This window comes from uncultured Gemella sp., from assembly GCF_963525875.1.
In the GTDB taxonomy this organism is placed as follows: Bacteria; Bacillota; Bacilli; order Staphylococcales; family Gemellaceae; genus Gemella.
Genome location: NZ_CAURMG010000003.1, coordinates 1 through 57671 on the forward strand (window position 1 = coordinate 1; position 57671 = coordinate 57671).

At 30.3% G+C, this 57671-nt stretch carries 59 protein-coding genes, 2 tRNA genes and 1 riboswitch (1 of these 62 running past the window's edge); of the genes, 42 read left to right on the forward strand and 19 right to left on the reverse strand.

What is annotated here, in order from left to right; translation table 11 throughout:
* Nucleotides 1-122: 122 nt before the first annotated feature.
* Both RWQ73_RS00795 and RWQ73_RS00800 read right to left on the reverse strand, forming a co-directional pair.
* Entirely contained in the window at nt 123-671 is a 549-nt protein-coding gene (locus tag RWQ73_RS00795; RefSeq protein ID WP_314406236.1) for a VTT domain-containing protein, read from the reverse strand.
* A 144-nt stretch (nt 672-815) separates the two neighbouring features.
* A complete protein-coding gene (locus RWQ73_RS00800; protein WP_314406237.1) occupies nt 816-1664 on the reverse strand; it encodes a VOC family protein in 849 nt (282 codons plus the stop codon).
* Between the two features lie 431 nt (nt 1665-2095).
* Between RWQ73_RS00800 and ychF the strand changes: the two genes are divergently transcribed.
* Both ychF and RWQ73_RS00810 read left to right on the forward strand, forming a co-directional pair.
* Nucleotides 2096-3196, forward strand: a complete 1101-nt coding sequence (gene ychF, locus RWQ73_RS00805; protein WP_314396056.1) for a redox-regulated ATPase YchF — start codon at nt 2096-2098, stop codon at nt 3194-3196.
* Nucleotides 3197-3300: 104 nt separating this feature from the next.
* On the forward strand, nt 3301-4596 hold the full coding sequence (locus RWQ73_RS00810) for a DUF6792 domain-containing protein (protein WP_314406238.1): 1296 nt from the start codon (nt 3301-3303) through the stop codon (nt 4594-4596).
* A gap of 125 nt (nt 4597-4721) precedes the next feature.
* Here the strand turns inward: RWQ73_RS00810 and RWQ73_RS00815 are convergent, their stop codons facing one another.
* A complete protein-coding gene (locus tag RWQ73_RS00815; protein ID WP_314406239.1) occupies nt 4722-7058 on the reverse strand; it encodes a transglycosylase domain-containing protein in 2337 nt (778 codons plus the stop codon).
* 337 nt (nt 7059-7395) lie between these two features.
* On the opposite strand from RWQ73_RS00815, the gene tyrS reads away from it, so the two are divergent.
* From tyrS to RWQ73_RS00890, 15 genes are all read left to right on the forward strand, one after another.
* Nucleotides 7396-8649: a tyrosine--tRNA ligase gene (gene tyrS, locus RWQ73_RS00820; protein ID WP_314406241.1), complete on the forward strand. Its 1254-nt coding sequence runs from the start codon at nt 7396-7398 to the stop codon at nt 8647-8649.
* 36 nt (nt 8650-8685) lie between these two features.
* A complete protein-coding gene (gene rpiA / locus RWQ73_RS00825; protein ID WP_314406242.1) occupies nt 8686-9360 on the forward strand; it encodes a ribose-5-phosphate isomerase RpiA in 675 nt (224 codons plus the stop codon).
* Nucleotides 9361-9401: 41 nt separating this feature from the next.
* A complete protein-coding gene (locus RWQ73_RS00830) occupies nt 9402-9719 on the forward strand; it encodes a metal-sulfur cluster assembly factor (RefSeq protein ID WP_003147395.1) in 318 nt (105 codons plus the stop codon).
* Between the two features lie 198 nt (nt 9720-9917).
* Nucleotides 9918-10799, forward strand: a complete 882-nt coding sequence (locus RWQ73_RS00835; protein WP_314406243.1) for a BRO family protein — start codon at nt 9918-9920, stop codon at nt 10797-10799.
* Nucleotides 10800-11183: 384 nt separating this feature from the next.
* Nucleotides 11184-11744 (forward strand): DUF402 domain-containing protein, encoded by a 561-nt coding sequence (locus RWQ73_RS00840; RefSeq protein ID WP_314087039.1) that lies wholly within the window; start codon nt 11184-11186, stop codon nt 11742-11744.
* On the forward strand, nt 11731-12543 hold the full coding sequence (locus tag RWQ73_RS00845) for an NAD kinase (RefSeq protein ID WP_314406244.1): 813 nt from the start codon (nt 11731-11733) through the stop codon (nt 12541-12543). Before RWQ73_RS00840 ends, RWQ73_RS00845 begins: the two co-directional genes overlap by 14 nt.
* Nucleotides 12536-13405: an RluA family pseudouridine synthase gene (locus RWQ73_RS00850; protein WP_314406245.1), complete on the forward strand. Its 870-nt coding sequence runs from the start codon at nt 12536-12538 to the stop codon at nt 13403-13405. Before RWQ73_RS00845 ends, RWQ73_RS00850 begins: the two co-directional genes overlap by 8 nt.
* 265 nt (nt 13406-13670) lie before the next feature.
* Nucleotides 13671-14030, forward strand: a complete 360-nt coding sequence (locus RWQ73_RS00855; RefSeq protein ID WP_314406246.1) for an SIALI-17 repeat-containing surface protein — start codon at nt 13671-13673, stop codon at nt 14028-14030.
* 259 nt (nt 14031-14289) lie between these two features.
* Nucleotides 14290-15198, forward strand: coding sequence for a cysteine synthase A (cysK, locus tag RWQ73_RS00860; RefSeq protein ID WP_314406247.1), 909 nt, complete (start codon nt 14290-14292; stop codon nt 15196-15198).
* Entirely contained in the window at nt 15198-15728 is a 531-nt protein-coding gene (gene cysE, locus RWQ73_RS00865) for a serine O-acetyltransferase (RefSeq protein ID WP_314406248.1), read from the forward strand. Before cysK ends, cysE begins: the two co-directional genes overlap by 1 nt.
* 192 nt (nt 15729-15920) lie before the next feature.
* Nucleotides 15921-16628 (forward strand): HAD family hydrolase, encoded by a 708-nt coding sequence (locus RWQ73_RS00870; protein WP_314406250.1) that lies wholly within the window; start codon nt 15921-15923, stop codon nt 16626-16628.
* Between the two features lie 221 nt (nt 16629-16849).
* The gene (locus RWQ73_RS00875; protein ID WP_314406252.1) at nt 16850-17581 is read left to right on the forward strand and encodes a rhodanese-like domain-containing protein; all 732 of its coding nucleotides are present in this window, start codon (nt 16850-16852) and stop codon (nt 17579-17581) included.
* Nucleotides 17582-17730: 149 nt separating this feature from the next.
* On the forward strand, nt 17731-18591 hold the full coding sequence (locus tag RWQ73_RS00880) for a rhodanese-like domain-containing protein (RefSeq protein WP_314406253.1): 861 nt from the start codon (nt 17731-17733) through the stop codon (nt 18589-18591).
* Between the two features lie 127 nt (nt 18592-18718).
* Nucleotides 18719-20209: a TIGR04282 family arsenosugar biosynthesis glycosyltransferase gene (locus tag RWQ73_RS00885; RefSeq protein WP_314406254.1), complete on the forward strand. Its 1491-nt coding sequence runs from the start codon at nt 18719-18721 to the stop codon at nt 20207-20209.
* A gap of 10 nt (nt 20210-20219) precedes the next feature.
* Nucleotides 20220-20798 carry a TVP38/TMEM64 family protein gene (locus RWQ73_RS00890; protein ID WP_314406255.1) on the forward strand — a complete coding sequence of 193 codons (579 nt, stop codon included), beginning with the start codon at nt 20220-20222 and terminating at the stop codon, nt 20796-20798.
* Nucleotides 20799-20843: 45 nt separating this feature from the next.
* Here RWQ73_RS00890 and RWQ73_RS00895 read toward each other — a convergent pair whose 3' ends face one another.
* Nucleotides 20844-21527 (reverse strand): LiaF transmembrane domain-containing protein, encoded by a 684-nt coding sequence (locus tag RWQ73_RS00895; RefSeq protein ID WP_314406256.1) that lies wholly within the window; start codon nt 21525-21527, stop codon nt 20844-20846.
* 6 nt (nt 21528-21533) lie between these two features.
* On the reverse strand, nt 21534-21986 hold the full coding sequence (locus tag RWQ73_RS00900) for a LytTR family DNA-binding domain-containing protein (RefSeq protein ID WP_314406257.1): 453 nt from the start codon (nt 21984-21986) through the stop codon (nt 21534-21536).
* Between the two features lie 196 nt (nt 21987-22182).
* Here RWQ73_RS00900 and RWQ73_RS00905 point away from each other — a divergent pair.
* Nucleotides 22183-22279, forward strand: a tRNA-Sec gene (locus RWQ73_RS00905).
* Nucleotides 22280-22339: 60 nt separating this feature from the next.
* On the opposite strand, the gene RWQ73_RS00910 is transcribed toward RWQ73_RS00905, so the two are convergent.
* From RWQ73_RS00910 to tehB (RWQ73_RS00925), 4 genes are all read right to left on the reverse strand, one after another.
* On the reverse strand, nt 22340-22996 hold the full coding sequence (locus RWQ73_RS00910) for an energy-coupling factor transporter transmembrane component T (protein ID WP_314406258.1): 657 nt from the start codon (nt 22994-22996) through the stop codon (nt 22340-22342).
* The gene (locus RWQ73_RS00915; RefSeq protein WP_314406260.1) at nt 22977-24347 is read right to left on the reverse strand and encodes an ABC transporter ATP-binding protein; all 1371 of its coding nucleotides are present in this window, start codon (nt 24345-24347) and stop codon (nt 22977-22979) included. The genes RWQ73_RS00910 and RWQ73_RS00915 overlap by 20 nt, the downstream gene beginning before the upstream one ends.
* The gene (locus tag RWQ73_RS00920; protein WP_314406261.1) at nt 24347-24904 is read right to left on the reverse strand and encodes an ECF transporter S component; all 558 of its coding nucleotides are present in this window, start codon (nt 24902-24904) and stop codon (nt 24347-24349) included. The genes RWQ73_RS00915 and RWQ73_RS00920 overlap by 1 nt, the downstream gene beginning before the upstream one ends.
* A gap of 74 nt (nt 24905-24978) precedes the next feature.
* A riboswitch (TPP riboswitch) is annotated at nt 24979-25068 on the reverse strand.
* Between the two features lie 63 nt (nt 25069-25131).
* Nucleotides 25132-25995 (reverse strand): SAM-dependent methyltransferase TehB, encoded by an 864-nt coding sequence (tehB, locus tag RWQ73_RS00925; RefSeq protein WP_314406262.1) that lies wholly within the window; start codon nt 25993-25995, stop codon nt 25132-25134.
* 304 nt (nt 25996-26299) lie between these two features.
* Here tehB (RWQ73_RS00925) and RWQ73_RS00930 point away from each other — a divergent pair, with 304 nt between their 5' ends.
* From RWQ73_RS00930 to RWQ73_RS00945, 4 genes are all read left to right on the forward strand, one after another.
* Complete coding sequence (locus tag RWQ73_RS00930; protein WP_314406263.1) at nt 26300-26761, forward strand: low molecular weight protein-tyrosine-phosphatase; 462 nt, start codon at nt 26300-26302, stop codon at nt 26759-26761.
* 86 nt (nt 26762-26847) lie between these two features.
* Complete coding sequence (locus RWQ73_RS00935; protein ID WP_314406264.1) at nt 26848-28617, forward strand: hypothetical protein; 1770 nt, start codon at nt 26848-26850, stop codon at nt 28615-28617.
* 703 nt (nt 28618-29320) lie between these two features.
* Nucleotides 29321-29542, forward strand: a complete 222-nt coding sequence (locus RWQ73_RS00940; RefSeq protein WP_314406265.1) for an alpha/beta hydrolase — start codon at nt 29321-29323, stop codon at nt 29540-29542.
* Between the two features lie 11 nt (nt 29543-29553).
* Nucleotides 29554-30057, forward strand: a complete 504-nt coding sequence (locus RWQ73_RS00945) for a GNAT family N-acetyltransferase (RefSeq protein ID WP_314406266.1) — start codon at nt 29554-29556, stop codon at nt 30055-30057.
* Between the two features lie 41 nt (nt 30058-30098).
* On the opposite strand, the gene tehB (RWQ73_RS00950) is transcribed toward RWQ73_RS00945, so the two are convergent.
* The gene (gene tehB / locus RWQ73_RS00950; protein WP_314406267.1) at nt 30099-30932 is read right to left on the reverse strand and encodes an SAM-dependent methyltransferase TehB; all 834 of its coding nucleotides are present in this window, start codon (nt 30930-30932) and stop codon (nt 30099-30101) included.
* A gap of 262 nt (nt 30933-31194) precedes the next feature.
* On the opposite strand from tehB (RWQ73_RS00950), the gene RWQ73_RS00955 reads away from it, so the two are divergent.
* The 14 genes from RWQ73_RS00955 (at nt 31195) to RWQ73_RS01020 (ending at nt 46651) form a co-directional block, all read left to right on the forward strand.
* Nucleotides 31195-31920, forward strand: a complete 726-nt coding sequence (locus RWQ73_RS00955) for a metallophosphoesterase (RefSeq protein ID WP_314406268.1) — start codon at nt 31195-31197, stop codon at nt 31918-31920.
* A 579-nt stretch (nt 31921-32499) separates the two neighbouring features.
* A complete protein-coding gene (locus tag RWQ73_RS00960; protein ID WP_314406269.1) occupies nt 32500-33831 on the forward strand; it encodes a CAP domain-containing protein in 1332 nt (443 codons plus the stop codon).
* Nucleotides 33832-34099: 268 nt separating this feature from the next.
* Nucleotides 34100-35200, forward strand: coding sequence for a hypothetical protein (locus tag RWQ73_RS00965; protein ID WP_314406270.1), 1101 nt, complete (start codon nt 34100-34102; stop codon nt 35198-35200).
* A 191-nt stretch (nt 35201-35391) separates the two neighbouring features.
* Nucleotides 35392-36366 (forward strand): selenide, water dikinase SelD, encoded by a 975-nt coding sequence (gene selD / locus RWQ73_RS00970; protein WP_399540949.1) that lies wholly within the window; start codon nt 35392-35394, stop codon nt 36364-36366.
* A 26-nt stretch (nt 36367-36392) separates the two neighbouring features.
* Nucleotides 36393-37193 (forward strand): sulfurtransferase-like selenium metabolism protein YedF, encoded by an 801-nt coding sequence (gene yedF, locus RWQ73_RS00975; RefSeq protein ID WP_314406272.1) that lies wholly within the window; start codon nt 36393-36395, stop codon nt 37191-37193.
* Between the two features lie 8 nt (nt 37194-37201).
* The gene (locus RWQ73_RS00980) at nt 37202-37477 is read left to right on the forward strand and encodes a DUF3343 domain-containing protein (RefSeq protein WP_271965580.1); all 276 of its coding nucleotides are present in this window, start codon (nt 37202-37204) and stop codon (nt 37475-37477) included.
* Between the two features lie 100 nt (nt 37478-37577).
* Entirely contained in the window at nt 37578-39461 is a 1884-nt protein-coding gene (gene selB, locus RWQ73_RS00985) for a selenocysteine-specific translation elongation factor (protein WP_314406273.1), read from the forward strand.
* A 51-nt stretch (nt 39462-39512) separates the two neighbouring features.
* A complete protein-coding gene (locus RWQ73_RS00990; RefSeq protein ID WP_314406274.1) occupies nt 39513-40664 on the forward strand; it encodes an aminotransferase class V-fold PLP-dependent enzyme in 1152 nt (383 codons plus the stop codon).
* A 10-nt stretch (nt 40665-40674) separates the two neighbouring features.
* A complete protein-coding gene (selA, locus tag RWQ73_RS00995; RefSeq protein WP_314406275.1) occupies nt 40675-42057 on the forward strand; it encodes an L-seryl-tRNA(Sec) selenium transferase in 1383 nt (460 codons plus the stop codon).
* A 55-nt stretch (nt 42058-42112) separates the two neighbouring features.
* Entirely contained in the window at nt 42113-42550 is a 438-nt protein-coding gene (locus RWQ73_RS01000; RefSeq protein WP_314406276.1) for a GNAT family N-acetyltransferase, read from the forward strand.
* Nucleotides 42551-42723: 173 nt separating this feature from the next.
* Entirely contained in the window at nt 42724-42912 is a 189-nt protein-coding gene (locus RWQ73_RS01005) for a hypothetical protein (protein WP_314406277.1), read from the forward strand.
* A gap of 78 nt (nt 42913-42990) precedes the next feature.
* Nucleotides 42991-44490, forward strand: coding sequence for a Sau3AI family type II restriction endonuclease (locus tag RWQ73_RS01010; RefSeq protein WP_314406278.1), 1500 nt, complete (start codon nt 42991-42993; stop codon nt 44488-44490).
* A gap of 1 nt (nt 44491) precedes the next feature.
* Nucleotides 44492-45739 carry a DNA (cytosine-5-)-methyltransferase gene (gene dcm / locus RWQ73_RS01015; protein WP_314406280.1) on the forward strand — a complete coding sequence of 416 codons (1248 nt, stop codon included), beginning with the start codon at nt 44492-44494 and terminating at the stop codon, nt 45737-45739.
* A 9-nt stretch (nt 45740-45748) separates the two neighbouring features.
* Nucleotides 45749-46651: a class I SAM-dependent methyltransferase gene (locus tag RWQ73_RS01020; protein ID WP_314406281.1), complete on the forward strand. Its 903-nt coding sequence runs from the start codon at nt 45749-45751 to the stop codon at nt 46649-46651.
* A 133-nt stretch (nt 46652-46784) separates the two neighbouring features.
* Here the strand turns inward: RWQ73_RS01020 and RWQ73_RS01025 are convergent, their stop codons facing one another.
* Entirely contained in the window at nt 46785-47747 is a 963-nt protein-coding gene (locus RWQ73_RS01025) for a DDE-type integrase/transposase/recombinase (protein ID WP_314406282.1), read from the reverse strand.
* A gap of 275 nt (nt 47748-48022) precedes the next feature.
* Here RWQ73_RS01025 and rpsU point away from each other — a divergent pair, with 275 nt between their 5' ends.
* Together rpsU and RWQ73_RS01035 are read left to right on the forward strand one after the other, a co-directional pair.
* Nucleotides 48023-48196, forward strand: coding sequence for a 30S ribosomal protein S21 (gene rpsU, locus RWQ73_RS01030; RefSeq protein ID WP_003147339.1), 174 nt, complete (start codon nt 48023-48025; stop codon nt 48194-48196).
* Between the two features lie 181 nt (nt 48197-48377).
* Nucleotides 48378-48536, forward strand: a complete 159-nt coding sequence (locus RWQ73_RS01035) for a cytochrome C biogenesis protein (protein ID WP_314406283.1) — start codon at nt 48378-48380, stop codon at nt 48534-48536.
* An 89-nt stretch (nt 48537-48625) separates the two neighbouring features.
* On the opposite strand, the gene fni is transcribed toward RWQ73_RS01035, so the two are convergent.
* From fni to RWQ73_RS01070, 7 genes are all read right to left on the reverse strand, one after another.
* Nucleotides 48626-49576: a type 2 isopentenyl-diphosphate Delta-isomerase gene (gene fni / locus RWQ73_RS01040; protein WP_314406284.1), complete on the reverse strand. Its 951-nt coding sequence runs from the start codon at nt 49574-49576 to the stop codon at nt 48626-48628.
* A gap of 21 nt (nt 49577-49597) precedes the next feature.
* Nucleotides 49598-50587, reverse strand: coding sequence for a phosphomevalonate kinase (locus RWQ73_RS01045; RefSeq protein ID WP_314406285.1), 990 nt, complete (start codon nt 50585-50587; stop codon nt 49598-49600).
* A complete protein-coding gene (gene mvaD, locus RWQ73_RS01050) occupies nt 50554-51465 on the reverse strand; it encodes a diphosphomevalonate decarboxylase (protein WP_314406286.1) in 912 nt (303 codons plus the stop codon). Before mvaD ends, RWQ73_RS01045 begins: the two co-directional genes overlap by 34 nt.
* Nucleotides 51447-52253, reverse strand: coding sequence for a mevalonate kinase (locus tag RWQ73_RS01055; RefSeq protein ID WP_314406288.1), 807 nt, complete (start codon nt 52251-52253; stop codon nt 51447-51449). The genes mvaD and RWQ73_RS01055 overlap by 19 nt, the downstream gene beginning before the upstream one ends.
* A 202-nt stretch (nt 52254-52455) precedes the next feature.
* Nucleotides 52456-53346, reverse strand: coding sequence for a cation diffusion facilitator family transporter (locus RWQ73_RS01060; protein WP_314406289.1), 891 nt, complete (start codon nt 53344-53346; stop codon nt 52456-52458).
* 353 nt (nt 53347-53699) lie between these two features.
* Nucleotides 53700-54149 (reverse strand): hypothetical protein, encoded by a 450-nt coding sequence (locus RWQ73_RS01065; protein WP_314406291.1) that lies wholly within the window; start codon nt 54147-54149, stop codon nt 53700-53702.
* Nucleotides 54150-54170: 21 nt separating this feature from the next.
* The gene (locus tag RWQ73_RS01070) at nt 54171-54497 is read right to left on the reverse strand and encodes a PadR family transcriptional regulator (RefSeq protein ID WP_314406292.1); all 327 of its coding nucleotides are present in this window, start codon (nt 54495-54497) and stop codon (nt 54171-54173) included.
* A gap of 316 nt (nt 54498-54813) precedes the next feature.
* Between RWQ73_RS01070 and RWQ73_RS01075 the strand changes: the two genes are divergently transcribed.
* Both RWQ73_RS01075 and RWQ73_RS01080 read left to right on the forward strand, forming a co-directional pair.
* A complete protein-coding gene (locus RWQ73_RS01075; protein WP_314406294.1) occupies nt 54814-55629 on the forward strand; it encodes a hypothetical protein in 816 nt (271 codons plus the stop codon).
* A complete protein-coding gene (locus tag RWQ73_RS01080; protein WP_314406295.1) occupies nt 55613-56023 on the forward strand; it encodes a hypothetical protein in 411 nt (136 codons plus the stop codon). Before RWQ73_RS01075 ends, RWQ73_RS01080 begins: the two co-directional genes overlap by 17 nt.
* Nucleotides 56024-56117: 94 nt before the next feature.
* Here RWQ73_RS01080 and RWQ73_RS01085 read toward each other — a convergent pair.
* Nucleotides 56118-56201: transfer RNA gene (locus RWQ73_RS01085), tRNA-Leu, on the reverse strand.
* A gap of 415 nt (nt 56202-56616) precedes the next feature.
* On the opposite strand from RWQ73_RS01085, the gene spxA reads away from it, so the two are divergent.
* Together spxA and RWQ73_RS01095 are read left to right on the forward strand one after the other, a co-directional pair.
* Nucleotides 56617-57015 (forward strand): transcriptional regulator SpxA, encoded by a 399-nt coding sequence (gene spxA, locus RWQ73_RS01090; RefSeq protein ID WP_172497960.1) that lies wholly within the window; start codon nt 56617-56619, stop codon nt 57013-57015.
* 127 nt (nt 57016-57142) lie between these two features.
* Nucleotides 57143-57671, forward strand: the 5' portion of a protein-coding gene (locus RWQ73_RS01095; RefSeq protein WP_314406296.1) for an RNA-binding protein. It continues 350 nt past the right edge of the window; 529 of the gene's 879 nt are visible here — the first part of the coding sequence; the start codon lies at nt 57143-57145; the stop codon falls past the right edge of the window.

The window sequence follows — 57671 nt, forward strand, 5'->3', positions numbered from 1 at the left end:
AGTGTGATAATAACATTATGATGCCAAGACGTGAGTTTAACAAAAAAATTAAAAAGATAGTTGAAAAAAATTCATAATATGAAAAAGCTAGTGAATCAATTTAGAGATTCACTAGTTTTTTATTATTTATTAAATCGTTTTGCTACTTTAGAACTGATAAAAAGAAAAGCTAAAACGATAATTATTCCGTATAAGAACTCCATACTTCTAATATTATTTAGAGTGGTTCCGAAGTGTAACCAGATCATTTTTCCAGGGATAAGCCCTATAATATTACCTATAAAATATTTTCTAAAAGATATTCTAGTTAATCCATATGAGTAACAAATAACGCTGTTTGGAAGAACAGGTATTAATCTATATATTATTAAAAATATCATAAGTTTATTTTCACTTATACCGAAAATTGTATCGTATTGTTTTTTAGATAGTTTCTTAGCTAAATATTTTTCGACGTAGTCACTGGCGAAATATCTTGAAATGATAAACATTACGCTAGTGTAGATTATCGAAGAAATTATCGAAAGGATAAAACCATTAGTAAAGCCAAATAAATAACCACCAATCGCAGAAAATATCCCTGGTGGGAATAAAAATATTGGTAATATAGATGCTAGTATTAAAAAGACTATAGGTGCAAAATCACCAAATTGTGCTATAAAATCCTGCATAGTTTCTCCTCCTGATAAAGTAATATTCTTATTATATCATAAAGCTAGGGAAATAAGCGACTAAAAACTAAAAGGGAGTGACTCAAAAATCATGATTTCAGAGAAATCCGTTTTTCGAGTCACTCATGTAAAGATTTTTAGATATTATACTTCTTTTATTAAATGAATTTCAATACCATTTGGATCATTTATAATAATCTTATTATCATATTCAGAGATAATTTTAGTGTTGTTATTTTTTATATTTTCTATAACTTTATTATAAGTATCTTCATCGATAAATAGAATCTCAAAATGATCCAAACCTGGAGTGCCTTTTTGTCTAAAGCTTTGATGAGGGCCTCCCCAGTGATTAACAGCTAGATGATGGTGATAATTGCCATAAGCAATCCAACTAGCACTAGCCACGGAGAATTTATCACTAAATCCTAGTACTTCTTGGTAGAAGTTAGATGAAACAGTTGAGTTTTGAACACTCAGGTGAATATGTCCAATAATAGTTCCTACTGGTAAAGAATAAGGTACTACAGTTTCAGAAATATCAAGTAGGTGCGTAGCATCGATAGGTTCTGTTACTCCTATGATTCTTCCATCTTCTTTTATATCCCAAGTACTTTCATCTTTGTCATAATATACTTCTATGCCGTTACCTTCAATATCACTTAGATAAAGAGCATTACTATAACCGTGATCAGATCCTCCATCCAATGGCATATTAGAATCTATAAAGTGGCGTAATATATTAGCTAGACTTTGTTCATCTGGAACTAGGTACGCTATGTGATAAAGTCCGTAAGAACGAACTAGAGGACCATCAACTTTTTTCAAGTGAAGAAGCGGAGTGTTATCAGAAGTACCTAAAGTAGCTTCAGTTTCGTTTTTAGAAATTATAGTCATATCCATAGCTTCTGTGTAAAATTTAAGCTGTCTTTCAAAGTTTACAACATTAAGTGTTGCAGTTCCAAGTTTAATGTTTGAGTTATATTTTTTCATAGTAAATTACCATCCTTTTAGTTTATTTTCCATGGGAGTGACTCAAAAATTGTGATTTCGGAGAAATCGATTTTGTTGAGTCACCCACGCACAGTTTATTAGATATCTAAGAAGCTTTTGTAAAGCAAATTTAGATAGCAATAACACTGTGTCTACGAATTATCATATACCTTTTTAAAAATTTAGGACTTTTGGGTCAACTCTCAAAATATATTTTACATACTAAAATATATTTTGTAAAGTACGTACTTTTATAATAGTTAGTATCCTATAGTATACTAATGAATAAAATTAGTGATTATTAGCAAAAATATTTTTAAATAGCATAATATTAAATGATAAGTTTTGTGTTTTATGTTATAATAGTTAAGTTGAGTAGGCAAGGCCTAAGTAATATAAGAAATTAATGAAGAAAAGGAGTGATTAATACTATGGCATTAACAGCCGGAATAGTAGGATTACCAAACGTAGGGAAAAGTACACTTTTTAACGCAATTACAAAAGCAGGAGCATTAGCAGCGAACTATCCTTTCGCAACAATTGATCCAAACGTAGGAATTGTAGAAGTACCAGACCACAGATTAAATAAATTAACAGAATTAGTAGAACCTAAAAAAACAGTACCAACATCATTTGAATTTACAGATATTGCTGGTATCGTAAAAGGTGCATCTAAAGGAGAAGGACTAGGAAATAAATTCTTAAGTCACATTCGTGAAGTAGATGCAATTTGTCAAGTTGTTAGGTGTTTTGAAGATGAAAACATTACCCACGTTGCTGGTGGAGTAGATCCATTATACGATATCGAAGTTATTAACTTAGAGTTAATCCTAGCAGACTTAGAAAGCGTTGAAAAACGTATCGGACGTGTTGAAAAACAAGCTAAACAAAAAGATAAAGATGCAGTTGCAGAATTTTCTGTGCTTTCTAAAGTGCGTGATATTCTTAAAGAAGAAAAACCAGCTAGACTTTTAGAATTAGATAAAGAAGAGCAAAAAATCGCAAAAGGATTACATTTATTAACAATGAAACCTATGCTTTATGTTGCTAACGTAAGTGAAGATGATTTACTAGACGTTGATTCTAACAAACACGTAGCTAGTGTACGTGAATTTGCTGCAAGTGAAGGAAGCCAAGTAATCGTAGTTTGTGCAAAAATCGAAGAAGAAATGGCTTCGTTAGAAGATGAAGAAAAAGCAATGTTCCTTGAAGAGTTAGGAATCGATGAAAGTGGATTAGATAAATTAATCAAAGCAAGTTACAGTCTATTAGGATTAGCAACATACTTCACAGCAGGTGTGCAAGAAGTACGTGCATGGACATTCAAAAAAGGTATGTTAGCTCCTGAATGTGCTGGAATTATCCACTCTGACTTCGAACGTGGATTTATCCGTGCTGAAACTGTAAGTTATGATGACTTAGTTGAATACGGAAGTATGCCAAAAGCTAAAGAAGCTGGTCGTGTTCGTCTTGAAGGTAAAGAATACGAAGTAAAAGACGGCGACATCATGTTATTTAGATTCAACGTATAATAAAAATAGAATTCTATATTTTCTCATTAATTGGGAAGATATAGAATTTTTATATTATTTATAAAATATGTTATAATTGATTTTATAAAAGGGGTGATATATTGATGTTAAGGTTTTTTCATAATCCATTACTTGTAGCAAAATTAGCAGAGTATGAGTATTTGATAAAAGGAAGCAAAAAACAGAGCACTATAGAATATAAAATAAAAAGAATTATAAAAGATGTAACTGGAAAAATATTTGAAGAGATTGAAGTTTACAATAGTGGAATATCAATTCCAAAGATTACGAAAAATGGATTTCAAGCTACAGCAATCTATATACCAGAACTTAAAGAACTTCTTGTTATTTACAGAGGTAGTGAGAGTGAAGATATTAGTGATTGGTTTTACAATTATACAGGAATAGTTTCAGGAGAAAATACTAGTCAGATAGACTCAGCATGTTTATTTAATAGATTTTTAAAAAGAAAGATTCTAGACTTTGATGTGTGCTATAAAGTTGCAGCTGGACATTCTCTTGGTGGTCATTTAGCTATCACCGTAGAGTTACTTAAGAAAATATATCAGCGAGTTTATACATTCAATACAGCATTGCCACAGTTAAAACAATTAAGAAAATATGATAAAAAATTCAACAAAAAGTTACAAGAGTATTTTTTAGAAAAAGATTTAGAGGAGACTAATAAACTCCAAGAATTTACTTCTAATTATTATGCCAAAAGTGCTCATCATATTTATAATTTTGTAAGAAAAAATGATTTTGTTCAATCATTAAATATGACAGTAGGAACATTTAATGTAGGAAAAACAATTGAGTTTCCACCAATCATAAAAAAATTTGTTAAGCCTGAAGAGTATCTAACTGAAGAAGACACATACGAATTAGATAAGATTTTTGGTGATTTTTATAATAGATTATTGCAGAAAAATATTACACCAAATAATGTAGTTGAGAATCAAAAGCAAGTTGCAGATGAATTCATAGGGTTACTTGTAGAGAAAATAAAGACTCCAATACAAAAGCAAATAAGTAATCTTAGATTAAAAAATGAAGAACAAAATAATGGTGGGAGCAAAGTAGCTGATTCATATAGAACGTTTAAGGCGATTTATAATTATCTATTGTATTTAGCATACTCAGGAATTATACCTGACGATGTTATTAAAAGTAAAGGTAGCAAGGATGCAACATCACTTTATAAAAAAGTTATGGGGGATACAAGTAAATCGAATCTTAAAAATTTACTAAAACCATTACAGGAATTCTACACATTAACAAGAGCGATATACACTTTAACCCATGCTAAAGCATTAGATGATGTAGAGGGATGGTCTGAAATAGCAAAAGCCCATGATTTGCCGGCTTTATATGATGAGTTGGTTAAATTGAAATCATAAAAATTAAGTTAGCATATTAAAATATAAATTATATAAGTTGCATTTTATGGAAACAATGTGATTTAAAATCTTTAAGAATATTAAATTATAAGAAGGGATTGACCGTTTTAGCCAATCCCTTTTTTTTATTCCTCATCTTCTTCTGTGATAACAGTTGGTTTTAAGATTGGAGGAGGTGAAGTTTCAGTAATAGTCACTGTACGCTCTTCTTTCTCTTCTTTTTTATCCTTTTTGTCTTTGTCGTCTTTCTTCTCTTCTTTCTGAACAGGCTTTGTTACAACGACTTTTGAAGGATCGTTAAATGAAATACCCTTATCGATATTATAACCAAACTTCGCCAATGTTTTTTCTTTAGATAGTTCTTTAAAGCCATTTGGAACTATATCTTTTGTACCACCTTTTGCATTGTTATAACTGTTAATACTTGCATCAACGACTGATTTAGGTCGACTAAAGGCAGTATCTGGAGAGATTAAGTTTTTATCAAGTGCATAAATGGCATTCATAACTGCAACCCAGCTTCTTTGAGCATAGTCATAACTTGGTACTTTTGCCGGACTATCGTATCCATTCCATAGACCAACAGTTATTTTTGTAGAACCACCAACAACCCATAGGTCTTTATAGTACTCAGAAGTCCCTGTTTTTACAAATAAGTTTTTAGAATTGAATTTAAGTTTACTTGGCATATCATGAGATAGACCATAACTCTTATTGATTACATCTCCAAGCATATCGACGATTAGATAACTTGTAGATTCTTCGAATACTTTAACTGGAGAGAAATCAGCTTTATAAACTAGCTCTCCATCATTATTTTCGATTTCTTCGATAATATGTGCCTTTTTATGTTCACCTTTATTTGCAAAAGTAGAAAAGGCACTAGTATTCTCTGTAACTGATAAACCGTAAGTCATACCACCAATGGCAGTAGCTAAGTTAGTCTTATCACTTTCTGTAAGACCTTCAATATCCATTTTCTCTAAGTAATTAGTAACAGGATCTTCTTTATAAAACGCAGAATATAATCTTACAGTTGGTAAGTTAAGAGATCTAGCTAATGCTTGTCTAGCAGGTAGATATCCACGCTCAGACATATCATAGTTCTCAGGTCTCCAACCATAGTGGTTAAATCTCTTATCTAAAACTGTTGAGTTAGGAGTAATGTAACCTTTATCGATAGCTGGTCCATAAACTAATAGTGGTTTGATTGTAGAACCTGGTGAACGACGAGTTCTTGTAGCGTGGTTAAGTTGTTGTTTTTTGTAGTCCATACCACCGATAAACGCTAATACTTTACCAGTACTGTTTTCAATAACCGATGCTCCAATTTCTAATGGATAAACAACACCACCCTGAGTATGTGTTGGATAAGAAGCGAATTGTTTTTTCGTTTCTTGAAGTGTATCGTAAAGTTTCTTATCAAGTGTAGTTTTTACTTTATAACCACCAGTTATGAATTTAATTCTACTTTTTTCGATTAAATCATTTCTATATTCTGCATTGTTTTTGAATGTTTCTTCTTTATGATTTTTAGCAGCGGTTTGCTCGGCTAATATTTCTGCAACTGAACTAGTAACTTCGTCACGAATAAAAGGATAATCTGTGTATTCAGAATATTTTTGTTTAGTGAATGCACCCTTAATATCGAAATTTTTAGCTTCTTCGAGTTGCGCTTTAGTTATAAAATTATTTGAAAGCATACGCTCTAATACATATTGTTGTCGTTCAAATCCAGCTTGAAGTTCTTCATTTGATCTGATATTTCCGGCTGAGTCAAATGGTGTGTATTTGTATGGCGATTGGACAAAACCTACAAGATATGCAGCTTGAGCTATGTTTAAATCTTTAGAGTGAACACCAAAAACTCCCTGTGCTGCAGTTTCGATTCCACTGATGTTTTGCCCTAAACTATTTTTTCCGAATGGGGCAACATTTAGGTAATTTTCAAGGATTTCATTTTTAGAAAAATGACTATCTACACGAAGTGCTAGTAATATTTCTTTTGCCTTTCTTTCATAAGATCTTGAATTATCAAGAAGCTGGTTTTTTACTAATTGCTGAGTTATAGTACTACCACCTGTTGTTTTTGCTCCTGTTACTTCACTAAGAGAGGCACGTAGAACGGCGAAAATATCAACACCACTGTTTGAATAAAAGTTTGAATCTTCACTAGCAATTATCGCATTTTTAACATTATCTCCAAGTTCTTCATAAGTGACAGTTTTCCTAATTAGTTCAGAGTTAATAGTACCTAATTTTTCTCCACTTCCGAAGTAGACCTCACTGTTTTTACTAATATTATTAATTTGATCTTTCATTTCTTTTTGAGTTAAGACAGGTTGATCTTTAACTAAGCCACCCACATAACCAATAGCAAGCCCCGCACTTAGACTAAGTAGAAGTCCAGTTGAAAGAAGGAGGGATTGCGTTATAGAAGTTAGTATCTTCTTGTTTTTCATTGAAATCTCCTTAGATTGCATACTATAACTTTTATTATACCATAATTTTACAGGAAAAACTAAATTATATGATAGGGGTGTGGAGGATATATAGTTAATTTGCAAACTAAATCTTAGCTTTATAAATAGCTAGAGGCTAACTTAAGGATATATTTTTAATTAGAAGTTAGGTTAGGGGAGTTATTTGTTTTTAATGGCAGATTCTAGTTTTTTTATATAGGAATTTCCCTAAGAATTTATTAGTTTGTTTTTAAAATATAAGAAAAAGATAAAAGAAAAAGTAGAAAATATGATATAATTGAGATAAGTGTATTAAAATTGTTATGGAGGTATTTTAATGAGTAAATTATTAGAAGATTTAAAATATAGAGATTTAGTTTATCAGCAAACAGATGAAGAGGGAATAAAAGAATTATTAGAAAAAGAAAGTATATCGATTTACTGTGGTACAGATCCAACTGGTAACTCATTACACATAGGTCACTTACTGCCATTTTTAACATTAAAAAGATTTCAACAGCATGGGCATAAACCTGTTATTTTAGTAGGTGGAGGAACTGGAATCATAGGTGACCCATCAGGAAGAAGTGAAGAGCGTCAATTACAAAGCCTTGAAGTAATTGAAGATAACGCTCGTCGTCTTGAAGCACAACTTCGTAATATTTTTCGCGGAGATGACAACATCGAATTCGTAAATAACCGTGATTGGTTAGGAAAACTATCTATGATTGAATTCTTACGTGATTACGGAAAATTAGTAAATATTAACTACTTATTAGCGAAGGATTCTATTTCAAGCCGATTAGATAATGGTTTATCTTTTACAGAGTTCAGTTATACTATTTTGCAAGGTATTGACTATGCATACTTAAATGAACACCACAATGTTAAATTACAAATTGGTGGTTCAGACCAATGGGGTAATATTACTACTGGTTTAGAAATTATGAGAAAGCTACGAGGAGATGTGGAAGCATACGGATTTACTATTCCATTAATGTTAAAATCTGACGGAACTAAATTTGGAAAATCAACTGGTGGAGCAGTGTGGTTAGATCCAGAACAAACGACACCATATGAATTCTACCAATTTTGGTTTAACACTGCAGATACAGAAGTAGTACCTGCTCTTAAGAAATTCACATTCTTAGAAAAAGACCAAATTGAAGAATTAAGAGAAAGTTCAGAAAAAGAACCCCACTTACGTCTTGCTCAAAAAGCATTAGCTGAAGAAATGGTGAAAATTGTTCATGGTGAAAAAGCGTTAGAAAGTGCATTAAACATTACAAAAGCATTATTCTCAGGAAACATTAAAGAACTAACTCACGATGAATTAAAAGCAGCTGTTAAAGGAATGCCGAAGTCTGAATTAGAGAAAAAAGAATACAATATCGTAGATTTCCTAGTTGAAAGTAATCTAGTTCAATCAAAACGTCAAGCTCGTGAAGATGTAAACAATGGAGCTGTTTATGTTAACGGTGATAAAGTTACAGATTTAGAGTATGTTGTTGATGCTAAAGATAGATTAGAAGATGGATTTACAGTACTTAGACGTGGTAAGAAGAAATATCTATTAGTAGAGTATAAATAAAATAAAAGTAACATATACATAAAAAGGGGATTCGAAATGAATTTAAAAGAAGTTGTTGGTAAAAAGGCTGTAGAATATGTAAAAGATGGTATGATAGTTGGTTTAGGAACGGGTTCAACGGTATTCTATTTTGTACACGCACTAGCTGATAGAGTAAAAGAAGGATTAAATGTTGAGATGGTATCAACATCAATTCAAACGGTTGAATTAGCCCAAAGTCTTGGTCTTACAATCAAAGAACTAGAAGAAATCGATCATATTGATCTTGCTGTTGATGGTGTAGATGAAATAGATAAGGAATTTAATGCGATAAAAGGCGGAGGTGCAGCGTTATTTAGAGAAAAGATCGTTGCTGATATCGCACGTGAAGTAATCTGGATTTATGATGAAAGTAAAGATGTAGAAAAACTTGGGAACTTCAATTTACCTGTAGAAATATTACCATTTGGTTATAGTCATACGATTAGAAAAATGGAAGAAGCGGGATTAAATCCAGTATTAAGACTAAAAGATGGAAATACTCTAATAACAGATAATAATAATTTTATTGTAGACTTACATTTAGGGTATGGGTTCGATATCAAATCTGTAAAAGAAGAACTTGAAAGCATAGTAGGAGTAGTAGAACACGGATTGTTTTTAAATATGTGTAAACTGTGCATAAAAGGAACAGAGCATGGAGCAGTAATCATAGAGAATCCAAATAAATAAATTTCATTAGTATTGAAAGGTCAAAATAAAGAGGTGAGAAAATGGAAACATTAAAAGATAGAGTAATAGAAGCACTAGAAAATGTAATAGATCCAGAGTTAGGTATAGATATTATGAACTTAGGATTAGTATATGATGTTAAGATGAGTGATGATAATAAACATGCAATCGTTGATATGACATTGACATCTATGGGGTGTCCGTTAGCGCCAATTATTATAGAGCAAGTGGAAACAGCTATGCTAGGTGTTGATGAGATAGAGAAAGTTGATGTCAACATAGTTTGGGAACCAGCGTGGACAAAAGACAAAATGTCACGTTATGCTAAGATAGCTCTGGGAGTAATAGATTACGAATAAAATACAAATACAATTTGAATGGGGAATCCTAATTTAATTGCGTTTTTAGTTGTTGTAAATGTTTGGAATTTGTTTAATTTAAAGATTTTAGAGTTTCGTAAATATTAAAACTCTAAGAATAATAGTCTATAAGTTGTTTAGAATCATCTAATTTGTAACTGTTTTTAATAGCATATATAGCTTAGAAAGGAACAATACATGGATAACGAAATAAAATTATTTGATGGAAATCAAATTAGATCTATTTGGGATAATGATAAAGAAGAATGGTATTTTAGTGTGGTTGATATTGTTGGTGTGCTAACAGATAGTAAAAATCCCAGAAGATACTGGAGCGATTTAAAAAGAAAGATGAAAGATGAAGAAGGTGCAATTCAGTTGTACGAAAATATCGTACAACTGAAATTAGAATCTTCAGACGGTAAAAAATATAATACTGACGTTGCAGATATGCAAGGAATATTCCGTATTATTCAATCCATACCATCACCAAAGGCAGAACCATTTAAAATTTGGCTTGCAGAAGTGGGAAAAGAGAGAATAGATGAAATTATCGATCCAGAATTAACTATTGATAGAGCTTTAGAAACCTATCTTAAAAAAGGATATAGTAGGGAATGGATTAATCAAAGACTTCAGGCTATTCAAGTTAGAAAAGAACTTACAGATACTTGGGAAGATCATGGTGTTAAAGAAGGTAGAGAATATGCTATTCTTACTAATGAAATAACAAAAGCTTGGTCAGGTATGACAACTAGACAATACAAAGATTATAAAGGTTTAAAGAAACAAAATTTAAGAGATAATATGACAACACTTGAACTAGTGTTAAATATGCTTGCAGAAGCAACTACCACAGAATTAGCTAATGCAACTCACCCTCATGGATTAGAAGAAAATAAAAAAGTTGCTAAACGAGGGGGTTCAATTGCAGGAAATGCGAGAAAAGAAATAGAACAAGAAACAATGCAACCTGTTATTACTCCTAAAAATGCGATTGATTTAGGGCGATTAATATCGGATGTATTTAAGTCCACTGAAGAAGTAGATGAAGATAAAAATCTTAAATCTAAATTGTAATGTTAAATGCATATAAAATTCCAAAAATTCACGAAATAAATAACGTTAAAGAGTTGCGTTTAGTAAAACAGGTTTTGTAATTAGGATTTTAAGGTCAGCCTGTGTTTATTTTTTAATACAACTTCAAGATTTTTAAATAGATATCCCTTATAATTCGTGCACAACAAATTCTCTCGAAAAAACAACCACTATAAACGTTATTATACCATGTGTTTATAGTGGTTTTGTGCTGTTTTCAAGTGCAAAACTTGGATGTTCAACCTGAGATTTTGATATTTATGCTAAGATATAATTTTACAAAAAAATTACTGTTACAGTAGAACGAAATATATTAAATATGTTATAATTAAAAAGACATTAAAATTAAGTATGAAAGGAGGAACTATGTACAGAGGAGAAAGGCCTAAGAAGGGCGATGTAGTAAAAATAATAGCATATAAGCATGATGGTTCAATACATAGAATTTGGCACAAAAATGTTGTACTAGAAGCGGATGAACAGGTTCTAATTCTAGCAAATAACAGAACACTTGTAACAGAAAATGATGGAAGAACTTGGGTTACTAAAGAAATTGCTTTAGTATATTTTCACAATGAATGTTGGTTTAATATAATATGCATGTTTAGAGAAGATGGGGTACATTATTACTCAAACTTAAGTAGTCCATTCGCATATGATGTGGATGGTGTAAAATACATTGACTATGATTTAGATATAAAGAAATATCCTGATGGTAAATATTTCTTACTAGATGAAGATGAGTATAATCAAAACAAAGCACGATATAAATATGGTGAAAAGATCGATAAGATATTGAAGTATAATGTTAATAAGCTTCAAGAATGGATTGATAATAATCAAGGTGCACTTGCACCGGATTTTGCTGATGTATGGTTAGAAAATTACGAAAAAATAATAGGTGAAAATCAAGATGTTAGAAGGTAAATTTAGCATAGAAGTTAGAAATGATGAAGTTTCAGAGAAGATAGGTTTGAAGTTAAAAGAGTTCTTATTATCTAGTGATATGGAAGAAGATAAGAGTAATCCTGATTATGTTTTTGCAATTGGGGGAGATGGAACTGTACTGAGAACATTCAATAAGTATATGAATAGTTTGGATAATATAAAATTTTTATCTATCCATACCGGGCATTTAGGATTTTATACCGATTATTCTGCTCAAAACTATGAGAAAATATTTTTTGATATGTTAGCATTAAAACCTAAGATAGAACAATATCCACTATTAAGAGTTAAGGCGTATTGTGCTAATGGGGACTTAGTTTCTGACTATTGTTCATTAAATGAAATAACGGTAAATAATCATACAGGATCTACTTATGCGGCTAAGGTTTATATAAATGGTGTCCACTTTGAGAGTTTTAGAGGAGACGGGTTATGTATAAGTACACCAACAGGGTCTACTGCGTATAATAAAAGCTTAGGTGGGGCTGTGATTCACCCCCAACTGCCGTTGTATCAAGTAACAGAGATTGCTGCGCTAAATAATCTTGTTTATCGAACATTGGGAAATCCACTAATATTATCACAAAATGATGAACTTATGATTAAGCCGATGAGTATGGAAAATCACCGCATAACAGTAGATCACATGCATTTTAATTATGATAGTGTAGCTAAAATAAAAATAACTCTAGAAAAGGATAAGAAGATTTCATTTATTCGTTATAATGAAGATAGCTTCTGGCAACGTGTGAAGAGATCGTTTATTAAAAATGACTAATATTACTTTAAAGTATGTTGTAAAAAAAGAACAACTGTTAAGAGAATTTTTATTAGAAAATAATATTTCTAGGAAAACCTTGACTAGAATAAAATTTGATCATGACGGTAGCATAAAGGTAAATGATAGAGAAGAGAACGTTAGATATATGTTAAAAGAAAATGATAGAGTAGAGATTACTTTACCTAGCGAAAATTTCACCGAATTTGTTCGCTTCATAAACAAACCAATTGATATAGTTTATGAAGATGAGTATTTTATGATAGTCAATAAAGAAATCAACCTACCTTCAATACCTTCGAGGAATGTTGAAGACGAGTCACTGCTTGAGAGAGTAAATTACTATTTTCAAGAGAAAAATATTAACTCAATTCCGCATATAGTAACGAGACTTGATAAAAACACATCTGGATTAGTATTAATTGCAAAACATAGGCATATACATGCGTTGTTTAGTAATTTGAGTATAGATAAATATTACATAGCATTAGTAAATGGGAAAGTAAAGGATAATGAGATAATAGAAGCTCCGATTCGTAGAGTAAGTTCAAGTATAATAGAACGTGAAGTTGGTGAAGGTGGAGAATATGCTAAGACTGAATATTGGTTAGAAAAATATATTCCAGAGCTTAATATTAGTATAGTTAAGTTAAAACTCTATACAGGAAAAACTCATCAAATCAGGGTGCATATGAAATATGAAGATCATCCGCTATTAGGTGATGAGCTTTACGGTGGAGATGTGAGTTTAATAAAACGTCAGGCACTAAATTGCAGTAATCTTGTATTTAATCATCCGATTACAGGTCAAGGCATAAATGTAAAGATTGATATACCAAATGATATGAAAAATGTTATTTAGCATAATGAGTAAAGAATAGACTTTACTTATTATGTTTTTTTGTTGTTAAAAGACTTATAAGTAATAGATTTGTAAAAGTTTATTATATTATAAAAATAAATATTTTAGCATATGTAAACCAGTTTCATTTTCGCAATTAGATAAGAATTATAGTGGGATATTTAATGTTAAATCTTATGTAAATCTTTTAAAATAAATGTTGACAAGTGATAAATGTGAGCGTATAATAATTGTATAAATGATATATCAAGGAGGTTTACATATCATGAAATTAAACAATAAATTTTTATTAATCGCAACTGCGGTTGTAGCTTTACCATTATCAGTAGCTAACGCTGAAGGACCAGCTGGTCAACCAGCATCACCAGAATTCAATGGTGGAGTAAATCCAGCTGAAGCACCAGTAGAACCAGCATTACCATCATTAGATCCTGCAACAGGAAAACCATTTGTAGGTCAAGGACAAAACGGTCCTGTGACAATTAACGATGTGAAACCTTATGCCGAAAAAGGAGAAGCATTGATTAATGAAAAACCTGAGTATAAAGTACCATCAACAGCTAAAAATACAGTTCAAGGTAAAAATGTACAAAAAGCTTTACCAAAAACTTCAGCTGTAAAATAATATTATTTAAAACCTTGACTTTTAGATAATAATTAGTGTTTATACGAACAGATAAAAAGAGGGCAATGCTCTCTTTTTTAGTTTGCCGGGTAAAAGGGGTAATATCTCATCATTAAAATCATGATTTTTAGTTGCTCTCAATATTATATTAAAAAAATCCTGAATTTTCAGATTAATTTCTTTATCTATAACATAAAAATATGATATAATCAGAATCAAATAATAAAGTTATTTATAAAGTCAGAAGGAGGGATTTTTTATGATAGCAACATCATTAAAATTCGTAGGGAATACACCCGTATATAAATTAGATAACACAAATATTTTTGTGAAACTAGAGAAATATAATCTAGGAGGAAGTGTTAAAGACAGAGCTGTACTTGGAATGCTAGAAGAAGCGATGTCACAAGATGCAATCAATAAAGATACTATTATTGTAGAACCAACTAGTGGGAATACTGGTATAGCTGTAGCTATTTTAGCTTCTGTTTTAGGTTTGAAGGCGGTAATTATTATGCCAGAAAGTATGAGTGTTGAAAGACGTAATATTATTAAAGCATACGGTGCGCAATTAATTCTAACTCCGAAAGAATTAGGTATCAAAGGATCAATTGCAAAAGCTGCAGAAATTCGTGAAAAATACAGTAATGCAATTTCTCTAAGTCAATTTGATAATCCAGCTAACCCGGGATACCACCACAAAACTACAGGGCGTGAAATATTAGAGCAAGTTCCTAATATTGATGTATTTGTTGCTGGAGTAGGAACTGGAGGGACATTTACAGGAGTTGCAAAATATCTAAAAGAAAACAAACCTGAAGTATTAGCGATAGCAGTAGAACCAGCAGAATCTCCAGCTATTAGTGAAGGTCATGGAGGAGTTCACAAAATCCAAGGTATTGGAACAGGATTTATTCCAGAAAACTTCAATAAAGAATTTATGGATGAAATCTATACAGTAAGTAGTGAAGAAGCAATAGAAGAAACTAAAAACTTCTTACGTTCTACTGGTATTGGAATTGGTATTTCATCAGGTGCGGCAATAGTCGGAGCTAAAAAGACTGCGGAGAAATACCCTGATAAAAATATTGTAACAATCTTACCTGATGGTGTAGATAAGTATTTATCTGTACTTGATTTTGAAGATGTTACACATGTAGAAGTGTAATGAATTATTTTGAGAACTTATTTTATAATTTAGATAGAGTACTTAAAGATGATCCTGCGGCAGAGTCGAAATTGATGATTTATTTAACATACCCTCACATAAAGGCGCTTAATTATCACTATTTTGCACATAAGCTATATAAAAGAGGATGGCATACTTTAGCTCGTTTATTGTCTAAAAGAGCAAGAAGGTTGACTGGTATTGAGATTCATCCTGGAGCAAAAATAGGAAAAGGTTTATTTATTGATCATGGTATGGGAGTTGTTATCGGAGAAACTGCTATAGTTGGTGATAATGTTACGATGTATCATGGTACAACTCTTGGAGGCACAACATTGAATCCAGAAAAAAGACATCCAACTATAGGAGATAATGTCATGATAGGTGCAGGAGCAAAGGTTTTAGGAAATATAACTATAGGTAAAAACTCAAAAATAGGAGCGAATGCGGTTGTGAAACACAGTATTCCAGAGGGAACTATAGTTTATGAAGCAAGACCAGTAGTGAAATATTTAGAAGATAACAAATAAAACTTTAGAAATATTTTCGTTTTTCATCTAAACGCGGCTAAATATAGTATAATAAATTATAACTTATATTTAACTGCTTACCCCAAGGGGATGACTCGATAAAATTGATTTTAAAAATCATGATGTAGAGTTATTCCCTCAATTTTTTAGATCTAATTTTTCATAGATATTTTTTTATAGGAGGTGATATTGATGACTAAGATAAAGAACTTGATTTTTGATTTGGATAATACTCTGTATGATTTCAGTAAAGTTTGGAAAATTTCCAATAAGTTGGTGTTTGAGTATTTGGAGTATGATAAATTGACTACTTATGAGGAGTTTTTTAAGTTATATAAGAGTGTTAACAATAAGTTGGTTAAAGAGGTTTTGAAGGGGAATTTAAAAATAATAGATCTTAGAAACAAACGTCTAATGCTAACTTTAGAACAATTCGGCGTAAACCTTACGGAAGAAGATTGTAAGTTTTATTATGATAAGCAATTTGAATTTATCTTAGCGTTAATTGAACCGGATGAAGAGGTGAATAACTGGATTGATAAAAATAGAGATAAATACAAAATGATTATCTTGACGAATGGAAAATCAAAAGAACAAAGAATGAAACTTAGAAAATTAGGTTTAGAAGATGTTTTTAAATTGTATATATCAGGAGAGAAATGTATAAGTAAGCCTAAAGAAGGTGCATTTCTAAATGTTTTAGAATCTGAGGAAATATTACCTGAGGAGACTATGATGATTGGAGATTCCTTATATCATGATATAAATCCAGCCAAAAAATTAGGGATGAAAACATGCCTAGTTGAAAAAAAATGGCATTTTGATGATGAGTTAAAAGTTTATACAGGATATAAAGTGAAGAATATTAAACAATTTTTTACAGAATTAGACAAGTTATAAAAATATTATTATTTTTCTGAATATAACAAAAGTATTAAAAAAATAAGGTGCTAAATAAAGTTTATAAATATTATTATTTATAGGCTTTATTTTATTTTATGTAAAGTTAGAAGAATGATAAAAAAGTAAAATATTTCTTTGTTTCTCTAATTTGTGATATTGATTGAATGAATTTGATTTGTTATACTATGTATGAAAGCAATAACAAAGGAGTTAAAATTATGAAATACAATAAATTATTAGTTGTCAGTATGGCAACAGTTTTATCTTTATCTTTAGCAGGTTGTTCTTCAGCTTCGAATAGTAGCTCAAGCAGTAACAATGGAACAGTTGCTGTAAAAGAACTAAAAGGAGAAGAATTAAACAAAATTGAAAAAGATGACAAAGAAAAAGAAAAATACCTTGTTATCGATGTAAGAGATGCGAAAGAATATAAAGAAGGGCACGTAAAACATGCAATTAATATTCCGTTAGATGATATTGAAAAACATGCGGAACACTTAAGCGTATGGAAAGATAAAGAAGTAGTAACAGTTTGTAATACTGGTAAGAAAAGTAAAGAAGCTGCTGATAAACTTGTAAAAGCAGGATTCAAAAAAGTTTCTAACGCTCAAGGTGTTAAAGATTACAAAGATTATGAAATCGTTAAGTTTACTACTTTATTAGCAAATGAATTCCAAGCTGCAATCGATAAAAAAGAAGGAACGTTTATCGACGTTCGTGAAGCAAAAGATTATGAGAAAGGTCATGTAGCAGGGGCTAAAAACATTGATGTTAAGAATATAGATAAAGATCTTGAAGCATTACTACCAAACGATAAAAATACACCTATTTATACTTACTGTTATAGCGGTAACCGTTCATCAAAAGCTGCACAAAAAGCTGTCGAGTTAGGATACACAAATGTGTATAATGCTTGGGATGGAGCAAAAGAACATGAATATAAGTTCTAATAAATAATATTATAAATAATGAGTAAAAATAATATTATTTATTAGAAAAAAAATTATTTTTAAGTTATACTAATAAGGGACAGGGGATACCTAAAATAATATTTAAGTGCCGCTTGTCTCTTATTAAACAAGGATAGGAAGGAACATAAATGAAATTTAATAAACTTTTAGCTGTGAGTATGTCAGCAGTATTATCATTAACTTTAGTAGGATGTTCAACTACTACATCTGCAAAGGAATTAAAAGGTGAGGAATTAAATAAAATTCAAAAAGATAACAAAGAAAAAGAAAATTACCTAGTTATAGATGTTAGAGAAGAAGCTGCTTATAAACAAGGTCATCTTAAACATGCAATTAATATTCCAGTATTAAAAATAGATAAAAGTATCGAGCAAATTCGTCTGTGGAGAGAGAAAAAAGTAGTTGTATACAGTGATAATACTAATACAACTAACAATGCTGTAGAAAAACTTACAAAACAAGGATTTAAAGATGTAACAGGCGCTCAAAATATTAAAGACTATAAGTATGATTTAGTTAAATATACATCGTTAAATGGAAGTAAATTCCAAGATGCTTTATTAGACACTACAGCAAACAATGTATTCTTGGATGTAAGAGATAAAGTTGATTTTGAAAAAGGGCACGGAGCAGGTGCAAAAAATATCGATGTTAAAAATTTAGATAATTTACAATCTGTGTTACCTGAAAATAAAGAGATTCCTATATATGTATACAGTGCGACAGGAACTAGTTCATCAGTAGTAGCTCAGAAACTAATTGATTTAGGGTACAAAAATGTATTTAATGCAATAGATGGAACTAAAGAGTTTAGCTATAAATTTGAAATTGCTGATTGTTGTAAAGATCCTAGTGATACAGTAAAAGGTTCAGAGAAGCATGAAGGTCACTGTGAACATTGTAAAGAAGGTCATGGTGAGCACAAAGGTCATGAAGGGCATAACCACTCTTCAGATAAGAAAGATGACCATTCAGGACATAATCATTAACATATAGTATAGAAAGGGTGACTTAATATCGTGATTTTAGTAAGGAAATGATTATTAAGTCACTTTTTCGCTAATAAGAATAGGTACTTATAAATATACAAAATAATATTAGAGGAAGACTTCAGGGATGAAAAACAAGATAATATTTTTTACGAGAGTACCTAAAGTAGGTACAACAAAGACAAGGTTATATGATTTCGTTTCTCCAGAAACCGCTGTTGAAATTCAAAAAAAATTAATGAAAAAAAACTATGATATTTTGAAAAAAAGTGAAGAAGAGTTAGTAGTTTATCATGATGGACAGAGTAGTGACAATAAAATTATGAAGAACATCCTAGAGGATAGAGAATTTTCTTATCAAGTAGGAGATACTCTTGGAGACAAAATGTACAATGCAATTGAAATAGAATTACAAGATAGTGAGAAGGTGATTTTACTAGGTTCAGATATATTTAATCTTCAAGAAAATATGATTCACATTGCGTTTGAAAAATTAGATGATTATGATGTCGTCATAAATCCAAGTGTTGATGGCGGTTATTTTTTAATCGGAATGAAAAAAGCTATAAAAGAAGTGTTTAATCTTCCTAGTTATGGGGATAATACAGTTTTAGAAAATCTATTGGCTGTCTGTAAAGAATATGAATTAAGCTATTATTTGGGAGATAGTGGACTTGATATTGATACAAAAGAAGATCTTCTATTAGCAGAAACAGGTTATAGTAATATTGAATTACTAGGTGCAGGAGAATATAATATTAATTTTACCTTTTATGATAAGAATATAAAAAAGGTTCTTAGAATTAATATGAAGAGTCAGATGAATCTTGAAAATCAGATAGAATATGAATATGAAACACTACAATTACTAAAAGATAGTGGTGTTACACCGAAGCCGTATGATTTAATAACAAAAATTAACTTACTCCCTTACAAATATTTGACTATGGAATTTTTAAAGGGAAGACCACTTAATTACAAAACGGATATGAATATTGCAGCTTATTTGTTAAGTGAGGTTCACAATACACCATATGGTGAAAATAATATAATTAATGCTACGAATCCATTTCAACTAATGTTTGATGAATGTAAACAAATGTCTTGTGAGTATTTAACTTGGAAGAAGGCGGATAAAGCGGTCAGCAACTATATCAGAGCATTTTTAGAAAAATGTGAAAAGCTTATTCCTAAAAAATATACTATAGCTAATCCCTGTATAATTAATACAGAACTAAATTCAGGAAACTTCCTAATTGGAGAAGATAAAGAAGATAGCTATATAATAGACTGGGAAAAAGCGTTAATAGGAGAGTGTGAGCAAGATTTAGCACATTTCTTAGCGCCAACAACCACATTTTGGAAAACTGATATTATCTTATCAGAAAAAGAAATTAATGATTTTTTAGAGGAATACAGTAGTTATCGAACTTTTGATAAAGAAAGATTTGAAAGATATTTAATATTTAATTGTCTAAGAGGTGTGACATGGTGTAGTATGGCGTTCAGACAGTATAGTGAAAATGATAAAATGCTGATGGATAAGGCAACATTTAAGAAAATAGTCTCATATATAGAATTAGAGTTTTTAGAGAAAGTATCAGCATACTTTAAATAGGAGGAAAGTGATGACTGAATTTATTCAAAGTTTTGGTGTCTTAGCACCGATAATTTATGTATTAATGTTCATGTTCTTGCCGGTATTTTTCTTTCCGGTTCCGATTCTTGCTGTAGCTGCAGGGGTAGCGTTTGGTTTTGTTGAAGGAAGCTTATTAACTTTTGTTGGAGCTTCATTAAATTGTTATATTATGTTTATAATATCTCGTCGTTTTGGTCGTGAATGGGTGAAAAACTATCTTAAGAAAAAAATGACACCGAAGCAACATGATAGGATATTTAATGTTAGTGATGAAAAACTAATGATGAGCTTAGTGATATTAAGACTTATACCGTTGGTTCCATATAATATGATAAATTACGGATATGGGTTAACAAACATTAGTTTAACAAAATATATGATAGCGAGTGTACTGGGAATAATTCCAGGAACAATAGTGTTTTTAAATTTTGGAGCTACTAGTACAAATATCTTCAGTAAAGAATTTTTAATAGCTTCATTATTAGTAATATTATTAACTGTTGGATCAATTTATTTATCTAAGTTAGTAGAAAAAAGGGAACAACAAAAGAAAGCAGAAAACAACTAAAAATAATAACTCTCAAGATTGCTAGAATTCTTGAGAGTTTTATTTTTATACATGAATTATTTCAATTTCTCCAAAGGTCACTGAGCCATTTAAAACTATCGTGACATCTTTACCGACATTGTGAAATTGTTTTTGAACTTTGCCTAAGAAGTTATTTGTATTATTTTCGATTGTCCATTCTTTTGGTACATAAAGCTTTAGATTTCCGAAAGAAATCGAAACATTAAGGTCAAAGTCTTTAATAGGATAAGTATCTAATTTTTCAAAATAGATAGTAGTAGTTCCGAATGTTGTAGAAGCAGAGAATGAATCAGCTTTAGTTATGTCTATGTACTGAACATTTTCACCGAATGTTACATCAGAAAAATCATTACCATTTTTTATCTTTTGATATTTTTTTCCTTTGTAAAAACTTTTGAATTCTCTATATTTATATTTTCTAGGGACAAACATAGAAATACCTAGACTAAGAAAAACAGCAACAAAGAATATTTTTCCACCTGATATATCAGCAAAGTGATAGTTTTTATTATATACATAGAATAGTAATGCCAGTGGGAATATTGTTCCAAAAGAATCAAAATCCATTAAACCTCGAATTGCAAAAAATCCAAGAACTACTGTGCATATAGCTAAAAAGATTGATCCGTTTGGGAAAATACTGAATCCGTCGAGTAGAGTAGTTACTGCAAGGATTATAAAGAATAATCCAATAAAACTTCGTCTCATTTATTTTTACCTCATTTCTTTTAATTTATCTTTTAATATTTTGTAGTAATGTCTAGAAATATGAACCTGCTTCTTTGAATTAGAGAAAGAAGCGGTGCTTGAACCAGAAAAAGATTTTTCTAGTGAATAAATTGTCCTTGTATTTATTATTGAACTCTTAGAAATTCGACAAAAGTAAAAAGGAATTATTTGTTCTAATTCATATAATTTGAATTTGACTTCGAAAAATTCATCGCTAGTATGAGCATATACTTTATTATCATCAGTTTCAAAAAATAAAATAGATTCTAGAGGAATGAAATACTCAGAATTACCTTTATAGAAAATTATTTTTTGAGAATCAAATAGAGCTTTTTCAACTAATTCTTTAATTAATATGACATCATTATTTAAATCTGGAGTCTTAATAACAAGTTCTATTTCTTTAAGTGTAGAATCTAATTCGATATTAATTTTCATATTGTCTCCTTTCTAAATGTTTATAGTTATATTATATATTATTTCAGTTTAAAAATTAATAGCTTTTAAGTAAGTGGTAAAAAACTAGCGGTGAGCGGTATTTATTATAAAGAGATGAGAGTACTTCGATGTTCTGAACACGTTAACATATAATGTTGATTTTTCTGTATTTTTATTGTATAATATAAACATACTTGGGAGTGGATGAGTTCTGGTGTGCTCTCTAGTCTTCAAAACTAGTATGAGGGGTTAAGAGCCTCTTGGGTGGGTTCGATTCCCACACATTCCCGCCAATTTTATATATATAAATATAATAAATGCCATCATGAATTTTTGTTCATGATGGCATTATTCTATATGTTAAGTATTAATAAAGCTGTTGATATTAATAAGAATATTATTAATATAATAATACTTTTGTTTTTATCAACAATATACTTATGATAATGAGTTCTTATTTTGTAGTCTTCATAAGCGTGAACCGTCATTGCTTCTGAAATTTGAGGTTGCCATGTTAAAGCAATAAAAATTGCTTTAGCGTAATAATACGGTGACCAAAATGCTAAGGAAACTCCTCTTAAACGACTAGATTTTGTAATCATCTGAGTTTCATACTGTATTCTTGGCAAGGCTTGGATAACCACTAAGAGTCCATAGACGATATTTGAGGAAAGTCCATGCTGTTCGAAGTATTTTAATAATTCTACTAGAGAAATGTATGTTGCCATGAATAAGCCTAAGGCTGCAAAACTATATGTCCTAGAAAAAATTAATAGCGCAAATTTATAATTCGAACTATGAACGACAATAGCCCAACCAGAACCTAATGCAGGTAATAGAGGTACTATAATGAAATATAGCAGTTTTTTCCAGAATCTTGATAGACAAAAATAGAAAATTGTTAAACCGATAATTAAAAAATTTAGTACTAATAATTTACTAAATGAAATCCAGATAGTTAGTAATAATACTATTAATGCGAGAGTAGGACTAATTATTTTCTTCTGCATAAAACTCCTCCTTTGCATAATGAAGCGTATTGTCTGAAATTTCAATATGATAGTCACTTCTACCATTCAGTGGTTCTAATCTGTGGCTGACAATAATAAATGATTGTCCAGCAACTTTTTTATTTTCCTCAATCCAATCCATTATAAAAGTGCATGCTCTTTCATCAAGATGAGTAAAAGGTTCATCTAACAGAAGTAGCTCAGTTTTTTGGCTTAATAAACACATTAGTTGGATAAGTTTTCGTTGTCCACCACTATAATAGTATAGACTTTTATCAAGTTCTTTTTCTAAATCAAATTCTTTTAGAAGTCTTTGTTGCCATAATGTAGCATGTTCCCAAATATCTTTTTGCATTGAAATTTCTTCACGAGGCATTAAGCTAATAAACTGTTGAAAGGCATCTTGTAAGCAAGTGCTTATTTTTTTGTATAGTTTTCTTGATTTCTTAACCTTCGAACCATCAAAGTATATATTTCCCTCATACTTTTTTAATTGAGAGATAGCATGAAGTAAGGTTGTTTTTCCAGTTCCATTATCCCCAGTTAAAGTAGTGATTCCCTTATAAATTTCAAAATTATTTATATTTAAAAGTTTTTTATCGCCTTGTTTAATACTAACATTTTCTAGTTTTAATATTTGATCGGATTTAATATTATTACTTAAGTTTACAATATTGGGAATAATATTAGGGTTATTAATTAGTTCAAAATCCCCGTTTTCTAAGTAATAAAATGTGTCTGCGTAGTTTAGATACAGATGATATTCATGATCACAAATGATTATAGTAACCCCATGATTATTTAAGTCTTTAAGTAATGTTAATAGTGAATTACGAGTTTTTTTATCAACATTGGCGAATGGTTCATCTAAAATTAAAACTTCGCTACCCATAGCTAAGGCAACTGCAAAAGCAGCTCGTTGACGTTCTCCCCCAGATAATGTATGGATATGTTTAGTAGAAATTTCATATGCGTTTGTAATAGATAAAGCATATTCTAATTTTTCATCAATAACTTGAGACTCAAGGCATAGGTTTTCTAATGCAAAGATTATTTCTTCTTCTAAAGTAGGCATAACAAACTGATTAATCGCATGTTGCATTACATACCCAACATTTTTAACATGTTCTTGCATTGGAATATCAATTATGTTTTTCTCTTTGTATGTTATAACTCCCTCGTATTTTTCTTTATACAATTTACAAATAGTGCGTAGTAGGGTAGATTTCCCACTACCAATATTTCCGGTTAAAACAAACCAACTATGCTCTTTTATTTTTAAACTAACGTTATTAAATAAGACTTTATCTTTAATTTTTAGAGAAAAATTATTGATTTCTATAATATTCATTATTTATTTCCACTATTTTGAACTTTATTAACGATATTTAAAATTAATTTAACACAAATTACACCAAAGAAAAATACAGAAATAAAACGCACGATTAGAATCGCTAAAATCATACCTATTGAGAATGCTTGGTAACCAGATTGAAAATATTTATAAGCAAAACTAAATAGTGTAATACCTACTGCAGAAAGGAATAGTGAAAATGTGTCGTAGCGTTTATATCCTGTTGCTAAGAAACCAACCTCAGAGCCTACCCCTTGTACTAAACCAGAAACAAGAACTGCAGCACCAAAGTATGATCCATATAGCATTTCAGCCAATGCACCTAGAACCTCTCCGAGTGTAGCACTTCCTGGTTTTTGAATAAGTACTGCAGCAACTGGACCAGCCATTACCCATAAACCAAATAATATAGAGTTAGCAAATGGTGCGTATCCTACTGCTCCTAGAGCAGCTTTTAACGGAACATAAACCAAACTTGTTGCAAGGAATATCCCTCCAAATAAGAAACCTATTAAAGCAATAATAATAATGTCCTTTGTAGACCATTTTTTCATAAGAAAAACCTCCTGTTATTTTAAATTCATTAAAACGACAAGAGGTACTCTTAAATTCAAAAATACAAATAAAAATTGTTAAGTTAACATTTTCCTACGGCTGTATTAACAGCATCAGGTTCTATGGGTATAATCTCAGCTTAAAAGCACCCCAAATGTTTTAATGATTAATTAAAATTATAACACTTGATGTTAGCGATGTCAAAAAACTGGCTTAAAAAAATAAATTACTTAATTTTTTTAGCCAACATAGTAGCAAAGCGAAGTTTAAACCTATTGCCTTGCGCATCGGTTTTATGAAGATGTCCAAAATCCTCATTATATTTTATAAATTCCCAGTCTTTGTAATATTCTTTTAGTTCATTTTCTTTAAAAGTAAATGGGAAAGGAAGTGGACATGGTGCATCATCAGTTGACATTGCAGCAACTATTAAATTATAACCACCAAGGGTAGTCTGTTCTTGCATATTTTTAATAACCTTAGGAATAGATTGTTCTTCGATAAACATTAAAACTACTGTAGAAAGTATAAAGTCGTAAGTATTTCTAAGAGCTGCATCATTTATATCGTAACTACCAATTTTAATATCCAAATCTTCAATTCTAGATGTTTCCATTAGAAATTCTAAGGCAGGAATATTATTATCTACTGCAGTGACTTCGAAGCCAAGTTTAGAAAGAAATAAAGAATTACGCCCCTGACCAGATCCAAGGTCCAAGGTTTTACACGGTTTAATAATTTCAACGGCTTCTACTACTTCAGAGTGAGCAGAATTAATATCGTATTTGTTTTTAAAATAATTTTTGGGCTCACAGTAAAACTCTAAAAAACATTCTAAATCATCTGATAAAGGAGTAACACGGTGCCAAGCTTGTGGTTTAACGAAAGGAATATTACTCTCAGATGTGAAAATATGTTCCTGTATAACTTCATTATCTTCAGTAAGTTCTGTAAACTGTAGTTTTCCGTTAAGAATAGTTAATTTTGCCCATACGTCTTTTCTAGTGTTGTGTTTATGTCTGAAAGGCTCGGGAAGTGTTTGAGCAGTCCAATTTGGTAATCGTTTGTAGCATACTAAGTTTTTTGTCATTTTAATCTCCTTACTAATAGCTAAATATAAGTTAATTATATCATGTAAAATATAAAAATAAAACAATGGGAGTGACTCAAAAAACGTGATTTCGAAAATCGATTTTGTCGAGTCACCCTCGCGATATCTAAAAAGATTTTCTAAAGTGATTTTAGATATCGATAAGCCACTGCGTCTATGAGCTCTCATATACACTTTGTTAAAATTTAGGTCTTTTAGGTCAGCGCTTTATCTTTATTATGTTGATTTAAAAACTTTATGGTATAATAGAAAAGAAAATAAATATTAATTAGGAGTAGAAAAAATGGTAAAAGTATTATTTGTTTGTTTAGGAAATATTTGCCGTTCGCCTATGGCAGAAGCAATATTTAGAGATATGGTAGAAAAAGAAGGATTAAGTGAAAAAATTCAAATAGATTCAGCAGCGACTAGTAGCTGGGAGCATGGTAATCCAGTTCACAGTGGAACTAAAAAAGAACTTGCTAAAGTAGGAATAGGTGTAGAAGGAATGTATTCTCGTATACTAAATGATAAAGACTTAGATTCAGATTATATCATAGGAATGGATGATAGTAATATAGAAAATATTAAAAAATTTATTGCAGGTAGAAAAACTGGAGAAGTTAGAAAGTTATTAGAGTATGATGGAGAAGATAGAATTATTGATGATCCGTGGTATACAGGAGACTTCAAAACAACATTTAATGATGTAACTAAAGGATGCACGGCTTTATTAGAAAAGATAAAAAAAGAGAATCTAGTATAATTATAAAAGTACTGATAAAGAATACTGGTAGGCTCCTGAGTTAAAAAACGTAAATTGGAAATTTGAGTAGAAAGGAGTGGAAAAGGATGAATATAGGCGATTTTGAGAAATCTGTATCACAAGTAATACTAGATAGAGGATACCTGTATTATAAAGATGATAAGATTAAGTGTTGTGGACGAAATGCTGATGAATTCATTTTAGATGCGTATGGAACAGAAAACTATAAAGTAATAGTGCAGATAGATGAGGATAATAATATAAAAAATTCTCGTTGTAATTGTCCGTATGACTTCACCTTTACCTGTAAGCATGAAGTTGCAGCATATTACAAGATAAGGGAAATAGTAGAGGGGCTAGCCGAGAGAATTTATCGTGATGTAATTCCTGAAAAAGAAACAAAAAGTTTAGTAGAAAGTTATAAAGAAAATCAAGAACATATTGAAAAAATCAAACAAGAACATGTAAAGAAAATAAGGGAGCTGTTAGAAACTTATTCTAAAGAGAAGCTGTTGAATATTTTATTAGAAATTTCTGAGAAGAACGGCGTAGTTAGGGAAAGGTTATTAAAAGAAATAGAGCGTAAAGAGGCGTTACAATTAGATGAAAGAGAAATATTAACAAAATATAATAAAAAAATAGACGAGTTATTTTTAGAATATAAAGAATTAGAGGAACAAGCACTAGAAACTTATGAAAATGGATATAGTTATGGCCGTAACTATTGGGAAGAATATGACGATGACTATGTAGACACAGAAGAATTAGAAAATAAAATTTCAGAAATTTTAAGTGATATAGATGGATTATTAAATAATTTTGAATGTCTAAAATTGTCAATGAAGATTTTAGAAGGAATTGATAAATTAAATAAAATGACTGAAACTACTTCTTATTGTGAGGTTTGGGGAATAGTTATAGATTATTTTAAAGAAGAGTTAGCGAGTGCAGAGAATCTATCTATTACCTCTAGGCAGGAGATATTTAATAGGATTAATAAATTAAATGTAAAAGTTAGTAATAGATATGAAATAGCGGTAGATATAGAAATGTTGATTCAGTTTTGTGATTTACCTGGTGCTAAGCAAGTACTTTTATCAAAATTAAATTTTATAAGTGAATTATATTATGATGAGAGTATAAATAATAGAACAGCAGAGTTAATATATAAAATTTATAAAATAACTAATGATGAAAAAGGATTGGCAAAATCTCTGGCAATACTTTTGAGGTATGAGAGCATTAGAGATATTTATATTAGCAAACTAGAAAATAATAATAATATCGAGAAAATTTTAGAAGTAACAAAACCATGGTCGGGAAATGGCAAACATAGGAGAAAATGGTTAGAATACAGGCTTCAAATTTTCAAGAAATTAGCTAATATAACAGAACAAATGAAAATATTAGAAAGATTAGTGTTATTGGGTGAATTTTCTTATTATGATGAATTAAAGAGAATTCATAAAGATAAATTTGATAAATATTATCAAAAATTACTTAAAAAATCTAAGAAGAAAAAAGAAATATGGTGTGAGATAATTGTTAGAGAGTGTGATGTAGGAGAGATGTTAAGTTATCTGCGAGAATATCCTAATGAAATTTCGAAATATGCTAGTATTATTAAAGATGTATATTTAGAAGAAGCTAAAAACATGTATATGAATTATATATTTGAGATGTCAGAACCAGTAGCAGACAGAAATCATTATAGGAATATTTGTAAATATATTGTTAAATATAAAAATCTTTTTGGTTTAGAAGAAGGTGTTGCTTTGGTAGATTATCTTGATGATAAATATAAGAGAAGACGTTCTTTTAGACACGAATTAAAAGAAGTTTTAGACGGGCATTAATAAAGAAAGAAGTACATATATGAATTTTAAAAAAAATAATACTAGGAATAGTAGCGTTAGTTGCTATAATAGTAGCTGCTTTAGGAGTAAAATCACAATTTTCTTCAAAAGGACAACAACAAGAAAGAGGAAATAGTCTTGTAGAAAATTCGTCAGTAAATACTTCAAATATTGATACGAGTAATATAGTTAAAGAAGAACTTTTTTCCGAAGGTCAAGGGAAGAAAATATACGGATACATAACGGCACCAAAAAATTATAAGGAACAAAAGCTACCGACAATAATTACTTCTCACGGTTTTGGAGGTAATGCTGAACGACAAGATTATTAGGCTCAGAGTTTAGCGAAAGAAGGATATATAGTTTACTCATTTGATTTTATGGGTGAAAATAAGAATAGTCGAAGTGGAAATGATACTTTAAAAATGTCAGTATTTACAGAGGTTGATGATCTTGACGTAGTAGTAAGTACACTAAAAAATAAAAACTTTGTAGATAAAAATAATATTTTCTTAATTAGGTCAAAGTCAAGGTGGAGTAGTATCTACTATTGAAGGTGCCAAACTTAAGAAAGAGATTAAAGGTTTAATATTAATATTTCCAGCGTTTGTATTATTTGATGATGCACGAGAATTATTTAAATCAGTATCAGATATTCCGGAAGTATATAATCACAGAGGAACTGAAGTAGGGAAAGTATATTTTGAAAAATGTCTATAATGATATGAAGAACTATGATGGTAAAGTACTTATAGTACATGAAACAAGTGATAATGTTGCACCGATAAGTTATTCACGTCGAGCAGTTGAAACATTTAAAGATGCTAAATTAAAAGAAATTCCAGGAGAGGGACATGGATTTAGAGGAGCTCAACAAGAAGAAACCGTGAAAACTATTGTTGATTTTGTAAAAGAAAGTATTTAAGGAGAAATATTATGTTGATTATTAGAACGGTTGAACTAGAAGATGCAGAGAAGTTGGTAAATATTTATAGACCATATGTAGAATATACAGCCATTACCTTTGATTATACAGTACCGAGTTTACATGAGTTTGAAGAGAAAATATCTAAAACTATTCAAAGTTATCCATTTTTGGTAGCGGAAGAAGGAGATGAACTATTAGGTTATGCTTATGCTAGTGAGTTCTATCCTAAAGATGCATATAAATGGACAGCTGAGATTACGATTTATCTAGATGAAAAAGCTCGTGGTAAAGGTATTGGAGAGGTGTTGTACAATGAACTTGAAAAGCAACTTTATGACAAAGGGATGTGCAGATTGACTTCGTGTATTGCTTATCCAGATGAAGGAAGTGTATCATTCCATGAAAAAAGAGGTTTTAGGAAAGTAGCTCACTTCGAAAAAGTAGGTTATAAATTTAATCGTTGGTATGATGTTGTATGGTATCAAAAAGATATAAGAGAAAATATTGAATAACAGAACTCCCCACAAAATAACTTTTTGTGGGGATATTTTTGTTATATTTTTTGAGCTAATATAACGGCATATGGATAAGGTAAAGCGGTAATATCTTCTTCGTATTTAATAATTTTCCAATCTTCATAGTATTCTCTAAGCTCTCCTTCGATAAAAGTGAAAGGAAATGGAGTAAGAGGACAACCATGTTTTGTAGCATTCAATGCACTTACAATAAGATTATATCCACCTCTGTTAGTTTGTTTTTTTATGTTGCTTATAATGCTTTGAATTCTTGTGGGATTTAAATACATAAATACATCTGTAGAAAAGATAAAGTCGTAAGTATCTTTAATATTAGCTTCAACTATATCATGTTTAAACACATTCAGATTTAGTTTTTCTTTGATAGATATATCAGCAAGATCTTGTAAGAATTTAGCATTAATATCGACAGCGGTTATATTGAAGTCAAGTGATGAAAGATATAATGAATTTTTCCCTTGGCCAGCCCCTAAATCTAAAGTTTTACATGGAGTTATATAATTCACAGCCTCAACAACTTCTTTGTGAGCAGGACTTAAATCATACTTATTGAAAAAATAGTCTTCAGGTGTACAATAAAACTCCAAATGGAACTGCAAATCTGTAGAATTTGGATGAATTCTAAAAATACTTTGAGGTTCTATAAGGTCAATAGTACTGTTTTTGTTTAAAGAGAATTGTTTGATTGGATCATTATCTTCGTCTAGAAAATTAAATTTCATTTTCCCTTTAACAATAATCAACTTTGTCCAGACACCTTGTTTAGTGTAAAATCCTTCTCTGTATGTTTTTGGCAATGAAAGAGCAGTAAGATTTGAAGTTCGTTTAAAACAAAGTAAGTTATTTTCCATATGCTGCTCCTTTCTCTTAATATTTACTAATATTATATCATGCGAAAAGTGTTATTTAAAATGATAACCTAAAGGAATTTATATAAATTTTATTTTGTAAAAATATATCTTATGAGCTATAAAAATTCTAAAAAATATATTAAATTATGTAAACAGCCATTAGTATTTTTATAATTATTAGGAAAGTTAAAAGTTATCTATTTACAATGTTTAAAATTTCCTTTATTATAGAAAACAAGATACATGAGAAGAAGGTGTTTTTATGAGAACAATTGTAATTTCTGATATACATGGAAGCTATTATACTATGAAAAAATTGTTAAATGAAGTGGATTTTGAGGCTGACAAAGATAAATTGATATGTTTAGGGGATATGTGTGACAGAGGAAAAAATACGAAGCTAGTATGGGAGTTTTTTTACAATCTGCAAAAAGAATATTCTCATCACGTTGTATTACTAGGAAATCATGAAGACATGTTTAATTTAGCAATGAAAGAGGCAATGTATAGTGATTATTTAGTAGTTAGACAAGATCATTATTTTAGAAATAGTGGATTAACAACTCTACAGTCATTCTATGAAGATGCAACTGTAGAAAATAGGAGAAAATACTTTAGAAAATTTGCTAGAGACTATAGAGGTTTGCGAAAATGGCTGAAAAACCTTCCGACAAGATATGAAAGTAATGAGTTTTACTTTGTTCACGCTGGGATAGATTATGATAAATACTTTTGGAATCAAAATCATCGAGATATGATTTGGATTAGAGAACCATTTTTAAGTAGTGAGAAAAAATATGATAAAAAAGTATTTCATGGGCACAGTCCTGTAAAAGTTGAACCATATTATGAGATAAAGGATAATCGAATTAATGTTGATGGTGGTTGTGTTTACGGAGGAAAATTAAATATTATAGTAATTGAAGGTAGTAATGTAAGTATAAAACAAAGCCAGATTCTAAATGACGATGTATATGTTAAGAAATAATAAAATGGGAATGCCCCAAAAGTTCAAAATTATTTAGAAGTTTATATAAAACCTTATGGCGAAGTGGTTTATCGATATCTAAATTTGCTTTATGAAAGCTTTTTAGTTATCTAATAAACGTTGCGGGAGTGACTCGAAAAAATCGATTTCTACGAAATCATGAATTTAGAGTCACTCCCGTTTTTAATTTCATAATAAAAAAAACCGAGCACAATTGTCTCGGTCTCTTATAGAAAAGGAAAGTTTATGAAGTTTATAACTATTTACTAGTTATGTATCATATTATAAGACTTATACCTTAAATATACTTTAAATTTAGTTTTAGATATAATCAAATTAGAAATAGTATAAATATTATTAAAACAATGTTTATATATATTATTGAAAATAAAAATTAGAAATGATAGTTTTATGTAAGTAATGAAAATGAAATAACAAAACATTTTTAAATATTTCTAAATTGTTACAAAATGTATTTTGTATTACAAAATTTAAAATCTATTGATTAGAGATGTAGGAATAGATTATAATATAGGAGAAATAATTATTAAATTAATAATAATGAGGAGAAGAAATGTAATGAAAAAGAAGAGCTTAAAATTAACTGGTAAAGTATTAGCAGGATTGGTATTATTTTCAGGAATAACAGCAGTACCTACAAAAGCAATTGACGTTAAACCAGTTGCAGTAGATGTAAATGTAGCTAATGTGAAGGCAAATGTCTTTGAAAAAGATGGGTACTTCTATGCTAAACTAGTAGCAGATAGAGAGGTAGCTAATGTAGTAGCACGTATCACAACTGAAAGCAAAGCTGAATTTTTAATTAAAAGAGATGTTCTTAAAGCAGGAGAAGAAGTTGTTGTTGAATTAGATTTAACAGCTCAAGTACCTACTAGAAAATTACCACATACTGGTGTGAAAAAAGAATCATTTACTACAGTAAATGAAGTTGGTGGACATACATTTAAAATTGCAGTTCGTTATGAAGTAGCAACAGATGAAGTTAAAGCTCAACAAAAAGCTAACAATAATCTTAAAAACAAAGTAAAAGAAGAAAAAACAGAAACGCCTACTGATGTACCAAGTATAGCTGATTTAGCTAAAAAATCAGCTCCTACACCTGTAGAAAAAACTACAGTGCCAGCAGCTCCAGTAGAAAAAACTGTAGCTCCAGCAACACCAACAAAACCTAATACACCAGCTGGGGTGCAGCCAACAGATAAGCCAGCAGGTTTATTAAATACTCCTGTGACAACTGGGGCTTCAGAATTTAGAAGTGTTCCAAAAACTGTTATGACAAGTGCACCAAAACAAGTTGAAACACCAAAAATAACAGAAACAACAACGCAAGAACCTAAGAAAACTACTCAACCAGCAGTATCAACAGCTAGAGAAGAACAAATTAAACAAGCGTTTATAGGAAAAGTTGCAGCATTAAGACAAGTAAATGGCTTACGAGCTTTAACAGCTAATGCAGCGTTAAATGCTTCTTCACTAAAAAGAAGTAAAGATGTTTCAACAAGTGTTATAGATAGTAATATTCATGGACCAAATGGGTCAATTCAATATGAAAAAGATGCAGCGGCAGCAGCAGGGTATACTCAACAAGTTTTAGCTAATATTGCTATATCTGCTGATCAAGGCTCACCTGAACAAATCGCACAACGACTATTCGATATATTATTTAAAGAAATTGGGAATGTAGTTCCTGCTTATCCATACGGACACAGAAATACATTGTTAAATAACTCTTCAACAGATATCGGTGTAGGAGTAACTATAAGTAATGGTCAAGTATATCTAGTACAGCATCAAAATTATGATGGTCATTTCAATGGAACGACAGCGACACCTGGTAAATATTTAGATGGTTCTAATACAGTTTATTTAAATGGACAACCTGTAAGATAATAAAATAAAAGCTAACTTAGATATTGTTCTTAGTTAGCTTTTTATATTACAAATTTGTTATTTATAATATAAAAAAATTAGTCATGTAGTATGTTTTGTAAATAAGTTAAAAGAGGTTAACGTAAAGTTATAGCTTTAGTAAGTTATGAAATCTTATGTAATGCTTATGTAATAAAAACAATAGCAATATTACAAATTGGAAAACCTATTGATTAGCCTTTATAAATTGTATATAATAGTCAAATACCAAAATAATAGGAGATATTTGATGAAGAAGATAAGACTAACAAGACGAATCATTACAGGACTGGCGATATTAGTTGGTGCTTCTGGGACTATTACTGTTGCTAATGAAATCAATAGTATTGCTACAGATGTAAATGTTAAGAATGTAAGGGCAAATGTCATTGAAAATGATGGACATTATTATATTCGTTTGATTGCTGATAGAGATGTGAAAAATGTAGTAGCTCGAATCACTACTGAAGATAAAAAAGAATACTTAGTAAAAAAAGATGAAATTAAGGCAGGAGAAGTAGTAGAGTATGAGATTGATTTAAATGCACAAATGCCTACTAGAAAACTACCTCATACAGGGATAAAAAAAGAAACTGTAAAGAGTGTTGTTACAATTGGTAATCATACATTCAATATAAATGTACGTTATGAAGTAGAGCTTGATAACAGTCAGCAACCATTGATGCAAGTTCTTAACAATACATCAACGAATCCAACACTTGATGAATTAATCGAGAAAAGAGAAGTAACAGCAGAACAAAGAGTTAAAGAAACTGAGGAAAAAATAAAACAAGAAGCGGAAGCGAAAGCAAAACAAGAAGCAGAAGCAAAAGCGAAACAGGAAGCAGAAGCGGAAGCGAAACAAGAAGCAGAAGCGAAAGCAAAACAAGAAGTGGAGGCAAAAGCGAAACAAGAAGCGGAAGCGAAAGCTAAGAAAGAAGCAGAAAAAAATGTACTTCCAGAGGTAACGGCTGCTGAATTAGCTGATCCAGCAATGAACGGGTTGACAGAACATACAAAGAAAATGAAAGTGGCCCTAGCGAAAAAATTTGGAATAACAAACTTCTCAATGTTTAGAGAGGGAGATGATGATGGTACTGGTCACGGTCATAATACAGGGATGTCAGTAGACTTTATGATACCTGCAGGATCTACAAAAGGTGATGAACTAGCAGAATATTTAACTAAAAATATGAACGAATTAGGTGTATATTATGTAATTTGGAAACAAAGATTCTATATGCCACAGTTTAATATTTATGGTCCAGCGAACACATGGAATTTAATGCCAGATCGCGGAGGAATAACTGCTAATCACTTTGATCATGTACATGTAAGCTTTGCAAAATAAAATATATTAATTATAGACAACTAACAGGTGAAAATAATTCTAAGTTAGTTGTCTATTTTATATTAAAAAAACGAATAATACTTTTAAAATGTGTTGTGTAGTAGTATAATTATAGATAAGTAGTAGAACAGGAGGTAAATATGTCAGAGAAGAAAATGAATATGATAGTTTGCGGAGGTTGAAACTCGAAAATAGGGCCGGGAGCCTTATCAGATATACTAAGAGACCTTCCTAAAAAAGAGGATAAAAACTTAATAGTTGGGTATGAATCTTCAGATGATGCAGCAGTTTATAAAATATCTGAAGATAAGGCGATTATTCAAACATTAGACTTCTTTACAACAATGATAAATGATCCGTATTTATATGGACAAATAGCAGCGACTAATGCACTTAGTGATGTATATGCTATGGGAGGAGAAGTTATTTCGGCGTTAAATATAGTAGCTTTTCCAGAAAATATGGACTTAGAAATTTTACACCAAATATTAAAAGGTGGAGCGGAAAAAGTTCACGAAGCAGGAGGAGTTCTTGCTGGAGGACACTCAATTCATGATGCTACACCTAAGTATGGTTTATCTGTAACAGGAATCGTCCATCCGGATAAAATATTACAAAATAACAATTGTAAAGTAGGGGATTTATTAATCGTAACAAAACCTTTAGGAGTAAGTATTATTAATACTGCACATATGGTAAAAGAATGTTCAGAAGAAGCATTTGCACAGAGCGTCAAACAAATGACTACACTTAACAAATACTCAGCTCAAATGATGAAAGATTTTAATGTTAATAGTTGTACAGATATTACAGGATTCGGTTTTTTAGGACACCTTGTAGAAATGTTGGACGGGAAACATTCAGCAGAAGTATTTTCGAAAGATATTCCATATATCGAAGAAGCGTATAAATGTGCAAATGAGTTTGTAATTACTGCAGGAGGTCAACTTAATAGAACATTCGTTGAACCAAATGTAGAATACCAAATTAAAGACTTTGCGTTAGAAGAAATAATGTATGATCCACAAACATCAGGAGGGCTTTTAATAAGTTTACCAGAAAGTGAAGCGTACGAATTATTAGAAAAACTAAACACACTTGAAATTAAGAGTGCTATAGTTGGAAAAGTTATAGAAAAACAAGAAAAAGCAGTTATTGTTAAATAATAAAAATATAATAGGAGAATATAAGTATGAAAAAAGAAATTATAGATGCACAAGGTTTGGCCTGTCCAATGCCAGTTATTCAAACTAAAAAATTATTAGTGGATAATGACGTAGTAGAAACAATAGTAGATAATGTTATAGCTACTCAAAACTTAGAAAAAATGGCTACACAATTAGGATTCAACTTTTCTGTGAAAGAGGAAGCAAAAGATAAATATATTGTTACTATTTCTAAGGGAGAAGCAAGTGTTGGTGTAGTTGTGGATACATTATGTGATAAATGTGTTGTTCCTGTAACTCAAGCTACACGTGCACTAGAAGAAGATACGAAAGTAACTTTATTAGTAAAAACTGAAGATAGTGTAGAAAGTCTTAGAAAATTTGCTGATAAAAACAGTTATGAGTTTAAAGTTTCTGGTATTGAAGGTGGTTTTAAAGTAGAAATCACACGCGAAGAAGCACCACAATTAGAAGCTTTACCAGTAGTTAAAGATGACAGTTACATAGTTGTGATTAACAAAGATCAAATGGGACATGGTAGCGAAGAACTAGGTAAAAGATTAATAAAAGCATATCTTTATGCCTTAGGTGAACAAGAAGTTCTTCCTAAAAAAATTATTTTCTACAATAACGGTGGGATTTTAGTTGATAAAACTCGAAGCCACGTACTAGAAGAGCTGAAAACACTAGAAGAAGGTGGAGTAGAGATAGTTTGCTGTGGTGCATGTATCGATTACCACAATATCGACTTAGCGGTTGGAAATCCAACAAATATGTACTTCATCGTTGAAGACATGAGAAAAGCTAACAAAGTAATTCAACCGTAGGAGGAAGCATGGTAGAAGAAGGATTAGTAGTTTTTAATAGTACACATGATTCAATAAAAGCTGACAACATTTGTCTAGAAAGAGAAATGGGAGCGTCACTTATTCCAACACATCCATCGATAGGCGTTGGTTGTGGATTTATGTTAAAAACAGCTTGGGATAATTTCGATAATATCGTAAGAATGTTAGAGGATGAGAAAATAGAATATCGTGGTTTGTATTATTCTAGAAAAGCTGGAATCAAAAGAATTATAACAGAATTAAAAGATTATAAATTAAAATAAAATTTTGAATAGAGGTTATTATGGAGAACAATGAAAATCTATTTAGAAAAATTCTCTCGTGTAATCTCTATTCTTAATATAATATGTAAAGGTGAATTGAATGAACAACAATGTAATTATTGGTACTGCAGGGCATATAGATCACGGGAAGACGACCTTGATAAAAGCTCTAAGTGGAATTGAAACTGATACTACCCAAGAAGAAAAAGACAGAGGAATGTCGATAAATCTTGGATTTGCTTATTTTGACTTACCAAGTGGGAAAAGATGTGGTGTAGTTGATGTTCCAGGACATGAAAAATTTATTAAAAATATGTTAGCTGGAGTTAGTGGAATAAATCTAGTATTGTTATTGGTCGATTCTAGAGAAGGTATAATGCCACAAACAAAAGAACATATTGATATATTAACGTTACTAGGAATTGAGAATTACATTATTGTAATGACGAAGATAGACTTAATTGAAGAAGAGTATCGTGAACTTGTAAAAGAAGATATACGAGAATTTATCGCTGGAACAGTTCTTGAGAATTCTCCTATTATAGAAGTAGATTCAATTAGTAAAAAAGGTTTAGACAATCTGTTAGAAACAATTGATAAGAAAACAGAAGATATTGAAGCTAAAAATGTAGAGAAAAATGCTAGACTAAATATCGACCGTTCATTCCAGGTAAAAGGATTCGGGACAGTTGTCACAGGAACTCTTACAGAAGGTGTAGTCAATGTGGGAGATGAGCTAGTAATTTATCCAAAAGGAATTAAAACTAAAGTTAGAAATATTCAAGTCCACGCTAAAGACGTTGATAAGGCCTACGCAGGGCAGAGAACAGCGATAAACTTAGCGAATATAAAATTTGATGATGTAAAACGTGGAGACACTCTAGCAACGGCAGATTCATTAACAAATACATATATGCTCGATAGTGAAATTAAATTAATAAACGATGAAAGAGCTAATCTTGAGTTGTGGGATAGAGTACGTGTGTATATAGGTACTGAAGAAGTTATGGCTAGGGTAGTACCACTTGGAACAGATTTATTAAAAGCTGGAGAGAGTAGTTTTGCTCAACTTAGATTAGAAGATGAAATAGCTGTTAAAAATTATGACAAATTCATCATTCGTACTTATTCACCGATGATTACAATTGGTGGAGGAGTGATTTTAGATGCTAGTCCTAATAAACATAAAAGGTTTAATGAAGAAATTCTTGAAAAACTCAAAGTACAGCTTGAAGGAAATTCTACAGATTTAATAGCTAACTACATACTATCTCACAATAACTATTTAGTTTCAAAAGACAGCATTGTAAAAGATTTACAACTTCAAGAAAATGAGGTAGTGGAATCATTAGTTCAACTAACACAATCAGCAGCAGTTTACGAGACTAAGTTAGGCTATATTCATAAGAAAAAATATGAAGAAGTTTTAGAAAAACTGAAAAAATTATTAGTAGAATATCACAATAGATTTAAATTAAAAGTTGGTATTCCTAAGGTTGAGGTGCTTTCTAAGTTTAAACTTTCTCAAAAAGAAACATTAGAGTTACTTGATTTATTTATAGCAAATAATGAAATTCGATTAGAAGGTAACTTAATAGCTGAAAAAGATTTCGTAGTTAACTACGATAAGAAACAATTAGCTGAAAAAGAAAGAATAGAGAAGACCTTATTAGAAGGAGGATTCACACCGCCGACTATTAAAGATTTAACAAACGGAGAAAAACCGAAAGTTGAAATACTAGAATCTCTAATCGATAATACAATTGTTAGATTAGATGCTGATTTAGTATTACATGCTAATGTATTAAAAGAAGCTATTCAAAAAGTAGAAGAACATTTTAAAACAAATGATCAAATGGGCTTAGCGGAATTTAGAGATATGTCTGGTTCTAGCAGAAAATATTCAATGGCAATTTTAGAGTATTTAGACAAACTAGGTATTACTCGACGTGTAGAAAATTATCGAGTATTATCGAAAAAATAATTATGAAGGGAGTTAAGTCAATAAAAAAGTGACTTAGATAAAGTAAGGGGTATGAGTTATTATTTTGACTATGGTGCAACATCACTAAAGAAACCAAAAGAAGTTGCTGACAAAGTTTACGAAGTATTATCATCGGCAAGATACGCTAATGCTTCAAGAGGTAGTTATTATGAAGCAAATAATGCATTCCGTGAAGTGTTTGAAGTAAGAAGTGATATTGCGAAATTTTTTGGTATGAAAGATGAAGATAGAGTAGTATTTACAAGTAATTCTACAGAGAGTCTAAATATTGCAATATTAGGATTATTAGAAAAAGAAGATCATGTAATTACGACTTCTATGGAACATAATTCAGTATTAAGACCAGTTTATTTAGCTCATGAAACAATTGGATGTGACTATACGATTGTTCGAGCAGAAAAAACAGGTTTAATCGACTACGAGAAACTAGAAAAAGCCATCAAACCAAATACAAAAATGATTGCTATCACTCATGGTTCAAATGTTACAGGCAATATAGTAGATTTGAAAAAAGTTGCTGCTATCTGTAAAAAACACAATATTATTTCAGTTGTGGATGCCTCGCAAACAGCAGGAGTAGTACCTATTAATATAGATGAATTAGGCATAGACGTACTATGTTTTACTGGGCATAAAAGTTTATATGGACCACAAGGTATTGGTGGATTATGTGTAAGGCTTAGAGAACCTGAAATCAAGAGATTTAAAGTTGGTGGGAGTGGAGTTAGAACTTTCGATGAGAAGCATCCGGGAGAATATCCATTGCGCTTAGAAGCGGGAACACTGAACACTGCGGGAATCTTAGGTTTACATGAGGGAATAAAATATATAAATAAACAGGGAATAGAAAATCTTTATAAAAAACAGATGAACTTTGCAAATAAATTTTATAATGAATTAAAAGACTTAGACTGTTTAGAGTTCTATGGAGATTTCACGAAAGAACGTACGGCAGTAGTTTCGTTGAATTTCAAAGGTATTTCAGCTTCGGATGTTGCAGATGTTCTTGCTGAAGAATATGATATTGCAGTTAGACCTGGAGCACATTGTGCCCCACTGATGCATGAGGTATTGGGAACGAAACAACAAGGTATAGTGAGATTTTCTTTTTCTAGTATGAATACAGAAGAAGAGGTAGACTATGCTATCAACGCTATAAAAACATTAGCAAAAGAAATTTAGGAGAATTATTATGTCGAAACAATTATTATCACAAATTCCCGCAATAAATAAGATTTTATTATTAGATGAAGTAAAAGCATTGATAGATGAGTATTCAGAAGTAGCGGTGAAATCAGCGATAAAAGAATATATTGATAGAATTAAACAAAAAATACTAAATGAAGAATTATTTGAAGTTCCAAGTTTAGAGAAAATTGTAGTAGAAGTTACACAAATAGTAAAAAAAGAAGATAGAAATTCTTTACGCCGAGTTATAAATGCAACGGGGACAATTTTACACACAAACTTAGGGCGTAGTTTACTAAGTCAGAAGATTAAAGAAAATATTGAGAGTGTAGCATTTAACTATTCTAATCTTGAGTTTGATATAGACAATAAGAAACGAGGAAGTCGTTATGTTCACCTTATTGATGTTATCAAAAAATTAACAGGTGCAGAAGATGTACTTGTAGTTAACAACAACGCTGCGGCAGTATTATTAACATTAAATACGCTAGTTAAAGACAAGGAAATAGTAGTTTCTCGTGGAGAGCTAGTAGAAATCGGTGGAGCATTCAGAATTCCTGAAATTATAAAACTAAGTGGTGGAACACCTATTGAAGTAGGGACTACAAATAAAACACACTTAAAAGACTATGAGAATGCTATTAATGACAATACAGGAGCATTGTTAAAAGTGCATACTAGTAACTATAAGATTTTAGGATTTACTAAAGAAGTATCTAATGAAGAGATATCTTACCTTGCTCGTGAGAATGAACTGGTATCTATAAACGACTTAGGAAGCGGGCAGTTCGTAGACTTTTCTAAATATGGATTACCTTACGAACCAACTGTAAAAGAAGTTCTTGATAGTGGTATTGATATAGTAACTTTCAGTGGTGATAAACTCCTTGGAGGACCACAAGCAGGTATTATAGTTGGTAAAAAAGAATATATAGAAAAAATGAAAAAGAACCAACTTACTCGTACACTACGTGTAGATAAGATGACTCTAGCAGCTTTGGAAGCTACTTTAAAATTATATTTAGATGAAAAAGAAGCACTAGAACACATTCCGACATTACATATGATTTCATTATCAAAAGAACGTTTATTTGGTAAAGCGGACGTATTAAAAACAAGACTTAGTGACTTAGACTTCAAGATTACAATAGCTGAAGATAAAGCAGAAGTCGGTGGTGGGAGCTATCCAGCAAGTTACCTAGAAAGTGTTGTGGTGAAATTAGAACATCCAAGATTAAGTGCGACAGATATTGAACGCCGCTTATTAGAAGTAGAAATACCTATTATTACACGAATTAAAGATAATGAATTAATTCTTGATATGAGAACACTTCGTACTAGAGAATTCGATTTAGTTAAACAAGCTTTAATAGAAGCCGCGAAGTAAAGATAGAATTTAAGTGTACATTAAATAATATTTAATAAAACCAGAAGGTGAGTATATGTTTAGGGAAATAAATATAGAAGATGCACAAGAAGTTGCAGAAATCTGTAAAGTTGCATTAGGCTATGATGTAGATTTTGAAAACGTAAAAAAACAAATAAAGAAACTAACTAATGATAAGAAACAGCATATTATTATCGGTTATGAAGATGAAAACACAAGGAAGATTATAGGATTTGTTCATGCGCAAATGTATGAAAGTTTCTATAGCGATTTAGGATTAAATATTCTAGGGCTCGCTGTTAATCCTGATTTTCAAGGTAAGGGAATAGGTAAGAAACTTATGAGTAAGTTAGAAAACTATGCCGTAGACAATAATATTAGTTTTATTAGGTTAAATTCTGCCTTGAAACGTGAAGATGCGCATAAATTCTATGAACATATCGGTTATACCTGTGATAAAGTTCAAAAAAGATTTATAAAGGTATTTGAGTAAATATTAATTTATCAGACCTTATAATTAATAAGATTATTAGACGATAGTAATATCGTCTTTTTTAAGTGAATCTTTAAATCTGAAATAATAAATAAAATAGTGGGAGAAGTGTATTGACACTTTAATAAAAAAATGATAGGATCTAATATAGCAAAATTAGAGGAAGAATTATTATGGGATATTTAGAAATAGTAAAAGTTATTGAAAGAATATCAGAATCGAATTATAAAGAATATATTAAGGCTATGATTTACATAGAAAAAAATATAAAAGATGAATTAGTTTTGGATAAATTATATCAAGAATATTATGAGAATGATGATGTAAATTTATTAAATGATTTTTTTGATAAAGAAAAATAGATAAATTAAATGATTATAGATATATTGCTGTAAAAATTATGGTATAATAATTATTATTTGATTAGGAGCTGTATTATTGTGAATTTACCTTATGATAAACATAATCCATTGGCTATAGAAAAATATGCTAAAAAATTAGAAGGAAAAAAGTTTTTCGAAGTATTGAAAGACTATTATTCAAATAGTGAGATAAGAGAAAGTGGTATTGGTTACTCAGAAAAGAATGAACTTCAAGAAAAAATAGCATATTTTAATAATCCTAGAGGAAAAGGAAGTTTAGGAAATCTGTTAGAAGAATATTATTTTTATTACAAACCAAATAGTGATTCTAATCCTGATTTTTTAGAAGCCGGTACGGAATTAAAGGTAACACCTATAGAGAAAAAAAAAGACGGTAGTTTTAGAGCGGGAGAAAGATTAGTTATTACTATGATACCTAATGATAGACCTGTTGAACCAATGTTTGAAAAATCTCATGTATTAGAAAAAATGAGATTAATGTTGTTAATTTTGTATTTGAGAGAAAAAGATATTTTTAGAACAGAGTATAGTATAGAGTATGTAAAACTATTTTCTATTTTGTCAGAGAGTTGTAGAGAAGATTTAATAATTATTAAAGAGGATTATTCTACAATTATTACAAAAATTCAACAAGGTAGAGCACATGAATTATCTGAAGGTGATACAAAATATTTAGGTGCATGTACCAAAGGAGCAACAGCTAAGAAAAGTGAACAAAAGCAATATTATAGTGAAATTCCTGCGAAAAGAAGAGCATACTCATTAAAACAATCATATATGTCATATGTGATTAATAATTATGTTGTTGGGCAAATTAATACTTATGATTCTATTTTGAAAAATACAGAATTAAAAGAAGAAACTTTTGATAATGTTGTATTAAACAAGATTAATGAGTATAAAGGAAAAACTGAAGAGAAACTATATTCTCAATTTGAAATTAATAAAAATTCTAAACAAGCAAACAGTAGTTTGATATCAAGAATGCTTGGCGTTAAAACAGACAATGTTGAAGAATTTGAAAAAGCTAATATAGGAATAAAGACAATAAGGATAGATAAAAAAGGTAATCCTAGAGAGAGTATGTCATTTCCAAAATTTAAAATTTTAGATTTTGTTCAGGAAACCTTTGATAGTTCAGAACTATATAATTATTTTTATGAAAAAAGATTTCTATTTGTTGTATTTAAAGAAAATATGTCAGGAAAATATGAGTTAATAGGTTCTAAATTTTGGAATATGCCAATATCAGATTTAGAGGGAATTGGAAAACTCGAGTGGGAAAAATATCAATCGCAATTTATAAATGGAATAGAATTTGAAATAAAAGATAATAGAATAAGTAATAACTTATTAAAGTCAAAAGAAACACAAATATTCCATTTAAGACCACATGCTCAAAGATCAGCATATGTAATAAATGGAATAAAATATGGTAATGGTACAGATAGTGATATGGATGAATTGCCAAATGGAGATAAGATGACAAAACAATGCTTTTGGTTGAATAAAAAGTATGTTTTAAAGAATATTCAAGATATAATTGAAGGAGAATAACATGAATTTAGATGTTGTAGAATTATTCGCTGGAGTTGGTGGATTCAGAGTTGGATTAAATCAAATAAGCGAATTTGATAAAAAAAGTGGAAAAGCTATAGAAAAAGGTGGATGGAATTTTGTTTGGGCAAACCAGTTTGAACCCTCAACAAAAACACAACATGCTTTTGAATGCTACATAACAAGATTTGGAGAAGATGATTGTTCAAATGAAGATATTAATTTAGTTGATAAGAAAAAAATTCCAAACCATACTCTATTAGTTGGAGGATTTCCTTGCCAAGACTATTCAGTTGCGCGTTCTTTAAGTGGTGAAAAAGGAATAGCTGGGAAAAAAGGTGTACTTTTTTGGGACATAAGAGATGTATTAGTAGAAAAAAAGACTCCATTTGTGCTTCTTGAGAATGTTGATAGATTATTAAAATCTCCAGCATCTCAAAGAGGGCGTGACTTTGCAATTATGCTAAAGACGTTTGATGAACTAGGATATTATGTACAATGGAGAGTTATAAATGCCGGTGATTATGGAATGCCGCAGAAGCGAAGAAGGGTATTTATTTTTGCTTCTAAAAAAAATACAAAGTATTCTAAGAGTATAAAGAATGAACAAAACCTAGAAAACAGTATTTTTGAAAAAGTTTTTCCAACGGAAACTGAATTAGATATTTTATTTAATACAGATATTAATAATTATTCTGATGCATTAGATGTAACAGAAAATTATAATGATGGGAAGTTCTTAGATACTGGAATGATGATAGATGGAAAGATTATGCACAGAGATGTTACACCAAGAAAATCTGAAGTTTATTCGCTAGAGAAGTTATTAAAAAATGCAGAGAAATATAATGATGAGGATTTAACTAAATATTTTGCAGAAGAAGATAAATTAGATAAATGGAAATATCTAAAAGGATCAAAAAGAATAGAACGTGAATCAAAAACGGGTCATAAGTATATTTATAGTGAAGGAGCAATGAGTTTTCCTGAAAATATTAAAGAACCTGCTAGAACAATGTTAACAAGTGAAGGAACTGTTAACCGTTCATCACATATAATATTCGATGAGATTAATAAAAAATATCGAATTTTAACAGAAGTAGAATGTGAAATGATACAAATGTTCCCACCTAATTGGACTAACACAATGCCTACGCGTCGAAGATATTTTATGATGGGGAATGCATTAGTAACGGGAATAATTTCAAAGTTGGAACCAGTATTGAAAAATATTATTAAAAATGAGTAAGGAGGAACCATGTCAGATTTAGAAAAATTATTTTTTAAGATAGATAAACAAGTAGAAGAGAATAAAGGTGAAGGGTTATATTTTGACTCTTTAGTGAATTACTTAACTTTAGAGAATGATGAAGAGTATTTTGATATTGTCGATAACTTCTCTAAAGAGGATATTAAAAAAGCTTATCAATTTTTACTATTAAAAGCTCTTAAAGAGTTAAATAATCCTAGTTATGATATTACACCAGAAGTTATTACGATGTATGTATCTCACATTTTAGAATGTTTATACAATAACGAGAAAATTTCTGTAGCTGATTTTGCTAGTGGAAGTGGGAACTTCTTAATCAACTTAGCTGCCTTATCAAAAGGTGAATACGAGTTAACTTCTGTTGATGTTGACAATAACTATGCTAGATTACAACAAAATATTTTCAATTTATTAGAAACTAATGTTGAGATTATCAATCAAGATGCTCTTAAGCCTTTAAATATTAAGAAGCAAGATGTTATTATCAGCGACGTGCCTTTTGGATATTATGCTGATGAAGATAATAGCTTAAACTATAAACTTTGCAGTGTTGAAGGATATAGTCTAAATGCTTTACTATTTATTGAGCAAACGGCTAATTATTTGAATGATAATGGTGTAGGAGTATTAGTAGTACCTAAGAAAGTTCTTGAGCTTGAAGATAATTTTAAGAAATTCTTAGAAGAAGAAATTAACTTGAATGCGGTAATTACTCTACCTGATGAGATGTTTAAAAATGCGTCTCAGCAAAAAGCTATTATTCTTATAACTAAAAAAGGTCAAACTAAATTGCCAAATCAAGTATTTTTAGCTCAAGTACCTAGTCATAAAAATAAAGAAGGTTATGCTAATTTTATTGAAGAATTTAAAAATTGGTTATCTGAAAAGTAGTATCATCAATGAACAAATGAAAAGGTTATTTTCGTAGAAATATGTTAATAAATTGCTATTATGTACATTTGTAAATGATGTGAGACAAAAAAAGTTAAAAATAAATACCTGATATGATAGAGTTACAGAGAAGCTAGCTTCTCTGTAACTCTCGCCTTTTCTCAACAGGAGTTAGCCATCCTAAGGTCTGCATAGGAAGTCGATTAGAACGATATAGATATTTCTTCATTTGGATAATAAGATCATCATAAGAATAAAAAGATAAGTATTTATAAAAGCGTTCATTATCATTTCTATGACTTCTTTCAACTTTACCATTATGCCGTGGGGTTCTAGGTCTAATGAGTTGGTGTTTTATATCTAACTGATTACACAATGCATCGAAAGGATGTATTCGTTTAGTGTCCTTAAAGTGAGTAAATTCAAAACCATTATCAGTTTGTATAATTTTTGGTTTGTATCCAAAGAACGAAATAGCCATCTTAACAAATTGTACGGTTGAATAAGAAGATTGTTCCTTAAAAGGATAAATAAATCTTTCTCTAGAAGCCTCATCAATCATAGTATATTGATAAAATTTATCAGGATGTCTACCAGTGTAGCATTGTCTAGGGACATATTTTACATCAAGTTGCCATTTTTCTCCTAAAGTTTTTGGAGTGTTATAAGGTTTTGGTATATAAGGTTTAGCTTTTTTTTCGATATCTTTATAGAAACCTAATTTTCTAAGGATCCTAAATAATGAACAAGGATGTCTATTATATCCTTTATTAAATTTTAATTTTGCATATAGTTCAATCATAGAAATATTAGGATTTCTTTTAATTAGATTTTTAATCCAATTCAATTCTTCTGGGGTATGAGCATTTGGATGTTGGGAATGTGGTTTGTGAGACTTATCCATAAGTGATTCTTTAGTTCCATCATATTTTTTATTCCAACGCATTAAAGATGCTTTAGAAACTTTGTAACGTCTACAAATAAAGTTAATAGAGTTTTTATTTCTATATGTTTTAACTGCAGCTAATCTTGTTTCTAAAGTATGAGGTATATATCGTTGTGTTTTTTGCAAGTTTTCTGTTATAATAGTTTTCATAAGAGTAATTTCCTTTTTTTGATTTGTCGTAATTTCATTATACAGGATTTACTCTTCTTTTTTTATATTTTGTCTCACATCAATTGTAACACTACAAGAAATATGTTAATAAATTGCTATTAAAGGTTGACAAGAACGTAAGAATATAATACAATATGTAAGTAGATTGCTTAAAAGTAGTCTTATTGATTGAATGTTTTGTATTTATCTTATATCTTAAACATTTAATTAAGTATTAAATTAAGATTTTGTAGTATCGGAGGGAGGGAAATCCAATGTCAAAAACTGTAGTTCGTAAAAATGAATCACTAGAAGATGCACTACGTCGTTTCAAACGTGCTGTTTCTAAAAACGGAACTATCCAAGAAGTTCGTAAACGTGAGTTTTATGAAAAACCAAGCGTTCGTCGTAAGAAAAAATCTGAAGCGGCTAGAAAACGTAAATATTAATAATTGGTAATTAAAACGCAATTTATTAATAAAATCTAAAAACTTTCCCTCTTTTAGATTTATTTAGAAATAATGACCTCATCGTAAGATGAGGTTTTTTTATATAGGGAATATAGCTACTCTTGTTAAAAGATAGGAATTGTGTTATTCTTATTTTAATTATAAACATTAGGAGAATAGTATGTTTGCAATAATTTGTTTAAATATTATGTTATTAATTTCATGTTGGTATCTAATTGCTGAGAATCAAAAGAATAAAACAAAAATAAATAGTATACAAGATGATTTAAATAAGGTAATTAAAAGATTAGCGACATTAGAGGAGGAGACTCAAAAGTAGCAGGAGCTAATCCGAAAATCACGATTTTTGAGTCACTCTCAGCTTAATTCAAAATAAGATTCCATCCAAGACGGATAGAATCTTCTTTTTTAAAATTCTACTTTTCTTATTTTCTTATCTAATTCAGAGATGTTTCTAGCGTTCATTAGTATCATTAAGAATTTAACTTCTTTTTTCCATTTTTCAATCTCTTGAATCAGAGCATCTTTTCCTTCGTTCACAAGAATTTCTAAGAATATTTTAGAAACACCAACTGCTTTAGCACCTAAAGCTAGACATTTCACAACGTCAAGAGGATTACGAATACCACCGCTCGCGATAATTTCAATTTTATCTTTATAAGCATAGGCTATCTCTAGGCTTTCTGCGGTAGTATATCCTATTGCTTCTAGATAAGTTGATTTATCAGTTCTTCGTCCATTTTCGATTCTTGCGAAGTTTGTTCCACCCATACCGCTAACGTCAATTGCAGGGATATTTAGGTCTATTGCTAGTTTAATAGTAGCTTTGTTCATACCAAAACCTGTTTCCTTTAAGATTACAGGAATAGGAGATTTAGAGCTGACTTCTTTTAGGTTAGCGTACCAACTTTCGAAATTATGATCTCCTTCTGGCATAACGATTTCTTGAAGAGGATTAGTATGAAGTTGAATATATTTTGCTTGTGATTTTTCAATTGCTTTTAAAACAAGTTCTGGATCTTTATCCAAGCCTAAGTTTACTGAATAGCCTTTTGGATAAGCTTCTTCGTCCTCTTTACTCTTAAGAGCAGGAGAGTATGATCCTGGGAAAAATTTAATTCCACATTTTTCACTAACTTCCATAAAGTCTTGATTGATTTTATTACAATCTTCTCCACCAGCAGTTATAGCATTGATGAAGAATGGATATTCCCAACGAATCCCACAAACTGATGTAGAAGTATCCACATCATCTAATCCGAAAAGTGGAATACTGTTGTAATCAATTGCGTATGAGTCTAAGCTAGTTACTTTTGTTTTATCAGCAAGCGCCAGTCTAATATGATCTTTTTTTCTCATAATTAATCCTTTCGTAGTATATTATAATTTTTCTAAGTTCAGTTGTAGCTGATACTTATCGTTATTTTTCTCGAATCCTAATACGATGTCACCACTGCCTGAACCACTTTGCTTACCAGCAGAATGACTTTCTATATAGTTTTTCATTATTTTTGTTTCCATTGGTATCTTAGAGAAACTTTCTAAATATAATAGGTTTTCTCTAAGTTTTCGTATAGTACTTAAAGCATATGTAGCGTCTGTTTCTTCTAAATTCTCTTTTAAAGTTTTAACTAAAGTATTAGAGGTTTCAACAAAAACTTTAAATTCTTCTTTGTAGTTGTCTTTATGTTTTTTCCACAGTTTTACGTGCTCTTTTGTATCTACAGCTTCACCTGTCCAACGTGCTAGTATGCTTAAATCAGCTTTTGGATGAATTTTATCAATACGAAGACCATCCCAATCTGTGTTTATTATTTCTTTAACAGACTTGTCTTGATGTATCATATTATTAACGAATTCAGCATTGAATTTCTCGTAATATGTAATACCGTCATTAATACTCGCAGCAACGTCCCCCATAGACCCACTTAGATTGTGCTTGATGTTGAATAGGGCAACTAGTTTGAAAATAGTTAAATCGCTATAAGCAACATTTTCGAATGATAATATAGCACGAGCTATAGCTACAAGAACAGCTCCAGACGAACCTAAACCGTATTTTTTATCGTCATTGTGAAGTTCATTGTAAATAGTAAGAGCAAAAGTCTTTTTACTATTTGTATATTCTGTTAAAAATAGAATAAATTGTTGAACTAGTGTGAAGTTACTATTATCTTCAAGAAGGCCAACAGAAGTTTTATTGATAGTATCGAAGATAGTAGTTTCATCACTTTCTTCGACAAATACTGTAATTTTTTTAGGGACACTTGTTATTAGTGCAGAAGCGTAATCTTCTAAAATCGCATATTCTCCAGCGAGATAGAGTTTACCGTAGGCTACTCCATGCACAAAATGATTTTTTTCTTCCATAATTTTGAAATTTCCTCATATAATTTATCTTGGTCTTCCCTTAAGTAAAGTACTTTAACATTTGGACCAGCATCCATAGTGAAGTAACATCTATAACCTTTAGAGCGTAGCCCTTTTACAATATCCATCGCTATATGACTTTCTTTTGTTAAGAATGAAAAGCTAGGAGTTGATGTAGATGTAGTACCATGCATAGCTAATGCGTTACTTTCTGTGATTTCTCCTATTTTTTCGAAATCAGCATTTTTTAAAGCTTCTTTCATTAATACGAAATCACTTTTTGCTTTTTCAACCCAAGCATCGAATGTTGTTGATGTTTGAACACAGCGTTCCATAGCAACACGGCTAGAAATTTTCTTTCTATCTTCATTAACCACAAGAACCATCATTCCAAAATCTAAAGAACACTCTAATTCTTCAACACTTCCATCTTCAAGCCATGCAGCAAGTTTATAGAAACTTCGACAAGAAGAACCAGATCCTTCTTTAGCTATCTCGACTAATTCTTTAGTAGTTTTGTTTAATTTGAAATATTCATTACAAGCAAGAACTAAAGCCATAGTACCACTAGAACTTGAAGAAAGTCCTGCAGCAGTAGGCACGGTATTATAACTTCTTATAGTTATAGCTTCACGATTAGTTGGTGTGAATTTAGAGATGAATTTAATCATTTTATCTACTTCTTCTTGACTTTGTTTTTCGTCATTGATATAAAATTCATCAACATTATTATCATTTTTTTCGATTTTTGTTTTTGATAAAAGATTGTCTAATCTTAAAGAAATATTAGGATTATAAGGTAAGACAGGATCTTTAGATTTTTTTCCCCAGTACTTTACTAGGGCAATATTAGCATAACCTAAACTGTAACTATCCATGATGAATATCCTTTCTCTTTTAATGCATTTTGAATTTCTAATGCATTTTCTTTTGTTTTACTAAGACTAATGCAGCATCCACCAGCACCGCCACCAGTTAGTTTAGCGCCGATTGCATTGTTATTTTTACAAATTTCTACAACCTCATCGTTACTAGCGTGACTAATTCCAAGTTTGCGCAGTAAATCATGAGCTTTGTACATATATCGTCCGACAAGATCGATATTTTTATTTTTTAACGGTTCGATTACTAAATCAGTGATTCCACCTAATTCAGCAATATATCTTTCATATTTATCATAATTATCCGCTACATGTTTTAGAGTTTCTTTAGTAATTCCAACAACTCCTGTATCGATAATTAGTAAATAACTATTTAGGTCAAAATCCAATTCACTAGCTCCCTCTTTTTTTGAAAATAAAAGGGGAGTATCACTAAGTACTTGATTTACGTCTATACCACTAGGATTACCGTGAATAAATTTTTCGCATTTATCTGCAATTTCTCTTACATTTGGGAGTTTTTTGGCACGTGCAATAGCTATGCTCAGCGCAGCAGAAGATCCTAGCCCACGGCCCACAGGGATGGTACTAGTTATATTAATTTTTGTTTTCTTATCAATTCCGCATGTATCAGCGATAAAACTTAAAATTTCATCACGTTGTTGAATTGTCTCTGTGTCTTCTAATATAACTTCGACGTTCATCTGTGGAAGAGGAATAGTTATACCTTTATATCCATAAACGACGGCATGTTCGCCGAAGAATATTGCTTTTGCGTGTGTCATAAATTTAAAACTCCAATTTTATATTTAAGTAGTATTTTAAGCTATTTAATTAAAAGATAATTAATAGTGGTAAATACTTTTATATGTACAATAATTATACTTTTAGTATTTGTTTTTGTCAAACATCGGTGTAGAAAAAAAAGATGAAATTATACTAGAAATAACTTAAGTTAAAAGAAGTATAATTTCACCTTGGAATATTTTAATATGAATGGCAAGCAATACCATGTGGTTCTAAGTGTACTAAAGTTTCACAATAATAGAATTCTTTAGATAATGCTTTTTCGATTTTCACGGTAATGTCGTGACTTTGTTTAACATTTAATGATGGTTCGACAGTAACGGTAATATCTATAAAGTATAGTAAGCCATGAGTTCTACCTTTCGTATCTACTATTGATGTTACACCTTTAATATCATTTACAATATCGTTAACTTTATCTATTACCTCTGTATCTACTCCATCTGTAAGAACATGTGTAGATTCCTTGAAAATACTAATTGCTGTGTAAATAATAAGTAATCCAACTATAATTGCGACTACTGAATCAGCGATAGGAAGACCAATGTATGTAGCGATGATTCCGATTAGTGTTCCGATAGAAACAAAAGCATCGCTTAGATTATCAAGAGCTGCAGCTTTTAGGGATTTACTCCCGATTTTCTTAGCTAGGCGAATATTATAGAAATATACACCAAGCATAATTACACTAGCTATAAATGCTACAACTGCAGATAGTATGCTAGGTTGTTCAATTGTTCCTGAGGTGATTTTTTTTATCGCGTACATTACCACTTCAATGCCTGCGTACAGCATAATAAATGAAGCTATTAATGTAGATATAAGCTCGGCTCGAAAGTGACCGTATAGGTGGTCTTCATCTGCTGGTTTTCTAGAAATTTTTAAACCTATTAGAACACATACTGATGAAATTACATCGGTAGCGTTGTTAATACCATCGGCAACAAGAGCTGATGATTTAAAGAATATACCCGCTCCAAGTTTTAAAACAGTCAGCAACAAATATGATAGAATACTAAGTTTTGCACCTTGTTCGGCACGTTTTAATTTATCGAAAATTGAGTTATTCATGGCTTCTCTCCTAAAATAATGTTTTATTATTATAACAGCTTTAAAAAAATTATTCAAGAGAAAAAATGTTATTTTTAAATTAAAATTATTTCACTTAGGTGAACTTTAACGAAGGAACACCCGACTAAATCTCTAGTCGGGTAGCTTTATTATATCTTTTTAGAGTAGTATTTTTTGAAAGTAAAAAAAATGTATATGTAAGAAAGTGCACTAAAAATTCCATAGATGTATAAGAAGTTAGTTGATATTGTTACTTCTAAAGAAAGGTATTCTGGAATTATTTTTAATTTATCTAGAATAGGTATTAGAAAAAATGACAATTCAAATATAATTAGTGATAATATATAAATAAATCACTTATTTTTATCTGTTTTTTTATAAATTAGTAGGTATAAGCAAATTAATGATCCTAATACCAATAATGTTATAGATAATATTGTTAAAATTTGTTGGATAGTTCTAGAAAATATAGAAGGTGCTAAAGAACTAATAATCAAAATTAAAAGATAAACTAGAGAGAATCTAAATATTTTCATTTTGTTTTCTTTTGGTAGTTCTGCAATTATTGATGAAGATAATTTATCTATGTCATTTCCGAAGACATCCGTGAAATTTTTACTTTGTTTTTGATATAAAGTTAAATCTTGTAATATTTCAAGTAGTTGGATTTCTAATTCTGATTCTTTTTTTGTAGTATTTTTCATCCGACAAGCAACTAAAAGTTCTTCATAATACTTCTTATTATCTTCATTAAGTTGTGATCTAAGTCCGTTATTTTGTTTTATTAAATCAGCGATGTTCATAATAATTCCTCCCTGTTGACGTTATTTATTTTCTAAAATTTTTGTTATTGTAGTACTTATATTTCCCCATACATTCTTAAATGAGTTTATATACTCTTCACCATTTTTGGTAATTGAATAATATTTTCTAGGAGGTCCAGAGTTACTCTCCTTTAAATAGCTAGTGACCATATTTTCCTTTTCTAATTTTAAAAGTAGAGGATAGATAGTACCTTGCGCAACCATATCAAGTCCATAATTTGAAAGTTGCTCAGTTATTTCGTAGCCGTACATTTCTTTATTTTTTATTAGTTGTAAAATACATGCTTCTAATGTACCTTTTAGTATTTGGGAAGTGTTTATCTCCATTCTGTGCCTCTTTTCTTTGAATATCTAGTCGTGATTAGCTAAGTGAGAGATGTTCTTGATAAAACTATTTTAGAAATAATTTTCAGCTTTAGTTTTTACTATCTTGTTATACATAATAGTACCATATCAGAGGTATCTTGTAAAGCAAAACAGTGATGTGTAAGATTATAAATTAAATGTAAAAAATTAGCTGTATAAAAAGTAAGTGAGGATAATATATGGAAAAGTTTATCTTAAATTATCGTGTTTTTATTGAATTGAATGATTTACTGTTATAGAAATGATATAATATAATAAAAAACAAAGGAGTATAAGTATGTCTACGATAACTTTTTCAATTTGGAGATTAATAAAAGAAAATAAAAACTCAGGATTAAGATGGGAGTATCCAAATAAAGAAGATTTCCCAGAAGAGTTAGATAAAGATCTAGATTCACCAAAAGGAATGGAACATGTATTAGTAAGAAAAGAAGGGGATGGTGTGTTTTTCGCTATTGAATCAGGCAGTGCAGAACCTAGAGATGATTTTGTTATAGATATAAACTCAAAAGAGAAAAGAGAAAACCCTAGAAAAGAAACAGAAATCGAATTGCTAAAACAATTATTTGTGTATTATGATTTTAAAACGAATTTATTGTATTTATCAGATATACGATTTAGAAAACACTTTGAAGACATTATACATAAAATTATAGGAAATAATTATATACTGAAAGGTATTTATAAGGAGAAAGCTAACTTTTTAGAAATTATTAAAACAGTTGAGGAAATTAAATTTGTAACACAAAATGATCTTTTTTCAGCGGATTCCCAAAAAAAGACTGCCTTAGTAGATTTAACTGGAGTAACAGATGATATAGATTTAACATTAGATATAAAAACAAACTCACATAGATTTCGTCCTCTAAAATTTTTAAAAGAACTAATGGAGGAAGAAGATAAGTATGCTCTTAGTGGATTGTTAATACGAGGTAAAGACGATAAAGGACTTGAATGTATTTATAATCAAGAAAATTTTATTAGAAAAATAAATATTAGTGCAGAAAAAATTTCAGGTAAGTTTGATGTGGAGGATGTTAGAAAAAATATTCAAAGAGAGATTAAGGAGCTTGCTAATGATAGAGCTAAGTAAAAAGGATAGAAATGTATCTTTCATTGTAGTAGTTGTATGTTTATTAGTATCTTATTTTTCAAGGAGTTTTTTTTATATAAAAACTGAATCCATAATTACAATACTGACAGTTATTATTGGTTTTATTTTATCAGCAATTGCGATAATATTTTCTTCTTCGTTGAGAATTCTGCTATATGATCAGAAATATAAGGGTTATGAATCGCTTTGGCACAGGTTGATTTCAATTTGCTATTATACTTTTATATTCAATTTATTTTTCGTGGCCTCAATTGCAATACTACCAGCAGCTTTTCCAAATTGGATTATTATGGGTTTTTTTATTAATTCAATTGTTGAGTTAATATTCGTAATACATATATTATTTAGATTATTATCCGTTGAGATAGTTTAATAAAAAATTTACTAAGTAATTTTTAGTAACTTCTATGTAGGAAAAAAGTAAAAAATAAAAAAGACAAGGCTTAAAAACCTTGTCTTAATCATTATACCAGCAGCCGGGGTCGAACCGGCACGATGTTGCCATCGCTGGATTTTGAGTCCAGTGCGTCTGCCAATTCCGCCATGCTGGCATATGTATATAATAACATACAAAAAATACTTTGTCAATTTCAGTACAAGGTATAGATTAGGAGTTCTAGGTAACAATTTTAGATAAATAACAGAGATTTTAAATGAATTTTACTTATATTTTAGTTTTAAGTTGTATAATATAATGGTAAATCTACGAAAAGAAATATTTTTCGAGTGTATTATTATATAATTTATTTTAACTAATCAAATAAAAAATGTAAGGGTATAGCAAATGAGTTATATCTACAGAAGTAGTCGGTTGTGAAAAATATTATAAACAAGTGTTTTCAGTTGACAAATTAAAATATTTTTTTCAATAGTATATTGTAAAACGATAATATATGTAGTATAATAATATAGTATATAGAATTATAAAAATATTAATGTTATTTTTATAAAGGAGTGTGAGTGCTGGTGGTAGTTACATTGTTTACATCGCCAAGTTGTACTTCTTGTAGAAAAGCTAAAGCTTGGCTTATAGAAAATGATATAGACTTTGTGGAAAGAAATATCTTTTCAGAAGCTCTGACAACGGATGAAATTAAGGATATTTTATCTATTACGGAGCATGGAACTGAAGATATTATTTCGTTTAGATCAAAAACTTTTCAAAAATTGAATTTGGATATTGAAAGCATGTCGATTCAAGAATTGTATAAAGTTATTCAAGATAATCCAGGAATGCTTAGAAGACCTATCATTGTTGATGATAAGAGATTACAAGTAGGGTATAATGAAGATGAAATAAGAAGATTTCTTCCAAAGGAAATAAGAGTAAATCAATTAAAACAAATAAAAAATATGGTTAAGTAAGTACACCCTGATACTACTTTTACCGATTAATTTAAAGGTTGATATTAGGTATCAGCCTTTTTTTATGAGATGATACTTAGTAACAATACTGTAAGGTGTTAGATAAAATGAAAGAAAGAGGTACTTGATGGAAAGAGAAGATATTAAATTTATTACTGGAGAAATCCATTTCTTAGAGTTAGTGGAAAAGAAAAGTTCATCATTGGTATTTAAAGGACCAAATGATGAGGAAATTAGCTGTAACGAGTCAGACGTTGAGAGTTTAGATGATTACGAAATTGGAGAAGAGTATTCGATGTTCGTATATCCTTCACGTAGTGGAAAATTATTTGCTACACCAAATATTCCAGAAGTAACGTATGGTGACTATGCTTTTAGTAAGGTTGTAAAAGTTGAAGAAGATAGAGTAGGTCTTGATATTGGATTTTCTCGTGAAATTCCACTTCTTGGAGAGGATTTACCGAAGTTAAAAAGTGTTTGGCCTAAAGAGGGTGACGAGTTATTTATTACCCTGCGTCGTGACTTTAGTGGGCAACTTTTTGCGCGTTTAGCAACTGAAACTATCGTAGCATCACTTTACTCTAAAGCTACTAAGAGTATGAAAAACAAGGATATCGAAGCATATCCATATCGCTTGATGAGAGTCGGAACCTTTT

What these genes read in the sequence shown, in the direction of transcription:
- RWQ73_RS00795 (WP_314406236.1), bottom strand. Translation starts at nt 671, where the DNA reads ATGCAGGATTTTATAGCACAATTTGGTGATTTTGCACCTATAGTCTTT.
- RWQ73_RS00800 (WP_314406237.1), bottom strand. Translation starts at nt 1,664, where the DNA reads ATGAAAAAATATAACTCAAACATTAAACTTGGAACTGCAACACTTAAT.
- ychF (WP_314396056.1), top strand. Translation starts at nt 2,096, where the DNA reads ATGGCATTAACAGCCGGAATAGTAGGATTACCAAACGTAGGGAAAAGT.
- RWQ73_RS00810 (WP_314406238.1), top strand. Translation starts at nt 3,301, where the DNA reads ATGTTAAGGTTTTTTCATAATCCATTACTTGTAGCAAAATTAGCAGAG.
- RWQ73_RS00815 (WP_314406239.1), bottom strand. Translation starts at nt 7,058, where the DNA reads ATGAAAAACAAGAAGATACTAACTTCTATAACGCAATCCCTCCTTCTT.
- tyrS (WP_314406241.1), top strand. Translation starts at nt 7,396, where the DNA reads ATGAGTAAATTATTAGAAGATTTAAAATATAGAGATTTAGTTTATCAG.
- rpiA (WP_314406242.1), top strand. Translation starts at nt 8,686, where the DNA reads ATGAATTTAAAAGAAGTTGTTGGTAAAAAGGCTGTAGAATATGTAAAA.
- RWQ73_RS00830 (WP_003147395.1), top strand. Translation starts at nt 9,402, where the DNA reads ATGGAAACATTAAAAGATAGAGTAATAGAAGCACTAGAAAATGTAATA.
- RWQ73_RS00835 (WP_314406243.1), top strand. Translation starts at nt 9,918, where the DNA reads ATGGATAACGAAATAAAATTATTTGATGGAAATCAAATTAGATCTATT.
- RWQ73_RS00840 (WP_314087039.1), top strand. Translation starts at nt 11,184, where the DNA reads ATGTACAGAGGAGAAAGGCCTAAGAAGGGCGATGTAGTAAAAATAATA.
- RWQ73_RS00845 (WP_314406244.1), top strand. Translation starts at nt 11,731, where the DNA reads ATGTTAGAAGGTAAATTTAGCATAGAAGTTAGAAATGATGAAGTTTCA.
- RWQ73_RS00850 (WP_314406245.1), top strand. Translation starts at nt 12,536, where the DNA reads ATGACTAATATTACTTTAAAGTATGTTGTAAAAAAAGAACAACTGTTA.
- RWQ73_RS00855 (WP_314406246.1), top strand. Translation starts at nt 13,671, where the DNA reads ATGAAATTAAACAATAAATTTTTATTAATCGCAACTGCGGTTGTAGCT.
- cysK (WP_314406247.1), top strand. Translation starts at nt 14,290, where the DNA reads ATGATAGCAACATCATTAAAATTCGTAGGGAATACACCCGTATATAAA.
- cysE (WP_314406248.1), top strand. Translation starts at nt 15,198, where the DNA reads ATGAATTATTTTGAGAACTTATTTTATAATTTAGATAGAGTACTTAAA.
- RWQ73_RS00870 (WP_314406250.1), top strand. Translation starts at nt 15,921, where the DNA reads ATGACTAAGATAAAGAACTTGATTTTTGATTTGGATAATACTCTGTAT.
- RWQ73_RS00875 (WP_314406252.1), top strand. Translation starts at nt 16,850, where the DNA reads ATGAAATACAATAAATTATTAGTTGTCAGTATGGCAACAGTTTTATCT.
- RWQ73_RS00880 (WP_314406253.1), top strand. Translation starts at nt 17,731, where the DNA reads ATGAAATTTAATAAACTTTTAGCTGTGAGTATGTCAGCAGTATTATCA.
- RWQ73_RS00885 (WP_314406254.1), top strand. Translation starts at nt 18,719, where the DNA reads ATGAAAAACAAGATAATATTTTTTACGAGAGTACCTAAAGTAGGTACA.
- RWQ73_RS00890 (WP_314406255.1), top strand. Translation starts at nt 20,220, where the DNA reads ATGACTGAATTTATTCAAAGTTTTGGTGTCTTAGCACCGATAATTTAT.
- RWQ73_RS00895 (WP_314406256.1), bottom strand. Translation starts at nt 21,527, where the DNA reads ATGAGACGAAGTTTTATTGGATTATTCTTTATAATCCTTGCAGTAACT.
- RWQ73_RS00900 (WP_314406257.1), bottom strand. Translation starts at nt 21,986, where the DNA reads ATGAAAATTAATATCGAATTAGATTCTACACTTAAAGAAATAGAACTT.
- RWQ73_RS00910 (WP_314406258.1), bottom strand. Translation starts at nt 22,996, where the DNA reads ATGCAGAAGAAAATAATTAGTCCTACTCTCGCATTAATAGTATTATTA.
- RWQ73_RS00915 (WP_314406260.1), bottom strand. Translation starts at nt 24,347, where the DNA reads ATGAATATTATAGAAATCAATAATTTTTCTCTAAAAATTAAAGATAAA.
- RWQ73_RS00920 (WP_314406261.1), bottom strand. Translation starts at nt 24,904, where the DNA reads ATGAAAAAATGGTCTACAAAGGACATTATTATTATTGCTTTAATAGGT.
- tehB (WP_314406262.1), bottom strand. Translation starts at nt 25,995, where the DNA reads ATGACAAAAAACTTAGTATGCTACAAACGATTACCAAATTGGACTGCT.
- RWQ73_RS00930 (WP_314406263.1), top strand. Translation starts at nt 26,300, where the DNA reads ATGGTAAAAGTATTATTTGTTTGTTTAGGAAATATTTGCCGTTCGCCT.
- RWQ73_RS00935 (WP_314406264.1), top strand. Translation starts at nt 26,848, where the DNA reads ATGAATATAGGCGATTTTGAGAAATCTGTATCACAAGTAATACTAGAT.
- RWQ73_RS00945 (WP_314406266.1), top strand. Translation starts at nt 29,554, where the DNA reads ATGTTGATTATTAGAACGGTTGAACTAGAAGATGCAGAGAAGTTGGTA.
- tehB (WP_314406267.1), bottom strand. Translation starts at nt 30,932, where the DNA reads ATGGAAAATAACTTACTTTGTTTTAAACGAACTTCAAATCTTACTGCT.
- RWQ73_RS00955 (WP_314406268.1), top strand. Translation starts at nt 31,195, where the DNA reads ATGAGAACAATTGTAATTTCTGATATACATGGAAGCTATTATACTATG.
- RWQ73_RS00960 (WP_314406269.1), top strand. Translation starts at nt 32,500, where the DNA reads ATGAAAAAGAAGAGCTTAAAATTAACTGGTAAAGTATTAGCAGGATTG.
- RWQ73_RS00965 (WP_314406270.1), top strand. Translation starts at nt 34,100, where the DNA reads ATGAAGAAGATAAGACTAACAAGACGAATCATTACAGGACTGGCGATA.
- yedF (WP_314406272.1), top strand. Translation starts at nt 36,393, where the DNA reads ATGAAAAAAGAAATTATAGATGCACAAGGTTTGGCCTGTCCAATGCCA.
- RWQ73_RS00980 (WP_271965580.1), top strand. Translation starts at nt 37,202, where the DNA reads ATGGTAGAAGAAGGATTAGTAGTTTTTAATAGTACACATGATTCAATA.
- selB (WP_314406273.1), top strand. Translation starts at nt 37,578, where the DNA reads ATGAACAACAATGTAATTATTGGTACTGCAGGGCATATAGATCACGGG.
- RWQ73_RS00990 (WP_314406274.1), top strand. Translation starts at nt 39,513, where the DNA reads ATGAGTTATTATTTTGACTATGGTGCAACATCACTAAAGAAACCAAAA.
- selA (WP_314406275.1), top strand. Translation starts at nt 40,675, where the DNA reads ATGTCGAAACAATTATTATCACAAATTCCCGCAATAAATAAGATTTTA.
- RWQ73_RS01000 (WP_314406276.1), top strand. Translation starts at nt 42,113, where the DNA reads ATGTTTAGGGAAATAAATATAGAAGATGCACAAGAAGTTGCAGAAATC.
- RWQ73_RS01005 (WP_314406277.1), top strand. Translation starts at nt 42,724, where the DNA reads ATGGGATATTTAGAAATAGTAAAAGTTATTGAAAGAATATCAGAATCG.
- dcm (WP_314406280.1), top strand. Translation starts at nt 44,492, where the DNA reads ATGAATTTAGATGTTGTAGAATTATTCGCTGGAGTTGGTGGATTCAGA.
- RWQ73_RS01020 (WP_314406281.1), top strand. Translation starts at nt 45,749, where the DNA reads ATGTCAGATTTAGAAAAATTATTTTTTAAGATAGATAAACAAGTAGAA.
- RWQ73_RS01025 (WP_314406282.1), bottom strand. Translation starts at nt 47,747, where the DNA reads ATGAAAACTATTATAACAGAAAACTTGCAAAAAACACAACGATATATA.
- rpsU (WP_003147339.1), top strand. Translation starts at nt 48,023, where the DNA reads ATGTCAAAAACTGTAGTTCGTAAAAATGAATCACTAGAAGATGCACTA.
- RWQ73_RS01035 (WP_314406283.1), top strand. Translation starts at nt 48,378, where the DNA reads ATGTTTGCAATAATTTGTTTAAATATTATGTTATTAATTTCATGTTGG.
- fni (WP_314406284.1), bottom strand. Translation starts at nt 49,576, where the DNA reads ATGAGAAAAAAAGATCATATTAGACTGGCGCTTGCTGATAAAACAAAA.
- RWQ73_RS01045 (WP_314406285.1), bottom strand. Translation starts at nt 50,587, where the DNA reads ATGGAAGAAAAAAATCATTTTGTGCATGGAGTAGCCTACGGTAAACTC.
- mvaD (WP_314406286.1), bottom strand. Translation starts at nt 51,465, where the DNA reads ATGGATAGTTACAGTTTAGGTTATGCTAATATTGCCCTAGTAAAGTAC.
- RWQ73_RS01055 (WP_314406288.1), bottom strand. Translation starts at nt 52,253, where the DNA reads ATGACACACGCAAAAGCAATATTCTTCGGCGAACATGCCGTCGTTTAT.
- RWQ73_RS01060 (WP_314406289.1), bottom strand. Translation starts at nt 53,346, where the DNA reads ATGAATAACTCAATTTTCGATAAATTAAAACGTGCCGAACAAGGTGCA.
- RWQ73_RS01065 (WP_314406291.1), bottom strand. Translation starts at nt 54,149, where the DNA reads ATGAACATCGCTGATTTAATAAAACAAAATAACGGACTTAGATCACAA.
- RWQ73_RS01070 (WP_314406292.1), bottom strand. Translation starts at nt 54,497, where the DNA reads ATGGAGATAAACACTTCCCAAATACTAAAAGGTACATTAGAAGCATGT.
- RWQ73_RS01075 (WP_314406294.1), top strand. Translation starts at nt 54,814, where the DNA reads ATGTCTACGATAACTTTTTCAATTTGGAGATTAATAAAAGAAAATAAA.
- RWQ73_RS01080 (WP_314406295.1), top strand. Translation starts at nt 55,613, where the DNA reads ATGATAGAGCTAAGTAAAAAGGATAGAAATGTATCTTTCATTGTAGTA.